Annotated in this window: 53 protein-coding genes and 1 tRNA gene (1 of these 54 only partly in view); 19 read left to right on the top strand and 35 right to left on the bottom strand. The window is 62.3% G+C overall.

Going from position 1 to position 56,427, the window contains the following annotated elements; genetic code table 11:
* Positions 1–437: 437 nt before the first annotated feature.
* Positions 438–2,375: a M23 family metallopeptidase gene (locus tag JYP46_RS12775; protein ID WP_206546228.1), complete on the top strand. Its 1,938-nt coding sequence runs from the start codon at positions 438–440 to the stop codon at positions 2,373–2,375.
* A gap of 132 nt (positions 2,376–2,507) precedes the next feature.
* Here the strand turns inward: JYP46_RS12775 and JYP46_RS12780 are convergent, their stop codons facing one another.
* The 8 genes from JYP46_RS12780 to JYP46_RS12815 all read right to left on the bottom strand — a co-directional run bounded on the left by JYP46_RS12780 (position 2,508) and on the right by JYP46_RS12815 (position 13,974).
* Positions 2,508–3,968 carry a L,D-transpeptidase family protein gene (locus tag JYP46_RS12780; protein WP_244974868.1) on the bottom strand — a complete coding sequence of 487 codons (1,461 nt, stop codon included), beginning with the start codon at positions 3,966–3,968 and terminating at the stop codon, positions 2,508–2,510.
* Between the two features lie 171 nt (positions 3,969–4,139).
* Positions 4,140–4,505, bottom strand: coding sequence for an MmcQ/YjbR family DNA-binding protein (locus tag JYP46_RS12785; protein WP_206548309.1), 366 nt, complete (start codon positions 4,503–4,505; stop codon positions 4,140–4,142).
* A 24-nt stretch (positions 4,506–4,529) separates the two neighbouring features.
* Positions 4,530–7,151: an ATP-dependent chaperone ClpB gene (clpB, locus tag JYP46_RS12790; RefSeq protein ID WP_206546226.1), complete on the bottom strand. Its 2,622-nt coding sequence runs from the start codon at positions 7,149–7,151 to the stop codon at positions 4,530–4,532.
* A 217-nt stretch (positions 7,152–7,368) separates the two neighbouring features.
* On the bottom strand, positions 7,369–8,031 hold the full coding sequence (locus JYP46_RS12795) for a DUF4167 domain-containing protein (protein WP_222474107.1): 663 nt from the start codon (positions 8,029–8,031) through the stop codon (positions 7,369–7,371).
* Positions 8,032–8,375: 344 nt separating this feature from the next.
* A complete protein-coding gene (gene prmC, locus JYP46_RS12800) occupies positions 8,376–9,260 on the bottom strand; it encodes a peptide chain release factor N(5)-glutamine methyltransferase (protein WP_206548311.1) in 885 nt (294 codons plus the stop codon).
* Complete coding sequence (gene prfA, locus JYP46_RS12805) at positions 9,253–10,332, bottom strand: peptide chain release factor 1 (RefSeq protein ID WP_113153104.1); 1,080 nt, start codon at positions 10,330–10,332, stop codon at positions 9,253–9,255. Before prfA ends, prmC begins: the two co-directional genes overlap by 8 nt.
* A gap of 21 nt (positions 10,333–10,353) precedes the next feature.
* Positions 10,354–12,624, bottom strand: a complete 2,271-nt coding sequence (ptsP, locus tag JYP46_RS12810; protein WP_113153105.1) for a phosphoenolpyruvate--protein phosphotransferase — start codon at positions 12,622–12,624, stop codon at positions 10,354–10,356.
* A gap of 75 nt (positions 12,625–12,699) precedes the next feature.
* On the bottom strand, positions 12,700–13,974 hold the full coding sequence (locus tag JYP46_RS12815; RefSeq protein ID WP_113153106.1) for an aspartate kinase: 1,275 nt from the start codon (positions 13,972–13,974) through the stop codon (positions 12,700–12,702).
* A gap of 259 nt (positions 13,975–14,233) precedes the next feature.
* On the opposite strand from JYP46_RS12815, the gene ubiG reads away from it, so the two are divergent.
* The gene (gene ubiG, locus JYP46_RS12820; RefSeq protein WP_113153107.1) at positions 14,234–14,983 is read left to right on the top strand and encodes a bifunctional 2-polyprenyl-6-hydroxyphenol methylase/3-demethylubiquinol 3-O-methyltransferase UbiG; all 750 of its coding nucleotides are present in this window, start codon (positions 14,234–14,236) and stop codon (positions 14,981–14,983) included.
* A 108-nt stretch (positions 14,984–15,091) separates the two neighbouring features.
* On the opposite strand, the gene JYP46_RS12825 is transcribed toward ubiG, so the two are convergent.
* The 4 genes from JYP46_RS12825 to JYP46_RS12840 are packed head-to-tail and all read right to left on the bottom strand — an operon-like array spanning position 15,092 to position 17,409.
* On the bottom strand, positions 15,092–15,517 hold the full coding sequence (locus JYP46_RS12825; RefSeq protein WP_113153108.1) for a DUF1178 family protein: 426 nt from the start codon (positions 15,515–15,517) through the stop codon (positions 15,092–15,094).
* Positions 15,514–16,377 carry a carbon-nitrogen hydrolase family protein gene (locus JYP46_RS12830; protein ID WP_206548312.1) on the bottom strand — a complete coding sequence of 288 codons (864 nt, stop codon included), beginning with the start codon at positions 16,375–16,377 and terminating at the stop codon, positions 15,514–15,516. The genes JYP46_RS12825 and JYP46_RS12830 overlap by 4 nt, the downstream gene beginning before the upstream one ends.
* A complete protein-coding gene (grxC, locus tag JYP46_RS12835) occupies positions 16,374–16,640 on the bottom strand; it encodes a glutaredoxin 3 (RefSeq protein WP_113156026.1) in 267 nt (88 codons plus the stop codon). The genes JYP46_RS12830 and grxC overlap by 4 nt, the downstream gene beginning before the upstream one ends.
* Positions 16,641–16,665: 25 nt before the next feature.
* Positions 16,666–17,409 (bottom strand): ComF family protein, encoded by a 744-nt coding sequence (locus tag JYP46_RS12840; protein WP_244974869.1) that lies wholly within the window; start codon positions 17,407–17,409, stop codon positions 16,666–16,668.
* Between the two features lie 115 nt (positions 17,410–17,524).
* On the opposite strand from JYP46_RS12840, the gene JYP46_RS12845 reads away from it, so the two are divergent.
* Complete coding sequence (locus JYP46_RS12845; RefSeq protein ID WP_206548313.1) at positions 17,525–18,394, top strand: methyltransferase domain-containing protein; 870 nt, start codon at positions 17,525–17,527, stop codon at positions 18,392–18,394.
* 37 nt (positions 18,395–18,431) lie between these two features.
* Here JYP46_RS12845 and JYP46_RS12850 read toward each other — a convergent pair whose 3' ends face one another.
* From JYP46_RS12850 to JYP46_RS12875, 6 genes are all read right to left on the bottom strand, one after another.
* Positions 18,432–18,599 carry a Flp family type IVb pilin gene (locus tag JYP46_RS12850; RefSeq protein WP_206548314.1) on the bottom strand — a complete coding sequence of 56 codons (168 nt, stop codon included), beginning with the start codon at positions 18,597–18,599 and terminating at the stop codon, positions 18,432–18,434.
* A gap of 75 nt (positions 18,600–18,674) precedes the next feature.
* Complete coding sequence (locus JYP46_RS12855; RefSeq protein WP_113153113.1) at positions 18,675–18,995, bottom strand: hypothetical protein; 321 nt, start codon at positions 18,993–18,995, stop codon at positions 18,675–18,677.
* A gap of 127 nt (positions 18,996–19,122) precedes the next feature.
* Entirely contained in the window at positions 19,123–19,545 is a 423-nt protein-coding gene (locus tag JYP46_RS12860) for a (deoxy)nucleoside triphosphate pyrophosphohydrolase (protein ID WP_113153114.1), read from the bottom strand.
* The gene (locus JYP46_RS12865) at positions 19,542–20,333 is read right to left on the bottom strand and encodes a GNAT family N-acetyltransferase (RefSeq protein ID WP_224924962.1); all 792 of its coding nucleotides are present in this window, start codon (positions 20,331–20,333) and stop codon (positions 19,542–19,544) included. The genes JYP46_RS12860 and JYP46_RS12865 overlap by 4 nt, the downstream gene beginning before the upstream one ends.
* 15 nt (positions 20,334–20,348) lie before the next feature.
* Complete coding sequence (gene argJ / locus JYP46_RS12870) at positions 20,349–21,590, bottom strand: bifunctional glutamate N-acetyltransferase/amino-acid acetyltransferase ArgJ (RefSeq protein WP_206548315.1); 1,242 nt, start codon at positions 21,588–21,590, stop codon at positions 20,349–20,351.
* A 194-nt stretch (positions 21,591–21,784) separates the two neighbouring features.
* On the bottom strand, positions 21,785–22,702 hold the full coding sequence (locus JYP46_RS12875; RefSeq protein WP_113153117.1) for a peptidylprolyl isomerase: 918 nt from the start codon (positions 22,700–22,702) through the stop codon (positions 21,785–21,787).
* 243 nt (positions 22,703–22,945) lie between these two features.
* Between JYP46_RS12875 and secA the strand changes: the two genes are divergently transcribed.
* The 4 genes from secA to JYP46_RS12895 all read left to right on the top strand — a co-directional run bounded on the left by secA (position 22,946) and on the right by JYP46_RS12895 (position 30,899).
* On the top strand, positions 22,946–25,675 hold the full coding sequence (gene secA / locus JYP46_RS12880) for a preprotein translocase subunit SecA (RefSeq protein WP_206546219.1): 2,730 nt from the start codon (positions 22,946–22,948) through the stop codon (positions 25,673–25,675).
* Positions 25,676–25,839: 164 nt separating this feature from the next.
* Positions 25,840–27,252 (top strand): lipopolysaccharide biosynthesis protein, encoded by a 1,413-nt coding sequence (locus JYP46_RS12885; RefSeq protein ID WP_113153119.1) that lies wholly within the window; start codon positions 25,840–25,842, stop codon positions 27,250–27,252.
* Positions 27,253–27,320: 68 nt separating this feature from the next.
* On the top strand, positions 27,321–28,523 hold the full coding sequence (locus JYP46_RS12890) for a GNAT family N-acetyltransferase (protein WP_371685973.1): 1,203 nt from the start codon (positions 27,321–27,323) through the stop codon (positions 28,521–28,523).
* A 90-nt stretch (positions 28,524–28,613) separates the two neighbouring features.
* Complete coding sequence (locus JYP46_RS12895) at positions 28,614–30,899, top strand: acyl-CoA dehydrogenase (protein WP_206548316.1); 2,286 nt, start codon at positions 28,614–28,616, stop codon at positions 30,897–30,899.
* A 54-nt stretch (positions 30,900–30,953) separates the two neighbouring features.
* On the opposite strand, the gene JYP46_RS12900 is transcribed toward JYP46_RS12895, so the two are convergent.
* The 7 genes from JYP46_RS12900 to JYP46_RS12930 form a co-directional block, all read right to left on the bottom strand.
* Positions 30,954–31,835: a 3-hydroxybutyryl-CoA dehydrogenase gene (locus tag JYP46_RS12900; protein ID WP_113153122.1), complete on the bottom strand. Its 882-nt coding sequence runs from the start codon at positions 31,833–31,835 to the stop codon at positions 30,954–30,956.
* Positions 31,836–32,049: 214 nt separating this feature from the next.
* The gene (locus JYP46_RS12905) at positions 32,050–32,979 is read right to left on the bottom strand and encodes an electron transfer flavoprotein subunit alpha/FixB family protein (RefSeq protein ID WP_206546217.1); all 930 of its coding nucleotides are present in this window, start codon (positions 32,977–32,979) and stop codon (positions 32,050–32,052) included.
* A gap of 16 nt (positions 32,980–32,995) precedes the next feature.
* Positions 32,996–33,745 (bottom strand): electron transfer flavoprotein subunit beta/FixA family protein, encoded by a 750-nt coding sequence (locus JYP46_RS12910; protein WP_206548317.1) that lies wholly within the window; start codon positions 33,743–33,745, stop codon positions 32,996–32,998.
* A gap of 189 nt (positions 33,746–33,934) precedes the next feature.
* The gene (locus tag JYP46_RS12915) at positions 33,935–34,702 is read right to left on the bottom strand and encodes a rhomboid family intramembrane serine protease (protein WP_206548318.1); all 768 of its coding nucleotides are present in this window, start codon (positions 34,700–34,702) and stop codon (positions 33,935–33,937) included.
* 41 nt (positions 34,703–34,743) lie between these two features.
* Positions 34,744–35,325 carry a cob(I)yrinic acid a,c-diamide adenosyltransferase gene (locus JYP46_RS12920; RefSeq protein ID WP_206548319.1) on the bottom strand — a complete coding sequence of 194 codons (582 nt, stop codon included), beginning with the start codon at positions 35,323–35,325 and terminating at the stop codon, positions 34,744–34,746.
* 8 nt (positions 35,326–35,333) lie between these two features.
* Positions 35,334–35,534, bottom strand: a complete 201-nt coding sequence (locus tag JYP46_RS12925; RefSeq protein ID WP_113153126.1) for a twin transmembrane helix small protein — start codon at positions 35,532–35,534, stop codon at positions 35,334–35,336.
* A 19-nt stretch (positions 35,535–35,553) separates the two neighbouring features.
* Complete coding sequence (locus tag JYP46_RS12930) at positions 35,554–36,387, bottom strand: SDR family oxidoreductase (RefSeq protein ID WP_206548320.1); 834 nt, start codon at positions 36,385–36,387, stop codon at positions 35,554–35,556.
* A gap of 101 nt (positions 36,388–36,488) precedes the next feature.
* On the opposite strand from JYP46_RS12930, the gene JYP46_RS12935 reads away from it, so the two are divergent.
* Positions 36,489–37,343, top strand: coding sequence for a YihY/virulence factor BrkB family protein (locus JYP46_RS12935; protein WP_162742204.1), 855 nt, complete (start codon positions 36,489–36,491; stop codon positions 37,341–37,343).
* Here the strand turns inward: JYP46_RS12935 and JYP46_RS12940 are convergent.
* A complete protein-coding gene (locus JYP46_RS12940) occupies positions 37,307–38,212 on the bottom strand; it encodes a DMT family transporter (protein WP_206548321.1) in 906 nt (301 codons plus the stop codon). The genes JYP46_RS12935 and JYP46_RS12940 overlap by 37 nt on opposite strands.
* 78 nt (positions 38,213–38,290) lie before the next feature.
* On the opposite strand from JYP46_RS12940, the gene JYP46_RS12945 reads away from it, so the two are divergent.
* Entirely contained in the window at positions 38,291–38,695 is a 405-nt protein-coding gene (locus JYP46_RS12945) for a hypothetical protein (protein ID WP_222474109.1), read from the top strand.
* A gap of 105 nt (positions 38,696–38,800) precedes the next feature.
* Here JYP46_RS12945 and gluQRS read toward each other — a convergent pair whose 3' ends face one another.
* On the bottom strand, positions 38,801–39,685 hold the full coding sequence (gene gluQRS / locus JYP46_RS12950) for a tRNA glutamyl-Q(34) synthetase GluQRS (protein ID WP_206548322.1): 885 nt from the start codon (positions 39,683–39,685) through the stop codon (positions 38,801–38,803).
* An 88-nt stretch (positions 39,686–39,773) separates the two neighbouring features.
* Here gluQRS and JYP46_RS12955 point away from each other — a divergent pair, with 88 nt between their 5' ends.
* Both JYP46_RS12955 and JYP46_RS12960 read left to right on the top strand, forming a co-directional pair.
* Positions 39,774–40,418 (top strand): DNA-3-methyladenine glycosylase family protein, encoded by a 645-nt coding sequence (locus JYP46_RS12955; protein ID WP_206548323.1) that lies wholly within the window; start codon positions 39,774–39,776, stop codon positions 40,416–40,418.
* A gap of 132 nt (positions 40,419–40,550) precedes the next feature.
* On the top strand, positions 40,551–41,108 hold the full coding sequence (locus JYP46_RS12960) for an HNH endonuclease (RefSeq protein WP_113153132.1): 558 nt from the start codon (positions 40,551–40,553) through the stop codon (positions 41,106–41,108).
* A gap of 20 nt (positions 41,109–41,128) precedes the next feature.
* Here the strand turns inward: JYP46_RS12960 and JYP46_RS12965 are convergent, their stop codons facing one another.
* Positions 41,129–41,635, bottom strand: a complete 507-nt coding sequence (locus JYP46_RS12965; protein WP_206548324.1) for a disulfide bond formation protein B — start codon at positions 41,633–41,635, stop codon at positions 41,129–41,131.
* Between the two features lie 9 nt (positions 41,636–41,644).
* The gene (locus tag JYP46_RS12970; RefSeq protein ID WP_206546210.1) at positions 41,645–42,226 is read right to left on the bottom strand and encodes a YqaA family protein; all 582 of its coding nucleotides are present in this window, start codon (positions 42,224–42,226) and stop codon (positions 41,645–41,647) included.
* A gap of 157 nt (positions 42,227–42,383) precedes the next feature.
* Between JYP46_RS12970 and JYP46_RS12975 the strand changes: the two genes are divergently transcribed.
* Positions 42,384–42,468 (top strand) — tRNA-Leu (locus JYP46_RS12975).
* A gap of 66 nt (positions 42,469–42,534) precedes the next feature.
* A complete protein-coding gene (locus tag JYP46_RS12980; RefSeq protein ID WP_206548325.1) occupies positions 42,535–44,172 on the top strand; it encodes an AMP-binding protein in 1,638 nt (545 codons plus the stop codon).
* 12 nt (positions 44,173–44,184) lie between these two features.
* On the opposite strand, the gene JYP46_RS12985 is transcribed toward JYP46_RS12980, so the two are convergent.
* Positions 44,185–46,578, bottom strand: coding sequence for a putative bifunctional diguanylate cyclase/phosphodiesterase (locus JYP46_RS12985; protein WP_222474110.1), 2,394 nt, complete (start codon positions 46,576–46,578; stop codon positions 44,185–44,187).
* A 44-nt stretch (positions 46,579–46,622) separates the two neighbouring features.
* Positions 46,623–47,150, bottom strand: coding sequence for a putative pterin-binding protein (locus JYP46_RS12990; protein WP_206546207.1), 528 nt, complete (start codon positions 47,148–47,150; stop codon positions 46,623–46,625).
* Between the two features lie 274 nt (positions 47,151–47,424).
* Here JYP46_RS12990 and JYP46_RS12995 point away from each other — a divergent pair, with 274 nt between their 5' ends.
* Positions 47,425–47,781: a 6-pyruvoyl trahydropterin synthase family protein gene (locus JYP46_RS12995; protein ID WP_113153137.1), complete on the top strand. Its 357-nt coding sequence runs from the start codon at positions 47,425–47,427 to the stop codon at positions 47,779–47,781.
* A gap of 54 nt (positions 47,782–47,835) precedes the next feature.
* Here JYP46_RS12995 and tlpA read toward each other — a convergent pair whose 3' ends face one another.
* Positions 47,836–48,516 (bottom strand): thiol:disulfide interchange protein TlpA, encoded by a 681-nt coding sequence (gene tlpA, locus JYP46_RS13000; protein ID WP_206546206.1) that lies wholly within the window; start codon positions 48,514–48,516, stop codon positions 47,836–47,838.
* Positions 48,517–48,548: 32 nt separating this feature from the next.
* Here tlpA and argH point away from each other — a divergent pair, with 32 nt between their 5' ends.
* The 5 genes from argH (at position 48,549) to JYP46_RS13025 (ending at position 54,714) form a co-directional block, all read left to right on the top strand.
* Complete coding sequence (gene argH / locus JYP46_RS13005) at positions 48,549–49,970, top strand: argininosuccinate lyase (protein WP_206548326.1); 1,422 nt, start codon at positions 48,549–48,551, stop codon at positions 49,968–49,970.
* A 36-nt stretch (positions 49,971–50,006) separates the two neighbouring features.
* Entirely contained in the window at positions 50,007–50,210 is a 204-nt protein-coding gene (gene lptM / locus JYP46_RS13010) for an LPS translocon maturation chaperone LptM (RefSeq protein ID WP_113153139.1), read from the top strand.
* Positions 50,211–50,287: 77 nt separating this feature from the next.
* Positions 50,288–51,559, top strand: a complete 1,272-nt coding sequence (gene lysA, locus JYP46_RS13015) for a diaminopimelate decarboxylase (RefSeq protein WP_206548327.1) — start codon at positions 50,288–50,290, stop codon at positions 51,557–51,559.
* Between the two features lie 124 nt (positions 51,560–51,683).
* Positions 51,684–54,269, top strand: a complete 2,586-nt coding sequence (locus tag JYP46_RS13020; RefSeq protein WP_206548328.1) for a TIGR02302 family protein — start codon at positions 51,684–51,686, stop codon at positions 54,267–54,269.
* A 91-nt stretch (positions 54,270–54,360) separates the two neighbouring features.
* Positions 54,361–54,714 carry a cupin domain-containing protein gene (locus tag JYP46_RS13025; RefSeq protein WP_206548329.1) on the top strand — a complete coding sequence of 118 codons (354 nt, stop codon included), beginning with the start codon at positions 54,361–54,363 and terminating at the stop codon, positions 54,712–54,714.
* A 63-nt stretch (positions 54,715–54,777) separates the two neighbouring features.
* Here the strand turns inward: JYP46_RS13025 and JYP46_RS13030 are convergent, their stop codons facing one another.
* From JYP46_RS13030 to JYP46_RS13040, 3 genes are all read right to left on the bottom strand, one after another.
* The gene (locus tag JYP46_RS13030) at positions 54,778–55,143 is read right to left on the bottom strand and encodes a response regulator (RefSeq protein WP_113153143.1); all 366 of its coding nucleotides are present in this window, start codon (positions 55,141–55,143) and stop codon (positions 54,778–54,780) included.
* Positions 55,144–55,215: 72 nt separating this feature from the next.
* The gene (gene hpt, locus JYP46_RS13035; RefSeq protein WP_206546201.1) at positions 55,216–55,758 is read right to left on the bottom strand and encodes a hypoxanthine phosphoribosyltransferase; all 543 of its coding nucleotides are present in this window, start codon (positions 55,756–55,758) and stop codon (positions 55,216–55,218) included.
* Between the two features lie 69 nt (positions 55,759–55,827).
* On the bottom strand, positions 55,828–56,427 hold the 3' portion of the coding sequence (locus tag JYP46_RS13040; RefSeq protein ID WP_206546200.1) for a hypothetical protein. 48 nt of this gene lie beyond the right edge of the window; 600 of the gene's 648 nt are visible here — the last part of the coding sequence; the start codon falls outside the window, past its right edge — the gene reads right to left on this strand; its stop codon occupies positions 55,828–55,830.

Here is a 56,427-nt window from a genome sequence, read left to right on the forward strand (position 1 = left end):
TTCAAGTTTTTCGTTTTTCTTCGTATTCCAACCTAAAAACCGAAAGAAATCACACTCAACCCACTGATTTCAAACGATAATAAAAAATGACAAACAGGATCAAAAACTTGCCAAACCGCCATTTTGCGCCCGTTTGCGCTCTTCTGTTGCCATTGGGCGCTCGGTCACATTAGAGTCGAATTTAATGAATACACGCGGGATGTGTGATCTTGGATATCGACGTCGATGCGGGCGCGTTTCACGCCCTACATATGACGCCCTATATATAAGGTCAGGTGTTCATGTCCGAGAGGGTTTGGGGGAACGACCTCTGTCACCATTGTTCTCCGGCGTAATGTTGAACCGGGTTTCCTGCCTGTCCGCCCATACCGGGCGCGACCATTTCGGTTGCCGTGACGGGTCCAGCCCAAATGCATAAGACCAAGGCGCCATCGTCAATGAACAACAACAAGCAGATCGAACAGGCCATCGGCGAGGACGATCCTCTTATTGCGGATGGACGCAGCGGACCGCCGGACCGGCGTGAGATCTCCGCGCGCTGGCTGATCGGCACCTTTCTTACAGGTGTGACCTCTACCGTTCTGATGGGTGTTGCGCTTTCGGCCGCCCTCGACGGCCGCCAGCAGCTGGCCACTCCGCCGGAAATCGCCCTTCTGGGAGAAATCGCAGACCCGGTTGGCGAAGCCGCGAAGACCGGCCGCCTTGTCACCCCCCATACGATCAGCCGCGGCGAGGATCGCCGCATGATGGAAGTCTCCACCGTCATGCGCAGCGGCGACACGGATCTGATCCGCACCCTGCCCTTTGTTCATGCGAAAATGGCGCTGACCGCCAGCCATACGACAGACAAGGATTATCCGCCCTTCGACCCGCTCGCGGTCTTTGCAGAAGACGGCGCGACCAGCACCGCCCGCACCGGCCTTATATATGGTGCGAAGGTGGAGAGCGAAGTGAGCCTCAAGAGCGGCGACTTTCCGCTCTGGTCTTCCGACTTCTCCTCGGCCCGCAGCCTGAGCACGGAAGAAGTGGAAGTGGCCGTGCGCAACACGGGCGCGATCCTGACCGATGGCGACGTTCAGGTGGCCTCTCTTCATTATGTGGATCCGCAGCGCTTCGGCGACACGCTTTCCACCCAGGCGCTGGCCGCCTTCAGCGCGCGCATCATCCCCGAGAATGTCTCGGTCGCTGCGCGCAGCGGTCGCGAAACGACACCCGAATTTGCCGAAGACCTCATTCCCTTCCGCACAGAGCGGGCCGTGGCCGAGGTCTTCACCCAGTCCGGCTACAAGGGTGAAGATGTCGACGGCATGGTCGAGGCGATCACCAAGCTGCTCAATGCGACGGAACTGAAGGCCGGAACGCTGCTGCGCGTGGGCATTGAAACGCACGGCGTGAAAAGCCGCGTGGTTCGCACCAGCATCTATGAAGGCAAGAAGCACATCGTGACGATCGCGCTCGATGACCGCGACCAATATGTGCCGGCGCAGGAACCGGAGATGAATCCGGTCCTTCTGGCGGCGTTCGATCATCCGACCGCGCCGCGCCGCATGCCACGCTCCGATCTGCCGCGGGTTTATGACGGCATCTACCGTGCCTCCTATGCCTACGGGCTGACCCCGGACATGACGAAGCGGCTGGTGAAGCTGCTTTCGGCCGATGTCGATTTTCAGTCGCGGCTTTCGCCGGCCGACCAGCTTGAAGTCTTCTTCTCCGCACCCGATGCGGACAAGAATGCGACGGACCAGTCGGAGCTTCTTTATGTAAAGGCGAGTTTCGGCGGCGCGACCCGCACTTTCTACCGGTTCCAGTTCGATGACGGCACGGTCGACTATTTCGACGAGGAAGGCCGCAGCTCGAAACGCTTCATGATCCGCAATCCGGTGCCCAACGGGCGGTTCACCTCGGGCTTCGGCATGCGCCGTCACCCGGTTCTCGGCTACAGCAAGATGCACACCGGCGTCGACTGGGCCGCCCCGCGCGGCACGCCGATCATCGCGGCCGGCGACGGCGTGGTCGAAAAGGCCGGCTGGGCCGGCGGTTACGGCCGCCAGACGATCATCCGCCACAACAATGGCTTCAAAACCTCCTACAATCACCAGAGCGGCATCGCGAAAGGTGTGACGACGGGCGCGCGTATTCGTCAGGGTCAGGTGATCGGCTATGTCGGCGCGACCGGTCTCGTAACCGGCAACCATCTGCACTACGAAATGATCGTCAATGGCACGAAAGTGGATCCGATGCGCGTTCGCCTGCCCGACAACCGGGCGCTGAAGGGCAAGGACCTGCTGGCATTCGAGCGCGAGCGCAGCCGCATTGACGAACTGCTTCAGGAAAACGACGAGACACCGCTTTCCGTTGCTGCATCGGGCAGCTGAGTCATTTGCTGTCAGGCAGGATTGCCTGACAGCCAGCTTCACAGGAATCAAAAAGTTGCGAGCGGTCTGCCATTTCCCTGAAACGGCAGACCGGCAATATCCATCGGGCAGTGCCGGATGGCTGCGGAAAGCTTAATCCACGAACTCCACCGAAACGCCGCGCTTCACGCGCTTGGCCAGTTCCTCTGCATCCCAGTTGGTCAACCGGATGCAGCCATGGGAGGCCGTCTTGCCAATCTTCGAGGGATTGGGCGTTCCATGAATGCCGTAGGTCGGCTTTGACAGCGCGATCCAGACCGTTCCGACGGGGCCATTGGGGCCAGGCGGGATGGTCAGAACCTTGTCATTGTTGCCCTGTTTGAAATTGACCTTCGGATTGTAGGTGTATTCGGGGTTGAGCGCGATGCGCGTGACCGTATGCGTGCCGCTCGGCGACGGCGTGCTCGCCGAACCGATGGTGGCCGGATAGGCGGCGACCAGCTTTCCGTCGGCGCTGTAACCGCGCACCTGGCGCGCCCCCTTGTCGGCAACGATCCGCACGACTTCGGTTTTCTTCGGCTTGCCGGTGTTGATCACCTTGATGACCGTACCGGGCCGGTTGAAATTCGCATCCGGATTGAGCGCAACGAGATATTTCTCGTCCATATGGAAGCGCTCGGCCAGCGCCTCGACAACCGAGGTGTAGGACAGTGCGCCGAGCGCAGCCTTCTGGCTGTAATCGGCCGGAACCGACGCGATATAGGGACCGGCCACATCCTTGGCGGTGATGGTGTATTCCTTGAAAGCCGGACCACCGGTGCGCTCCAGCTCCGCCTTCACCCATTCATTGTCATAGGTTCTGAGCGTCTGGCCGGTGATATCGCGATAGGCGCGGATCGCCTTGTTCACATTGTCGCCGGTCCGGCCATCGATGACGCCCGGAGACGCGCCCGCGCGGTCGAGCAGAACCTGAAAGCGCGTGACATCCTCGCTCACGCCGCGCGGCAGAACGACAGCCGCATCTCCCGGCAGGGTCGGCGTGCCGGACGCGTTGCCCGTTCCCGGTTCAAAGCGCGGCTCTTCGCCGGGGATGCCGGCCATGCTGTCACGTGAATTCGGGGGCTGCAGAGGTGCGCGGTCGATGGAACCGCGCCCGTAATTCGGCGCTTCCGGATAGATGTTGCGATCGTTGTAGCGCGGCGCTTCACCATAGGAGCGGTCGTAATAGGGATCGGGCTGGCGTTCGACGGGAGCGCGGTTCGCCCTGCCCCGGTCGCGACGGTAACGGTCGACATCGCGCGGGTCGGAGAAGTCATAAACATCCCCGTCGAACTCGCGCGGCCGCGCCGGACGGCGCGCAGGGCGCTGGTTGCCGCGCGCGGCAGGCCTGATCTCCACCACCTCGCCGGTATAGGCGTCGACGATGATCTCGCGACCATATTGATCGATATAGACGTCAAAGTCGTAATTCTGGGCGAGTTGTACCGGCGCCTGGGTCGATGTCTCGGCCGTCATGCCCCGGCCAGCAGTCTGATCATTGCCCCGCTGCAACACGAAACCGTTTCGCCGGTCTTCGCTCTCCGGCATGGCGGCCATGGCTGCCGTCGGCCCCATGGCCAGACATAATGCGGTCAGCAATTGCAGTTTCACGTCTTTAGCCCCTCGTCTGGTCCCACACGGATAGGCTGATCACCCGCCAGCGATTCGCCCATTTGACGAACTATTTACCATAGGAGATGAACCGGACGTGAAAATGGCCAGTCTTTGAACTTTTCGCGTCGCTAATCAGGTGGCGGAGAGGCCCAGTTCGCGCTGCAGCCTGCGTGTCAGACCCGATGCGACGATCCGGTGGCTTTCGGCCAGATAGTCCTGAAGGGCGGCGTCATCCATGCTTTCCGCGCTCTGGCGCTGGATCCACTTCATGCCGCGCGAAGCGAGATAGGGGGCGGGCCGCAGGCCCGGCTGCTCCTTCAATATGTCGAAGGCGATCTCGGAGCATTTGAAGGAGACGGCAACATCTCCGCCGTCAGCCGCGCTGCCGATGGCGAAAACCTTGCCGCCCACCTTCCAGACATGCGCGCCACCCCATTGAACAACGTGGGTGGCGTGTGGAAGGGCGGAACAAACAGCGTTGTAGTGATCGAGCTGCATCCGCCCTCCCCTCGTGTTTTGGAATCAGGCCGCTTTTTCGGCCTGATCTGCATTCGTTGCCCGGCTCGGCCGGAAGTTCAGCCTGTCAGAGCCGGCCGTGATCTTGACCGTGGAGTTGTCAAAGATCTCACCCTGAAGGATCTTCTCCGCCAGCGGGTCCTGCAACTCCTTCTGCATCACCCGTTTCAGCGGGCGCGCGCCGTAAGCCGGGTCATAACCTTTCTCGGCCAGCCACTCGACCGCATCCTTATCGAGGTCGAGCGTGATCTTGCGATCGGCAAGCAGACGCTCAAGCCGCTGAAGCTGGATTTCGACGATCTTGCCCATGTCCTGCCGGCGCAGCCGGTGGAACAGGATAACCTCGTCGATCCGGTTCAGGAACTCGGGCCGGAACGATGCTTTCACGACATCCATCACCTCGGTGCGAACCTTGTCGACATCCTCGTTCTCGCCAAGGTTGACGAGATACTCGGCGCCCAGGTTCGACGTCATGATGATCAGCGTGTTGCGGAAATCCACCGTGCGGCCCTGACCGTCCGTCAGGCGTCCGTCATCGAGAACCTGAAGGAGCACGTTGAACACGTCCGGATGCGCCTTCTCGACCTCGTCGAACAGGATCACCTGATAGGGCCGGCGGCGAACCGCCTCGGTCAGAACACCACCTTCCTCATAGCCGACATAGCCGGGAGGCGCGCCGATGAGCCGGGCCACGGAGTGCTTCTCCATGAATTCCGACATGTCGATGCGCACCATCGCCTGCTCGTCATCGAACAGGAAGCTGGCGAGCGCCTTGGTCAGCTCCGTCTTGCCGACGCCCGTCGGGCCGAGGAACATGAAGGAACCAATCGGCCGGTTGGGGTCCTGAAGACCGGCGCGCGCACGGCGCACGGCCTTGGAGACGGACTGAACCGCCTCGCCCTGGCCGACGACCCGTTTGGCGATCTCGTCTTCCATGCGCAGCAGCTTCTCACGCTCGCCTTCCAGCATCTTGTCGACCGGAATGCCGGTCCAGCGCGAGACGATATGGGCCACGTGATCCGGCTTGACGGTCTCTTCGACCATGCCGGAAGCGCTTTCCTCTTCGCTCTGGGCCTCTGCTTCGGCCAGCTTTTTCTCAAGCTCGGGGATCTGGCCATAGGCCAGTTCGCCGGCACGCTGGAACTCACCCTTGCGCTGGGCAATGGCCAGTTCGTTGCGGGCTTCATCAAGCTGCTTCTTCAGGTCGGCGGCCAGACCGAGCTTGTCCTTCTCGGCAGCCCACCGGCTGGTGAGGCGCGCCGATTCTTCCTCGAGATCGGTCAGCTCCTTCTCGAGCTTGACCAGACGGTCTCTGGAAGCCTCGTCCTTCTCGGCCTTCAGCGCCTCGCGCTCGATCTTGAGCTGCATGACGCGGCGGTCGATCTCGTCCAGCTCCTCGGGCTTGGAGTCCACCTGCATGCGCAGGCGCGAGGATGCCTCGTCCACCAGATCGATGGCCTTGTCAGGCAGGAAGCGGTCGGTGATGTACCGGTTGGAGAGCGTCGCAGCGGCCACCAGCGCCGAGTCGGAGACCCGCACCTTGTGATGCTGCTCATACTTCTCCTTCAGACCGCGCAGGATCGAAACCGTGTCCTCGACGGTCGGCTCGCTGACGAAAACCGGCTGGAAACGACGCGCCAGAGCGGCGTCCTTCTCCACATGCTTGCGGTACTCATCAAGCGTCGTCGCGCCAACGCAGTGCAGTTCGCCACGGGCCAGAGCCGGCTTCAGAAGGTTGGACGCGTCCATCGCGCCATCCGCCTTGCCCGCGCCCACCAGCGTGTGCATCTCATCGATGAACAGGATGATGTTGCCGTCGGCAGCCGTCACTTCGGACAGCACCGCCTTCAGACGCTCCTCGAACTCGCCGCGATATTTCGCGCCGGCGATCAGGGAGCCCATGTCGAGCGCCATGAGCTGCTTGTCTTTAAGCGATTCAGGCACGTCGCCATTGACGATGCGCAGGGCAAGGCCCTCGGCGATGGCCGTCTTGCCGACGCCGGGCTCGCCGATCAGAACCGGGTTGTTCTTGGTGCGGCGCGACAGGACCTGGATCGTGCGGCGAATCTCGTCGTCACGACCGATCACGGGGTCGAGCTTGCCGGCACGCGCATCGGCCGTCAGGTCCCGCGCATATTTCTTGAGCGCATCGTAACCCTGCTCGGCGCTGGCCGAGTCAGCCGTGCGGCCCTTGCGGATATCGTTGATGGCCTGATTGAGCGCGGTCGGTGTAACGCCGGCCTTGGACAGGATGTCGGCGGTCTTGGCCGACTTCTCGACCGCAAGCGCGGTGAGCAGTCGCTCCACGGTGACGAAGCTGTCGCCAGCCTTCTTGGCCAGCTCCTCGGCGGTCGAGAAAACCTTGGCCAGCGGCTGCGCCATGTAAAGCTGGCCATTGCCGCCTTCCACCTGCGGCATTGCCTTGAGCGCGGCCTCGACACCGAGGCGCACATCCTTGGCGCGCCCGCCGGCGCGCTCGATCAGGGAAGCAGCCAGGCCTTCCTCATCGTCAACGAGCACCTTGAGCAGGTGCTCGGGCGTGAACTGCTGATGATTGCTGCTGAGCGCCTGGGTCTGGGCGGACTGAATGAAACCGCGGACGCGCTCGGAATATTTGTCAAAGTTCATAAGTGTCTCCATTTCCCTGCCAGCCTGCTTTGCAGCGCTGACAACGACCAATGCGACGGGCTCCCATAAACCGTGATGAAATCAGATTATCACGGTCTCGTGTGGCAAGCCCAACAGTTTGGGATATGGGAACATATCCCTATAGGAACAAGATGGGGACATACGAAAAACGGCGGGGAAACCCCGCCGTTCAAAATGCTCTGGAATGTCAGGCCGTTCAGCCCTGCGCGGCAACCTCTTCGGCCGCTGCAACGGGGGCTGCGGCTTCACTGCCTTCGCCACCCTCGGCGTCATCGGTCTTGCGGGCGCGCGTCCGGCGCGGACGCTTGACCGGCTTTTCGCCTTCCTCACCCTCGGGTGCCGCTGCCTCGTCCTGCGTCTTTGCTGCGGCAGGCTTGCGGGTGCGGCGGACAGGCTTCGGCTTTTCTTCCTCTGCGCCCGGCTCGGCAGCTTCGGCCGCATGGCCGTTTGCACCTTCGCCGCCGTTCAGCGCGAGTTCTGCGGGAACACCCTTGATTTCCGGCTGCGGGCCGGAACCATCGTCCACGCGCTTCTGGCGCTGCGGCTTCTGGTTGCCATTGCTCGCTTCGGCAACATCCTGCTCGTCATCACCATCAGCATCGTCGCGGTTGTCACGCGCCTGCTGCTGTTGCTGCTGCGCCTGGGCGGCAGCGATGATGCGGTTGTAATGCTCGGCATGCTGCAGATAGTTTTCGGCCATCACACGATCACCGGAGCTCTGCGCGTCGCGCGCCAGCGTGGTGTATTTGTCCGCCACCTGTTGCGCGGTTCCGCGGATCTTCACGTCCGGACCGTTGCTCTCATAGCTGCGCGCCAGCGGATTGGGCCCCTTGCGGTTGTTGTTTCCGCGGCCGCGCATGCGCCTGTTCTGCTGTTGTGGCCTCATTCGACTCTCTTGGTTTTCGAGACTGCTTGTTCGAGACAGGTTGTGTGAAACAATACTCTTTTCAGATCGCGGACGATGGCGGGAAGCCAGCAGTCTCACATCTCCCCTTGGCCTATGTCACACCGCTTGTCGCGGGCGCCAATGCCATACTGTTCCGCTTCTTGTCAGTTGCCGGACAAACCCCATAATGAAGCAGAGGCGCTAAAACGCCCTTAATGACAGCGGTCCTGGGAACCGAATCGATAACGGTGCTGTCTGCTTCGTCCTATCCGGTGTCCGGAACCTAGCGGCATTCTTTTGCGATGCCAAGTTTTTTTTCAAGTTTGTTCACGTGCTGTTTCGGCGACAAAAACAAGCACCCGGTCATGCCCGGCAAGATCGCGGCCCGCCTTGTGAAGGCGGAATCCCTGATCGACGAACAGCCCGGTAACGCTTTCCTTCTGGTCATATCCGATCTCGACGGCGACCATGCCGCCTGTCGCCAGATGGGCGCCGCTTTGCGCCGCCAGCAAACGATAGGCATCAAGACCATCGTCCCCGGCAACCAGCGCCCTGCGCGGATCGTGATCACGAACCTCGACTGCAAGCGCACGCCAGATCTCTTCTCGAATATAGGGCGGGTTGGAGACAATGAAATCGAACCGTCCGTCGATTTCCTCAAACCAGTCAGACTGACAGGTCTCAAACCGGCCGCCGTAACCATTCATATCGGCATTGATGCGCGCCGTTGCAAGCGCATCGGCCGAAACATCGACACCGACCGCATGGGCCGCAGGCAAAACGCTCAACAGCGCAATCGCTATTGCCCCGGTGCCGGTTCCAAGATCGATGATCCGCCACGGGCGATCTTCACCGCCAAGTCGACGCGCTTCCGCCACGACCATGTCGACCAGCGTTTCGGTGTCCGGCCGTGGCTCCAGCGTTTCCGGTGAAAGCCTGAGGTCCAGCCCGTAAAATTCACGATGGCCGATGATGCGGTGTACGGGCCGGCCTGCAATGCGCTGCGAGATAGCCTCTTCCACGGCCATGCGTTCGGTATCGGAAACAGGCCGTTCAGGTCTCGACATGGCGTCGAGCCGCGTCGTCTTCGTGACATGTTCAACGAGAAGCCGCGCGTCGAGCGCCCCTTCTGCAATGCCCGCCTGTTTCAGACGGTCCTGCGCCCGGGAAAGCAGGGCGCCGAGGGTCTTCGCCTCAGCCATCCGCCCCGGTTTCCGAAAGCAGTTTTGCCTGATGATCGGAGATCAGCGCGTCGATAATCTCGTCCAGATCGCCTTCGATAACGCGGTCCAGCTTGTAGAGCGTGAGGTTGATCCGGTGATCGGTCACACGCCCCTGCGGGAAATTATAGGTGCGGATGCGTTCCGAACGGTCGCCGGAACCGACCTGCAGACGACGCGCCTCGGAGCGTTCGTCCGCGGCCTTCATGCGCTGCATGTCGAACAGGCGCGCCCGCAGGATCTGCATGGCGCGCGCACGGTTCTGGTGCTGGGACTTTTCGGCCTGCAAGACCACGATGCCCGTTGGAATATGCGTGATTCGCACCGCCGAGTCGGTGGTGTTGACGTGCTGACCACCCGCACCCGAAGCGCGCATCGTGTCGATGCGAATGTCCTCGTTGCGGATCTCGACATCGACGTCCTCGGCCTCGGGCAGAACGGCAACCGTGGCGGCGGAAGTATGAATGCGCCCCTGCGCCTCCGTAGCCGGCACGCGCTGAACGCGATGCACACCCGATTCGAATTTCAGCCGCGAGAACACGCCGCGCCCGGAAACGGTGGCGATGATTTCCTTGTAGCCGCCGGCCTCGCCCTCGCTTGTCGACGCGACCTCGACACGCCAGCCCCGTTCGGATGCATAGCGCTCATACATGCGAAACAGGTCGCCGGCGAACAGGGCCGCCTCGTCGCCGCCGGTGCCGGCGCGAATTTCGAGGATCGCATTCTTCTCGTCCGCTTCGTCCTTGGGCAGAAGCAGGATCTGCATTTCCTCGCCCAGCGTCTCGATGCGGCTTTCCACCTCTTCGAGGTCGGCCTCGGCCAGCTCGCGCATTTCCGTGTCGGTCGCCGGGTCGTCCAGCATGGACTTCAGGTCTTCCAGCTCACCTTCGACCTGACGCAGCTCGCGGATCTTGGCCGCCACTTCCTGCAATTCGGAGTATTCGGAAGCAAGCTTCACATAGACGTCCGGCTCCGGGCCAGCCGCCATCTGCGCTTCGATAAGCTCGAAACGTTTGAGAACCTGATCCATACGGTCGCGCGGCAAGTCGGTCATCGACGGGAAAGCCTGTCAGTTCTAGAGGGCAATATTGTGCTTCTGGGCGAAGTCGCGAAGCAGCGCGCGAATATCGGTGGATGCGCTATGGTTGGCAAGTGCCTCATCCATAACAACCGAAAGATCCGACAGCGGAAGCTCGCAGAGCATGGCCTTGACCGGGCCGATGGCCGCCGGCGCCATGGAAATGGAGCGGAAGCCGATGCCGAGCAGCGCCATGGCGGAAATCGGCCGCCCCGCCAGCTCTCCGCACAGCGTGACCGGCGTTCCATACTGATCGCCGGCGCGCACGATCTGGCGCAGAATGCGCAGGAACGGCACGCTCAGCGGGTCGAAACGGTCGGCAATGCGGGTGTTGCCCCGGTCGGTCGCGGTGACGAACTGGAACAGATCGTTTGAACCGACGGAGACGAAATCCACGGCCTGCATCAGCTCTTCAAGCTGCCAGAGAAGTGCCGGCACTTCAATCATCGCGCCAAGCTTGAGACGCGTGGGCAGGAGATAGCCAAAGCGCGACAGATGCCGCACCTCGCGGTCGATGATCTCGCGCGCCTGCCGCACTTCGCTCACTTCGGTGACCATCGGGAGCATCATGCGCAGTTCGCGGCCGCCGGCGGCCTTCAAAAGCGCGCGGATCTGCGTGCGCAGCAGGCCCGGGCGGTCGAGCGTCAGGCGAATCGCCCGCCAGCCAAGCGCCGGGTTTTCCTCGTGCTGCGCGCCCTTGAAGTAGGGCAACACCTTGTCGCCGCCGATATCGATGGTGCGGAACGTAACCGGCTTGCCATCGGCAGCGTCGAGCACTTCGCTATAAAGCCGCTCCTGCGCCTCGACGCGCGGGAAGGCGGCTGCGACCATGAACTGAAGCTCGGTGCGGAACAGGCCGATGCCCGCCGCACCCGACTGCGCCAGCTGCGGCAGATCGACGGCCAGACCTGCATTCATCATGAGATCGACGGGAACACCGTCCCTGGTCTCGGTCGGGCGGTCGCGCAGTTCCTGATAGAGTTTCTGCCGGCGGGCGCGGAAGCGCACCTTCTCGGCATAGGCTTCCTCGACATCGGCCTGCGGGCGCAGATGGACCTGGCCGTCCTCGCCATCGACGATGATTGCGTCGCCATTCTCCGACATGGAGACGGCGCCCTTCACCTGCCCCACCGTCGGCAGGCCGATGGCCCGCGCCACGATGACGATATGGCTTGTCGGCGCTCCCTCTTCCAGAACCAGACCGCGCAGTTTCTGGCGCGGATAGTCCAGAAGCTCGGCAGCGCCCATGGAACGGGCGACGATGATCGCATCCTTGGGCAGAATTTCCGCCAGCGCATCCGGCCCGCGGCCCATCAGCTGGCGCAGAAGCCGGTTGGCGAGATCGTCGAAATCGCTCATCCGCTCGCGCAGATAGGGGTCCGTCATGTGCATCATGCGCGCGCGCATGTCGCTCTGCACCTTCTCGACCGCCGCTTCGGCCGTCAGGCCGTTGTTGATCGCCTCCTGCAGGCGGCGCACCCAACCCCGGTCATTGGCGAACATGCGATAGGCTTCCAGCACCGCGCGATGTTCACCCTCAAACGCCACATCGCGGCGCGAGAGCATGTCGTCGATGGAAAGGCGCAGCGAATCGAGCGCCGTTTCAAGACGCACCAACTCCTCGTCGCTATCCTCGTTGAACAGCGCCGTCACCACGATGCGCGGCTCATGAAGGATCACATGGCCAAGCCCGACGCCCTCGTTGAAGGGCAGGCCCGTCATGCTGACGGGGCGGCTCAGATCAAGCTCGATGCCCGGACGGGTCAGCCGCGCCAGATCGCCGGTGGCGATCATCTCGGCGATGACCATGGCCACCGTTTCCAGCGCCTCGACCTCATCCTCGCGGTAATGACGCATGGTGCGGTTCTGAACGACCAGAACGCCGAGCGTGCGACCGGCCCGCAGCACCGGCACACCGAGGAAGGAATGATAAATCTCTTCGCCCGTCTCCGGCAGATAGGCAAAAGCGGGGTGTTTTTGGGCGTCGGAGAGATTGAGCGGGCGGGCGCTGGCGGCAATCGTGCCGACGAGGCCCTGCCCCAGACGAAGCTGCGCCAGATGCACCGCATCCGGGTTCAGACCTTCGGTGGCGTAAAGCTCCAGCATGGAATCGGCGCGCAGCACATAGAGCGAGCAAACCTCGGCCACCATGTTCTGGGCGATTTCACGAACGATCTTGTCGAGACGCTTCTGCGGGTCAAGCGCATCGGCCATCAGCTCGCGCAAACGCCTTAACAGCACTCTTGGACCGCCGGCAGTATCTCGCATCGAACCCCTCTCCATTGGCCTATGCTAGCCGCATGAGAGAGCAGAGCAAAAGCCAGATTTCGGGTTATTGTTTGTCTACTGCTTATCGAGACCGTAGACAGAATGCAAAGTGCGAACCGCCAATTCGGCATAGGGGCCGTCGATCAGGATCGAAATCTTGATCTCTGAAGTGGTGATCGCGCGGATGTTGATCCCCTTCTCGGCCAGGGCCTTGAAGGCGATTGCGGCAACGCCGGCATGGCTTCGCATGCCAATGCCAATGACCGAAACCTTGACCAGTCCGGCTTCAGACTGGATGGCGTCGAAGCCGATCGTGTCACGCACATTCTCCAGCACCGTGACGGCCTTTTGCAGGTCGCCGGACGGCACGGTGAAGGTCATGTCCGTGCGCGAACCATCTTCGGAGATGTTCTGCACGATCATGTCGACATTGATGTTGGCCTCGGCCAGCGGACCGAAAATGCCTGCGGACACGCCCGGACGGTCGGAGACGCGACGAAGCGATATCTGCGCCTCGTCCTTGGCGTAGGCGATGCCGGTGACGACTTGCTGTTCCACGATTTCATCCTCATCGCAAATGAGCGTACCGGGCGGGTTTTCGAAATTCCCCATGCCCGGCGCATCCGGATCTTCGAAAGACGATCTTACGAAGGTTCTGACCTTGTGCACCATCGCCAGTTCGACGGAGCGCACCTGCAGCACCTTGGCGCCAAGCGACGCCATTTCGAGCATTTCCTCGAACGAGATCTTCGGCAGGCGGCGCGCCTTGGGCTCAATGCGCGGGTCGGTCGTGTAGACGCCGTCGACATCGGTGTAGATGTCGCAGCGGTCGGCCTTCACCGCAGCGGCCACGGCGACCGCGCTGGTGTCGGAACCGCCGCGCCCCAGCGTGGCGATGCGATTGTCAGGGCCTATGCCCTGGAAGCCGGCGACAACGGCCACCTGGCCCATGCCCATGCGGCGCACCATCTCGCTGCCGTCGATATCGACGATGCGGGCGGCGGCGTGAGCGTTGTCGGTGCGGATCGGTATCTGCCAGCCCTGCCAGGAGCGCGCATCGACGCCCATGGACTGCAGCGCGATGGCCAGAAGCCCGCTGGTGATCTGCTCACCGGAGGCGACGATGGCGTCGTATTCGCGCGCGTCATAGAAGGGCGATTCAGCACCCGTGGCCTTCGGCATGGACTGCGCCCAGCCGACCAGCTCATTGGTCTTGCCGGCCATGGCCGAAACCACGACGGCGACCTCATGCCCCGCATCGGCCTCACGTTTGACGTGACGCGCCACATTATGGATGCGTTCGATATCGGCGACGGAGGTTCCGCCGAACTTCATCACGATGCGCGCCATGGGAACGGAGTGCCTTTGCTCGGAAATTCCTGCTGCCCGGACGGGCAGCGCCAACATTACGCAGCAACGGCAACCCGCCCTGCGCCGCGGTCTCCATACCCAAAAGATCGCTTATCTGCAAGCAATGTGACGGTGAATGGAACCCGGTCGTTGCGCCGGGCAGGTTTTGCCCCTGAGACAATTCCCGCCTTGACAATCAGGCCCGTCAGCCCGACTTCATGGGCCAAGGTTCCAAGCAACACCCAGTGAGGGGTTTTCCATGTCCGAAGCGCGGCAAACGACCATCGACACGCGTGAAATCGAGCATTTTTCCGCACTGGCGGCGGAATGGTGGAATCCCGCCGGAAAAATGGGCGTTCTGCACAAGTTCAACCCGGTGCGCCTTGCCTATATCCGCGACCATGTGGCCGCGCATTTCGGCCGCGAGCCCCATGAAGCCAAACCTTTTGCCGGCCTGCGCATGCTCGACATCGGCTGCGGCGGCGGCCTTCTGTGCGAACCCATGTCGCGGCTTGGCGCGCAGGTGGTTGGCGCGGACGCTTCGGAAACCAACATCGAAGTGGCCAAGATCCACGCGGCGCAGGGCAAGCTCGACATCGACTATCGCGCCACCACGGCAGAGGCGCTTGCCGACGCCGGCGAGACATTCGACATCATCCTCAACATGGAAGTGATCGAGCATGTCGCCGATGTGGACCTGTTCCTGTCCAAATGCGGCGCAATGCTGAAACCCGGCGGCCTGATGTTCGTGGCAACGATCAACCGCACGCTCAAGGCGTGGGGCCTGGCGATCATCGGCGCGGAATATGTGCTTGGATGGCTGCCGCGCGGCACGCACCAGTATGAAAAGCTCGTGCGCCCGAGCGAACTGGAAGAGGGCCTCGCCTCGGCGGGCATCCGGATCATCGATCGCAGCGGCGTCGTCTACAATCCGCTCGGCGACCGCTGGCAGCGCTCACGCGACATGGATGTCAACTACATGGTGGCGGCCACGAAGCCGGCTGCCTGAGCCTTCAGGGAAAAACGCCGGCGCGCGCCCGGCTCTTGCGATCAGAATGCAGTCAGGCGCTCGCGCCTGACCGCCCGATTTTCTGGCCGGTCTCAGTTCTGGCCGGTCTCAGTTCTGCTCGTCGGGAAACACCGGCAGGGGCAGGAACTCGACGCCTTCATCGACCAGCGCCTTGGCCTCGTCGGTCGTCGCCTCGCCATAGATGCCGCGCGCTTCGGTCTCGCCGAAATGGATTTTTCGCGCTTCCTCGGCGAATTTGTCGCCGACATAGTCCGCATTCTCGCGCACCTTTTTGGAAAGCTCCTTGAGCTGCGCCAGCGCCTGTTTCTGCTTCTCCCCCATGGCCAGCGCGATCTGGTCGCGCTTCTTGCCGGTCGAGACCGCCGGCGCCATCAGGGCCTTTTCAACCTTGGTCGAGCCGCATTGCGGGCAGGAAACGAGATCGCGCTTCTTCTGCTCGTCAAAGTCCGCATTGTTGCGGAACCACGCCTCGAAAGCGTGGTCGTGCTCGCAGATCAGGTTGAAACTGATCATGAAGCTTTCCTCTCCGCCGCCCCGCCGCCGGAAACGCGTGCAACAGAGAAATCGCGCGCGTTCTTGAGGTTCGGAATCTTGCCGCGAGCGGCAGCGACCGCATCAAGGTCGAGTTCGGCCATGGCGATGCCCGGCTCGTTTCCATCGACCTCGGCCAGCACACGGCCCCACGGATCGACTATCAGCGAATGACCATAGGTCTCACGCCCGTCCTCGTGCAGGCCGCCCTGACCGGCGGCGATCATGAATGCGCCATTCTCGATGGCGCGGGCGCGCAGAAGGACATGCCAGTGCGCCTCGCCCGTCTGCCGGGTGAAGGCGGCCGGTGCTGTCAGCACCTGTGCCTCGGCAAGCGCCTGCGCACGGAAAAGCTGCGGGAAGCGCATGTCGTAGCAGATGGCGAAACCGAGACGGCCAAACGGCAGATCGGCAACGACGGCCCGCTCGCCGGCGGCATAGGTGGCCGATTCGCGCCAGCTTTCGCCATTGTCGAGATCGACGTCGAACATGTGCAGCTTGTCATAGGTGGTCACAAGCGCGCCACCGGGCGCGAACAGAAAGGCGCGGTTCGCCACCCGTCCGTCATCGAGCGCGACGGCCGTGGAGCCCAGATGAACAAAGATCGAAAGCTCATCGGCCAGCGCACGGGCGCGGTCGATGACCAGCGCGCCGCGCTCTCCGGTGATGCGCTCCAGCAGGTCGTCGCGGCTGCGCACCATCACACCGGTCATTTCCGGGCTCTGAACATACTGCGCGCCCTTGCCCGCAGCCTCACGCACCAGCGCTTCAAAAGCGTCGGCATTGGCTTCCGGCTCGGTGCCGGAACGCATCTGCAGGGCAGCGGCGATCAGTTTGCTCATGCCGGGATCTCCTTCAACATCGCATCCAGTTTGCCTTCGCGCTCGAGAGCGTGAAGCTCATCGCAACCGCCCACATGGACGTCGCCAATGAAAATCTGCGGAAAGGTCGAGCGGCCATTGGCCCGCTGGATCATCTCCTGGCGCAGCTCGTTGGAAAAGCTTGCATCGTGTTCCGTGTAGGAAACGCCCTTGCCGTCGAGCAGGCGCTTGGCGGCGCTGCAGAAGCCGCACATCATCCGTGTGTAGATCGTTACGTCAGACATTTTCGGTCCCATGCTTTGTCGGGGTTTATATAGGCTCTTGGAGGTCTGCCCGAAAGTCCCCCGGCAAAACGCGCGCAAATGTCAGAACATCCACCTCGCGCGCGCCGGCACGCTTGAGAACCCGTGAGGCGGCGGCAACCGTCGCGCCCGTGGTGTAGACATCGTCCACCAGAACGACGCGCCGCGCCCTGATCGCCGGGCGGTGGGCGTCCGGCACGACAAATGCGCCGCGCACATTGGCCTCGCGCTCGCTCGCCCGCAGCCCCACCTGCTGGCGCGTGCGCCGCGTCCGCACCAGCGCCTCCGGCATGTAATCAACGCAAGCCAGACGCGCCACAGCCCGCGCAAGCTCCGCCGATTGGTTGAAGCGCCTTGAAAAGAAACGGCTGCGATGCAGCGGAACCGGCACCACCAGATCCGCCTCGGGCAGAATTTCTCCGCCGGCCCGAAGCATCCAGCGCGCCATCCACGGCGCGAGATCGGTGCGGTCGCGGAATTTCAGCCCCTGAACCAGCCGCCGGGCGACGCCGCCATAGGCGACCGCCGAGCGCGCCCGCGCAAAGGGCGGCGGCGATGCAATCGCCTCCGCAGAGAGCATGCTGTCGCCAAGGTCCAGAGAGAAAGGCGTGCCCATGACCGGACACCATGGCCGCTCCAGAAAGCGCAGCCGCCCCCAGCAGGAAGCGCAGAGCGTTCCGGGTTCCGTGACAAGGCTGGAACAGCCGAGACACACCGGCGGGAAGAGGATGCGCTGCATCCACCCGCTCATCACCCCGGTCAATCGCGATACGCCCTCCACGAAACGCCCCTCCCCCAAAAGGCATTGCCTCTTTGCCAGCATAGCCTTTTTGTGCGATGGCGCATCCAGAAACAAAGGATGACGCATGGAACAGCTCTTCGACGCCGACCTGGCCCTTCTGCACAAGAAGCGCGCCCTGAAGCAGGGCGATCCGGGAGCCCGCTTCCTGATGCAGCGGGCCGCTGCCGATCTGGAAGAGCGGCTGGCCACCGTCGAGCGGCGCTTTGAAAACGCCGCAGCGCTCTTCTGCCTCACCTCCGACGCGGCCATGGCCATGCGCGAAAGCGGCAAGGTCGACCAGGTGACCCGCATCGAGGCCGACGCCGTCCTTCTTGGCGATGACGGCATCGTCGCGGCAACGGAAACCCTGCCTTCCGAACCCGGCAGCCACGATCTCATCGTTTCGCTTCTCAGCCTGCATGAGGCAAATGACGTTCCGGGCATGCTCGCCCAGATCCGCCGTGCGCTGAAGCCCGACGGCCTGTTTCTCGGCGCGATGGCCGGCGCCGGCACGCTTCAGGAACTCAGGGAATCCCTGCTTGCCGCAGAGACCGAGCTTTCAGAGGGCGCTGCCCCGCGCGTGAGCCCCTTTGCCGATGTGCGCGATGTGGGCGGACTGCTCCAGCGTGCGGGCTTTGCGCTGCCGGTCACCGATCTCGAGAACCTGACCGTGCGTTACGACACCATGTTCGACCTGATGCGGGATCTGCGTTTCATGGGCGCGACCAGCGCGCTTGTCGCGCGCTCGCGCAAACCGGCCACGCGCGCGCTCTTCATGCGCGCAGCACAGATCTATGCCGAGCGCTTCTCCGATCCGGACGGGCGTATCAGGGCAAGTTTCAACATTATCTGGATGTCTGGCTGGGCCCCGCACGAATCCCAGCAAAAGCCGCTCGCACCGGGCAGCGCGAAGATGTCACTGAAAGAGGCTTTGGAGAAAAACAGGGGCGAATAGGCCCGGAGAAGGCCGGGAGAGATTGACTGCGGCTGCCCTACTGGTTGGCCGTGGTCACTTTGCTCGCGACGTTCCCATAGCTGGCTTTGAGCTGCTGTCCCGTCTGCGCCGCACCGACCACGATCGCCAGAGCGATCAGGCCTGCAATTAACGCATATTCGATTGCGGTCGCGCCGCACCGATCCTTGAGAAAATGCCTGCCCATTTGCCCGGCTCCCCCTGTCTGGAAGGCAATTCTGGGCGAAAAGCCTTAAGAAAAGCTGAGAGCCGATTAACGAGATCAGCAGTCGCCGCTGCGTCGTCCATCCTGATGGATGATGCATGTGGCGTTGCGCGAGGGCTGCAAAACACTGCGCCGGATCGTGTAACTGCGGTCCTGCCGCTTCGTGGAAGACGTGGTGATGGGGTCGATCCCGAACGGCGCGCCAACCTGCGCGATCTTGGAGCGGGTGCTTTTTTCAACAACCGGCGTCAGAAACAGCGCGAGCGCGACAGCTGCGGTTCCAAAAAGCAGGGCGATCCTGAGCGCCCCGATGCCCACATTGCCGGCCCGCGTGGACCAGCCCGCGCGTTCCGTATCCCCAAATTCGCCAGAAACCATACCAACCTCTCGCCAGATGGTTAAACCCTGCCGCGAAAACGGCCCGTCCCCGCAATCAACTTGTCACTGTTGCGTAAACGAAGGATTAACTCTGTTCGAGCGGCCCGGCTTTGTGCCGACAGGCGCTTTACAGCAGGTCGATGAGGTGCGGGATAAGCGGCGCATCGGCCGGCGGCATGGGGTAATCGCGCATGTCGCGCGGGCGCACCCATTTGAGTTCCTGCCCTTCCTGCGGTCGCGGCGTGCCCCAGAAGCGGCGGCAGACATAGAGCGGCATCAGCAGGTGAAAATCATCATAGGTGTGGCTGGCGAAAGTGAGCGGCGCAAGGCACGCCGTCTTCGTCTCGACGGCGATTTCCTCGACAAGCTCACGCACAATGGTGTTTTCCGGCGTCTCGCCGTTCTCCACCTTGCCCCCGGGAAACTCCCAGAGCCCCGCCAGCGCCTTGCCTTCGGGGCGTTTGGCGAGCAGCACCCGCCCATCCGCATCAACCAGCGCACAGGCTGCGACCAGCAGGATCGGCTTGGCCGGCTGGGAAAGATCGTTCATTCGGCGTGCTCCGTGCCGACCGCTTCCTGCGGCTGGCGGTAATGATAGGAATAGATTTCGCGGAAGCCCATCGCCTTGTAGAGGCCTACGGCGACCTCGTTGTCGGCCTCCACCTGCAGCCAGGCCCGCTCCGCCCCGTGTGACTGGGCCCATTTGAGCGCAGACAGGAGAACACGGCGGCCATAGCCCTTGCCGCGCCATGAAGGGCGCGTCGCGATTTCAAAGAGCCCCGCCAGATCGCTGTCATGCACGCAGATGGCGGTCGCCACCGGCTCTTCGCCCTCTTCGAGGACGAACAGGCCGGTTTCCGGGCGAATCGCGCCAATGACACGCGAAAGACCCGCACGGTGCAGTTCCTCATAGCCATGCACCTTGAGCGTGGCATTGACGAAGCGTCGCCGGTCCTTGAGCGGTATCTGGTCCATCGCCTCGGTCAGATCCGCCTCGCGCAAATCGAGCGCCATGACAAGCGAACGGCCAAGCGTCGACCAGCCCTGCTCGTCGAGATAGGTGGAGATTTCTGGCGCGGCGAGCGGCGACAGCCGGAAAGTGAGCGGCCGCCCATAGGCCTTGAACTGCTCGGCAGCGCGCGCGATGCGCTCTTCAAGGTTTCGATGATCGCCCGGATCAAGCGGATTGATGGAATTCAGGCGCTTTGCAGGGTGACCGGCGGTCAACCGCAGCACCCAGGTGCCGTCATAGGCCACCGTTTCGGCAGGCCAAGCGCGCAACCCCGCCGCCTCAAAGCGGCGGATGATGGCGAAATCCTGTTTTACGTCCTGCCTCACTTGGCCTGGCACACCCTAGCTCCGGTAATCGCCATTGATGGCGACATATTCCTTGGTCAGGTCGCAGGTCCAAACCGTGGCCTTGCCGCGCCCGAGTCCGAGATCCACGCGCAGCGTGATCTCATCCTCCTTCATATAGGCGGAGGTTTCTTCTTCGGAATAGGCCGGATCGCGTTCCCCCTCATGGGCAACGCGAATATCGCCGAACCAGATCGACAGGAGATCGCGCTCGGCCGGCTCGCCCGCCTTGCCGACAGCCATGACGACGCGGCCCCAGTTTGCGTCTTCGCCGGCAACCGCCGTCTTCACCAGCGGCGAATTGGCGATGGACATCGCAATCTTCTTTGCCGAACGGGAAGACTTTGCGCCCGTCACCGTGATTTCGAGCTGTTTGCGCGCGCCTTCGCCATCGCGGACGATCTGCAGCGCGAGGTTCTTGAGGATGCGGTTGAGCGCCCGGCGGAAGCCTGCGAGCCGGGGATCCTTCAGATCGTTGATCGGCGTGACACCGCGCTTTGCGGCAGCGCCCGTTGCAAACATCATCAGCGTGTCGCTGGTGGAGGTGTCGCTGTCGACCGTCACCGCGTTGAAGGTCTTGCCGGTTCCGCGCGACAGAAGATCCTGCAGAACGGGCGCGGCAATCGGCGCATCCGTCGCCACGAAGGAAAGCATGGTGGCCATGTCGGGCGCGATCATGCCTGCGCCCTTGGCAATGCCGTTGATGACCACATCATGTTCGCCAAGGCGCACGGTCGCCGTCGCCACCTTGGGATAGGTGTCGGTGGTCATGATGGCCCTGGCGGCCTCAAGCCAGCCGCCCGGCGCTGCCTTTGCGGCCATGCCTTCCAGAAAACCGGTAATGCGTTCCGCCGGCAGCGGCTCGCCGATCACACCGGTGGACGCCATGAAAACCGTGCTCTTGTCCGCCTTGACCGCAGCCGCGGCAGCTTCGCCCACGGCAGAAGTGGTCGCGCGTCCCTTCTTGCCGGTGAACGCGTTGGCGTTTCCGGAATTCACGACGAGAATGCGCGCCTCGCCGCCGGCCAGATTTTCGCGGCAGAGTTCCACCGGAGCCGATGGGCACTTGGATTGGGTGAAAACGCCGGCAGCCGTGGTGCCCTCATCGAACACCATGGTCAGGAGATCGGTTCGCCCCTTGTATTTCACACCGGCTTCAGCGGTTGCGATGCGCACACCGTCAATGGCGGGCATATCGGGATAGGTCTTGGGAGCAAGAGGAGAGACTGCAACAGACATGGGGCAAACTTACTCGGGTTGGAAGCTTTGGATTCCTGCCGGTCTGCCCGAGTTTTTTTTCCGACGCAAGCTGAAACAGCTCGGATACCCGGCGGCGCGTCAGCCGACCCACAGTGCACACAGCACCGTCTGACAAAACAAAAACGGCGGACGCCAGGCGCCCGCCGTTTCCAATTGAACCTGCGCTTCAGCGCTTATTCGCTTTTGGTCTCTTCGCCTTCACCGGCTGCTTCAGCCCCGGAAGCGGCTTCTTCCTGCTGCTTCTCGGCTGCGTCGATGAATTCCTTGAGAGCCGGGTCCTTGACGTCGACTTCAGCGGTGTCACGCAGCGCCGAAACCTGTTCGACATAGCGCTCACGCACCAGAAGGGAGCGTACGCGATCCTTCACGGCGTCGAATGCCGGCGGCTGCTTGGCGCGCTTGTCTTCAACCTTGATCACATGGAAACCGAACTGGGTTTCGACGGGCTCCTTGGAGAATTCGCCCGGATTGATGGCAAATGCAGCCTTTTCGAATTCGGGCACCATCTGGCCGGAAGCGAAATAGCCGAGGTCGCCGCCATTGGCTGCCGCACCGTCAGTGGATTTCTCCTTGGCGATCTCTTCAAAATTGCCGCCCTCTTCGAGCTGCTTGATGATCGCTTCGGCTTCTTCTTTGGTCTTCACCAGAATGTGACGGGCGCGCACCTCGTTGACGGCAGGCGCATCAGCGATCTGCTTGTCGTAGCTGGCGCGGACATCTTCCTCGGTCACGGCGTCGTTGACGATCTTCTCGATGAAGGCCGCATGAAGCGCCTGATTGCGCAGGAATGCCAGGCGCTTTTCAAAGGCTTCACCCTCGGCAAGGCCCTTTTCTTCGGCCTCGGAGGCCAGCAGGCGGATCTCGATCAGCGCCGAAAGAAGTGCTGCGCGGCGCTGCGGATCGGGCAGATTACCGAACTGCGCGCCATACTCCGCGCTGGCGATAGCCAAATCGCCCTCCGTGATCTCCATGCCATTCACAGTGGCGACGACATCGGCATCGGCAGCATGAGCAGGCATGAAGCCTACAGCGGCCAGCGTCAGACCGGCCCCAACCTGAATGGCCAGGAAACGGCGAAACGATTTCAGCATGAAACTCTCCGTTGGTGATTCCGTTTTAGCCCAAACCGCTTATCAATATGGCGGAATTTTGCGCAAGAGCGCATGTTTAACGCGGCGTTGACATCACTCTTGGCCCCTCTTATCTGTCCTGATGTCCTGCGTCCAGAACGCATTTCAGGACACGAATTGTTATATAATTGCTCTCGCTCGGCGCGAGCAGGGTCTTTACCCCGCTCTTGAATGCCGTCTGTCAGAAAGTGAAAGGACCACTGGATGGTCAGTCTCGGCGGTCTCGCCCGCAAAGTTTTCGGCTCCTCGAACGATCGTCGCGTAAAGGGTTTCCGCCCGCGCGTCGCCGCGATCAACGCGCTTGAAGACGAAATGAAGGCGCTGTCCGACGAGGCATTGCGCGGAAAAACAGAAGAGTTCCGCAAGGAGCTCGCGAACGGAAAGTCGCTCGACGACATTCTCGTTCCCGCCTTCGCCGTGGCGCGCGAGGCATCCCGCCGCGCGCTGGGCATGCGCCCCTTTGACGTGCAGCTGATCGGCGGCATGGTTCTTCACGAAGGCTCCATCGCCGAGATGAAGACGGGTGAAGGCAAGACGCTGGTTGCGACGCTTCCCGTTTACCTCAACGCCTTGTCCGGCAAGGGCGTGCACGTGGTCACGGTCAATGACTACCTGGCCAAGCGCGACTCCGAGTGGATGGCCCGCCTCTACGGCTTCCTCGGTCTTTCAACCGGCGTCATCGTGCATGGCATGTCGGATGACGAGCGCCGCGCAGCCTATGCCTGCGACGTGACCTACGCCACGAACAACGAGCTCGGCTTCGACTATCTGCGCGACAACATGAAGTATGAACGCGACCAGATGGTCCAGCGCGGACACTTCTACGCCATCGTCGATGAGGTGGACTCCATCCTGATCGATGAGGCGCGCACGCCGCTCATCATTTCCGGCCCGCTGGACGACCGCTCCGAGCTTTACAACAAGATCGACACCTTCATTCCGCATCTCGTGGAAGACGATTACGAAATCGACGAGAAGCAGCGCACCGCGACCTTCACGGAAGAAGGCACGGAGAAGATGGAGAACATGCTCCGCGAAGCGGATCTGTTCAAAGGCGATTCGCTTTACGACATCGAGAATGTCGCCATCGTGCACCACCTGAACAATGCGCTGAAGGCGCACAAACTGTTCCAGCGCGACAAGGATTATATCGTCCGCAATGGCGAAATCGTCATCATTGACGAGTTCACCGGCCGCATGATGCCGGGCCGCCGCTTCTCGGAAGGCCTGCACCAGTCGCTTGAGGCCAAGGAGCACGTGGCGATCCAGCCGGAGAACCAGACGCTCGCCTCGATCACCTTCCAGAATTACTTCCGCATGTACGACAAGCTGGGCGGCATGACCGGTACGGCTTCGACGGAAGCGGAAGAATTCGGCAACATTTACGGGCTCGAAGTCATCGAGATCCCGACCAACCTGCCGATCCAGCGCCTGGATGAGGACGACGAGGTCTACCGGACCGTCGAAGAGAAGTTCAAGGCGATTGTCCGCGAGATCAAGGAAGCCGCCGCCAAGGGGCAGCCGATCCTGGTCGGCACGACGTCCATCGAGAAATCGGAGTTCCTGGCCGAGCGTCTTCGTCAGGAAGGCTTGCAGGGCTTTGAGGTCCTGAACGCGCGCCATCACGAGCGCGAGGCCTTCATCGTGGCGCAGGCCGGCAAGCCGGGCGCTGTCACCATCGCCACCAACATGGCCGGTCGCGGCACCGACATTCAGCTCGGCGGCAACCCGGAAATGCGGATTGCCGAAGAGCTTGGCGACATGGAAGCCGGCCCCGAGCGCGATGCGAAGGAACAGGCCATCCGCGAGGACGTGAAGCGCCTCAAGGAGCAGGCGCTGGCCGCCGGCGGCCTTTTCGTTCTGGCCACCGAGCGTCATGAAAGCCGCCGCATCGACAACCAGCTCCGTGGCCGTTCCGGCCGTCAGGGCGATCCGGGCCGCTCCAAGTTCTATCTGTCGCTCCAGGACGACCTGATGCGCATCTTCGGTTCCGACCGAATGGACAGCATGCTGCAAAAGCTCGGCCTCAAGGAAGACGAGGCCATCGTCCATCCCTGGATCAACAAGGCGCTTGAAAAGGCGCAGAAAAAGGTCGAGGCGCGCAACTTCGACATCCGCAAGAACCTGCTCAAATTCGACGACGTGATGAACGACCAGCGCAAGGTGGTCTTCGAGCAGCGCATCGAGCTGATGGACGGTGAGAACCTCTCCGAGACCGTCGCCGAGATGCGTCAGGACACGGTCGACGATCTGGTCGCGCGCCACATCCCCGAAAAGGCCTATGCCGAGCAGTGGCAGACCAGGGAACTGCGCGAAGCGGTGCAGAATTCGCTGAACCTGGACCTTCCCATCGAGGAATGGGCGCAGGAAGAAGGCATCGCCGAAGACGATATCCGCGAGCGCATCAGCGAGGCCGCCGAGGCTGCCGCCAAGGACCGCGCCGAGCGTTTCGGCCCCGACATCATGAACTATGTCGAGAAGTCGATCCTGCTGCAGACGCTCGATCATCTGTGGCGCGAGCATCTGGTCAATCTCGACCATCTGCGCTCCGTCGTCGGCTTCCGCGGCTACGCCCAGCGCGATCCGCTGAACGAGTACAAGACCGAGGCATTCGAGCTCTTCCAGTCGATGCTCAGCAATCTGCGCCAGGTGGTGACGTCGCAGCTCATGCGCGTCGAGCTGGTGCGCGAGGCCGCCGATGCACCGCCGCCGGAAGCACCGGAAATGCAGGCGCATCACATCGACGGTTCGACGGGCGAAGACGAGTTCGCGGACGGCGAGACGATGACGCTCGCCCGCGCCGAAGGCGGCGTGGTCGCCGCAGAGGACCGCGACCCGAACGACCCCGCAACCTGGGGCAAGGTCGGCCGCAACGAAGCCTGCCCCTGCGGCTCGGGCAAGAAATACAAGCACTGCCACGGCGCTTTCGCCTAAGCAGTCCGGCGCGCGGCGTCTCTCAACAGATAACGAAAAGGCCGGGTTTTCATCCGGCCTTTTTCTTTGCCGGAACAAAGAAGCGACCGCCCGGCCCGCCCTTTCTTTTTCTTAAGCAGTTTGCGCTAAACCGCAGGTCGAGTGACTTGAGAGGAGTGGGGCGGGTGCGCTTTTCAGCGACGGGGACCGGTGAACGCTTGCTGCCGGAGCAGCTGGCCGCGCGCGCGCGTCCCTGGCTTGCGAAGCTCGACACCCTCATTTCTGCACGCGATGCGCGTGGCGAGGCCGGTCGCAACGCACTGCTTGCCTTCGCGATCCGCATCGTCAACGCGGTCATCGCGTTTTTCAGCCAGGTCTTTCTGGCCCGCTGGATGGGCAGTTTCGAATACGGCATCTATGTGCTGGTCTGGGTGACGATGATCATCCTCGGCAACATTTCGTGCCTCGGCTTTCACACGGCGATCATCCGCTTCATTCCCGAATACCGCACCAAGGGTGCTTTTGCGGAGCTGCGCGGCGTCAACATTGCCGGCCGGTTCTTCGTGCTGGGCACCTCGACACTGTTCATGCTCGCGGGTCTTGCGGGCCTGCGGTTTCTGGAACCCTATATCGAATCCTATTACGTGGTTCCGTTCTATCTGGGGCTCATCTGCCTGCCCATGCTGGCGCTGAGCGACCTTCTGCAGGGCGTCTCGCGGGCAAATGCATGGGTGGTCTGGGCCCTGCTTCCCGCCTATTTCATCCGCCCCATACTGATCCTGCTCTTCATGGCGGGAGCGGTTCTTTCCGGCTACGCGCCCGACGCAAAGACGGCCATCATCACGGCCATTCTGGCCACCTATGCCACCACGCTCCTGCAATTCGTCAGCATCACGACGCGGGTGAAGCGCAGCACGCCGCCCGGCAAACCCCGCTTCCTGATGAAGCACTGGGTCGGCATTTCGCTGCCGATCTTTCTGGTCGAGAGCTTCTATTTCCTGCTCACCAATGCCGATGTGCTGATGGTCGGTCGCTACATGACGCCCACGGATGTGGCCATCTACTTCGCCACCGTGAAAACGCTGGCGCTGGTGCATTTCGTCTATTTCGCGGTGAAGGCCAGCGTTGCGCAGCGCTATTCGGCCTACATGCATGGCGGCGACAGGGAAGGCCTTGCAGCCTTCGCGGCGGAGACGGTCACCTGGACCTTCTGGCCATCGCTCGCCATGGGCGTTGTCGTGCTCATCATCGGCAGGCCCATGCTCATGCTGTTCGGCAGCGGCTTCACGGCCGGCTATCCGCTTCTCTTCCTTCTGGTTTCCTGCGTGGTCGCCCGCGCGGCCGTGGGGCCTGCGGAGAGCCTTCTCACCATGAGCGGCTACCAGAAAGTGTGCGCCGGCATCTACGCCATCACGCTCGGCATCAATATCGGGCTCAACATGGTTCTGATCCCGATCTACGGCCTGTGGGGCGCAGCCATCGCCACCGGGCTCGCCATTCTGTTCGAAGCAGCATCCCTCTCATTCACCGCCTGGCGGAAGCTTGGAATCCGCATGCTGGTGTTCCTCCCGCGCGCCAGAAAGGAGGCTTCCTCTTGAGCATCCCCCCTCTCCTCGAAGAATCGAGCAGCGGCGCATCGGGCGCGGCAAGCGATCACCTGACCGATATCGCGCAGAAAACCGACACCAGACATCTGGCGCTGCTTGCAGCCGAGCAGAGCGAACGCAAGCTCGCCATCTATCCGGCGTCCGCCGGCTTCGAGCTGGTGGACGAGCTCGACTATCTGGCCGCGCGTTCCATCGAGACCAACATCTTCTTCAATCCGCGTTTTCTGGCGCCGGCCATGCCGCGCCTTGAAGACCGCGAAGTGCGGCTTGCGGTCATCCGCGACGGCACGGAGGAGCGGAGCCGCCTGCGGCTTCTCGTTCCCTTCACCATCGAGCGCCCGCTTCTGCCTTTCAGCGTTCCGGTTCTGCGCACCTGGTCGAACCCGTTTGGCCCTCTGGGCACGCCACTGGTCGACTATGACGATCCGGCCGGCGTGATCGAGGATTTCTTCGCCATGCTGGCGCGGCCCCATCTCGACCACCCGAAAGTGTTCGTTCTGCCGGATGTGGGACTGGACGGCGCATTTGCGGCGATCCTGCGCACGGTGGTGGATGCGCGGAACCTGCCCTTCCAGATCACCAACCGCATCGAGCGCCCGACGCTGGAAAGCGCGCTTGATGGCGACACCTATCTGCGCGATTCGCTGCGCGCCCATCACTATCGCGAGTTCCGCCGCCTCAAGCGCCGGCTGGGCGAAATGGGCAAGCTGGACTACAGGATCGCCCGCCACCCCGACGAAGTGCGCCACGGCATCGAAGCGTTTCTGACACTCGAGGCTTCGGGCTGGAAGGGCCGCGAACGCTCGGCCATGGCTATCGACCGCTACCGCGCCGCCTTCGCCCGCGAAGCCGTGCACCGGCTGTGCGAGCGCGACATGTGCCGCATTCACATGCTGACGCTCGATGACGCGGTGATCGCCTGCCTCATCGTGTTCATCGAAAACGGCACCGCCTATACGTGGAAGACGGCCTATGACGAGGGCTTCGCCGCCTATTCGCCCGGCACGCTTCTCATGATCGAGGTCACCAAGACGCATCTGGACGATCCCAACATCATCATGACGGATTCCTGCGCGGTGCCGGATCATCCCGTGATGAGCCGCCTGTGGAGCGAGCGGAGGCCGCTCGGCACCATGGTTGTGGGGCTCACGCCCGATTCGGACCGGCATGTCCGCAAGGCGGCGGCGCAGCTCAGCCTGACACGGCGTGTGCGAAACCGGCTCCGGATTGCCCGAAACCGCCTGCGCAGCGCGCTCGGGTAAAGCTTCCACGTTCGGGAACAAACCCGGGCCGTCCGTCGTTCGCCTATAACGTGCAAGCCTGATATATTGGCGCAACATCGGAGGCTGGCCATGCGTTTGAAGACTTTCCGCCGCGACCATGTTTCGAAGCCCATCTTCAACTGGGCGCGAAAGATCATGCCGCCGATTTCGGAAACGGAACGCGAGGCGATCGACGCAGGCACGGTCTGGTGGGATGGCGAGCTGTTCACAGGCGATCCCGATTGGGAGCAGCTTGTGGCAATGCCGCCGGCGCGTCTTTCGGACGAGGAACAGGCCTTCATGGACGGGCCGGTGCGCGAACTCTGCGCCATGGTCGACGACTGGACGCTGAACTGGCGTGACCGCGATCTGTCGCCCGCCGTCTGGGACTTCATGCGCAGGAACAAATTCTTCGGCATGATCATCCCGAAGGAATTCGGCGGGCTCGGCTTTTCCAACACCGCGCATTCGGAAGTGGTGCGCACGCTCTCTTCCGCCAGCATCGTGGCGGGCGTCACGGTGATGGTGCCCAATTCGCTCGGCCCCGGCGAACTGCTCATGCATTTCGGCACAGAGGCGCAGCGCAAATACTGGCTGCCGCGGCTGGCCGACGGCCGCGAAGTGCCCTGTTTCGGCCTCACCTCGCCCCATGCGGGCTCCGACGCCGCCGCCATGACCGACACGGGCGTGGTGGAATACGGCACGTGGAAGGGCAAGAAGGTGCTCGGCCTGCGTCTCAACTTCCACAAGCGCTACATCACGCTTGGCCCCATCGCCACGGTGATGGGCCTCGCCTTCAAGATGCACGACCCGGAAAACCATCTTGGCCGGGGCGAGGATCTGGGCATCACCGTCGCGCTTTTGCCCACCGACACGAAGGGCGTGCGCCACGGCGACCGGCACATTCCGCAATACACTTTCTTCCAGAACGGACCGCTCTACGGCGAGGACGTGTTCGTGCCGCTCGATCACATTCTCGGTGGCGAGGAACAGATCGGCCAGGGCTGGACCATGCTGATGACGGCGCTCGCCGCCGGTCGCAGCATTTCGCTTCCCTCTCAGTCGGCCGCATCCGCCGCCATGTGTGCGCGCGCCACCGGGGCCTATGCGCGGGTGCGCACGCAGTTCAACGTGCCCATCGGCATGTTCGAGGGCATTCAGGAGCCGCTCGCCGAACTGTGCGGCAACGCCTATCTGATCGATGCCGCGCGGCGCGTCACGCTGGCGGCGCTGGATGAAGGGCACAAGCCCTCGGTCGTCTCGGCAATCATGAAATACCACGCCACCGAGCGCATGCGCCGCTCCGTGGAGCACGCCATGGACATTCATGGCGGCAAGGCCGTCATCGACGGGCCGAACAACTATATGGGCGCGATGTATCGCGCCGTTCCCGTCGGCATCACGGTCGAAGGCGCGAACATCCTCACCCGCAATCTGATGATCTACGGACAGGGTGCAATCCGCTCCCACCCCTATATGCTGGAAGAGCTTCTGGCGCTTTCGAGCGACAACAGGGAAGAAGGGCTCGATCATTTCGACGACACGTTCTGGAAGCATGTCGGCCACGCCCTCAAGACTGCGGGACGCGCATTCGTTCGCGGCTGGAGCGGCGGCTTCCTCGGGCCCGCGCCCGAAAGTGCGGCGATGCCGCATCACTGGAAGAAGCTGTCGCGCTATTCAGCGGCCTTCGCCCTGCTCTCGGATTTCGCCCTGCTGACGCTTGGCGGCTCCCTCAAGCGCAGGGAGATGATCTCCGCGCGGCTGGGCGACATTCTGGCCGAACTCTACCTCCTCGGTGCAGTGCTCAAACGCTATGAGAGCGAGGGGCGGTTTGCCGAAGACAAGCCCGTCGTCGACTATCTGATGCTTGAGGGCGAAGCACGCCTCGGCGTTGCCTTCCGTGGCGTTCTGGACAATCTGCCGTCACGGCCCGCCGCCTGGCTGGTGCGCCTGATCGCCTTCCCCCTTGGCGTGCCCAAACCGGCGCCGTCCGACAGGCTTTCCTCGCAGCTTGCCGAAATCCTCATGAAACCGTCAGAGCAGCGGGACCGGCTGACGCCGGATCTCTATCTGGGTCAGGGGCATGACCATCATCCGCTGAAGGATCTGGAACGCGCCTTCCGGCTCGTTATCGACGCAGCGCCCATCGAGAAGAAGATGCGCGCCAGCAAGGTCAGCGATCCGCAGGAAGCACACGACATGGACCTCATCACCGATGGCGAGTTCACGCAGCTTCGCGAAGCGCAGGAGGCGGTCGCGCGGGTGATCGCGGTGGATGCCTTTCCGATGGAAGACATCTCCGCCACCGCCGGCCAGCACAAAAAGAAGAAGCCTGCCGCGCGGCGAAAGACACCGCGGCGACAGGCTGCCGAATAGCGCCGGTCGGGACCGGCAAAAGCAGTCAGGTTCATACACCTGACCGCGATTATTCTAGCGCGTCGGCACCGGCGTTTCGCCGCGATAATCGTAGAAGCCGCGACCGGTCTTGCGGCCAAGCCAGCCTGCCTCGACATATTTCACGAGAAGCGGGCACGGGCGGTACTTGGAGTCTGCTAAGCCCTCATAGAGCACCTGCATGATCGACAGGCAGGTGTCGAGGCCGATGAAGTCGGCAAGCTGCAGCGGGCCCATCGGATGGTTCGCGCCAAGCTTCATGGCGGTGTCGATGGCCTCGACCGTGCCGACGCCCTCATAAAGCGTGTAGATCGCCTCGTTGATCATCGGCAGCAGGATGCGGTTGACGATGAAGGCCGGGAAGTCTTCGGCAACCGTGATGGTCTTATCAAGACTGTCGACGAAACCGCGCGCCTTCTCGAACGTGTCATCTTCCGTGGCGATGCCGCGCACCAGCTCGACCAGCTTCATCACCGGAACCGGGTTCATGAAGTGAATGCCGATGAAGCGCTCGGGGCGATCCGTCTGTGCGGCAAGGCGCGTGATCGAGATGGAAGAGGTGTTGGTGGCGACGATGGCCTCGGGGTTCAGGACCGGGCAGAGCTGGGCGAAGATCTTGCGCTTGACCGTCTCATCCTCGGTGGCCGCCTCGATGACCAGATCCATGTCGGCCAGTGCCTCCATGGTGGTCGCGGGCGCGATGCGGGCCAGCGCATCCTGGCGCACCTTGTCTTCCAGCTTGCCCGAAGAGACCTGGCGCGCCATGTTGCCGGAGATGGTTGCGATGCCGGCCTCGATCCGCTCCGAGGAAAGGTCGTAGAGCTTCACGTCGAAACCTGCCAGTGCAGCCACATGGGCGATGCCGCTGCCCATCTGACCCGCACCGATCACACCCACTTTTTCAATCTTTCCAGTCATGTCGAAAACCCCGTGAAGTGCGGTCCGCACCCTTCGTCGCTGTTGTTGCAGTGCAAACTAGATGGGCCGCGCAATGGCGTCTACCCCCGCTTACAAAATCCTTGGCCAGCTCTGCGGCGAACGGTGGCGCTGGCGGAGCCGTGAACGCCGCATAAAAAAAGCCCCGCTCGAAAGCGGGGCTGTTGCCTGAGATTCCGGTGTTCTGATTATTGGCTTAAAGCGCCTTTTCGAGCTCCGGCAGCACGTCGAAAAGGTCTGCAACCAGGCCGTAATCGGCGACCTGGAAGATCGGGGCTTCCTCGTCCTTGTTGATCGCGACGATCACCTTGGAATCCTTCATGCCCGCCAGGTGCTGAATCGCGCCGGAAATGCCGCAGGCAATGTAGAGTTCGGGTGCAACGACCTTGCCGGTCTGACCCACCTGCCAGTCGTTCGGGGCATAACCCGCATCGACGGCGGCGCGCGAAGCGCCAACGGCAGCGCCCAGCTTGTCGGCCACCGGCAGGATGACCTCGTTGAACTTCTCTTCCGAACCGAGCGCGCGGCCACCGGAGATGATGACCCGTGCCGACGTCAGTTCGGGACGGTCGCTCTCGGCGATGCGGTTTTCAACGAAGCTCGACAGATCGGAAGCGGCAGGCGCGTCGATGGTCTCGACTGCGGCCGAACCACCCTCGGCGGCAGCCTGGAAAGTGGCCGTGCGAACGGTGATGACGCGCTTGTCGTCGGTCGATTCGACCGTCTGGATCGCGTTGCCGGCGTAGATCGGGCGCTTGAAGGTCTTGGCGTCGACCACTTCGACGATGTCGGACACCTGCATCACGTCGAGCAGCGCTGCAACGCGCGGCATGACGTTCTTGCCGGTGGTGGTGGCGGGCGCGACGAAGGTGTCGTAATCGCCAGCCAGCGAGACAACCAGATCGGCCAGCGGCTCGGCGAGACGCTCGGCAAGTGCGTCGCTCTCGGCGAGCAGAACCTTGCGCACGCCGGCAAGCTTCGCTGCGGCATCGGCAGCAGCCTTTGCGCCCTTGCCGGCAACCAGCACATCAACGTCGGAGCCGATCTGGCTCGCGGCGGACAGCGCCTTGGCGGTCTGGTCGGAAAGGGTTTCGTTGTCGTGTTCGGCAACCAGAAGAATAGCCATCTTTTTTCCCTTCCCCTTAAAGCACGCCGGCTTCGTTCTTGAGCTTGTCGACCAGTTCGGCGACGGAGCCCACCTTGATGCCTGCCTTGCGGCCAGCCGGTTCCTCGGTTTTCAGCACGTTGAGACGCGCCTTGACCTCGACCCCGTAGTCACCCGGCGTCTTGGCGTCGAGCGGCTTCTTCTTGGCCTTCATGATGTTGGGCAGAGACGCGTAGCGCGGCTCGTTCAGGCGCAGATCCGTGGTCACGATGGCCGGCAGTTTGAGCTCGACCACCTGCAGACCACCGTCCACCTCACGGGTGACCTTGGCCTTGCCGTCGGAAAGCTCGACATCCGATGCGAACGTGCCCTGGCTCCAGCCGAGCAGCGCTGCAAGCATCTGGCCGGTCTGGTTGGAATCATCATCGATGGCCTGTTTGCCGAGGATCACGATCTCCGGCTTCTCTTCATCGGCCACGCCCTTGAGGATCTTGGCGACGTCGAGCGGCTCGACCGCATCGTCGGTCTTCACCAGAATTGCGCGGTCAGCGCCCATGGCGAGCGCGGTGCGCAGCGTTTCCTGGGCCTTGTCCGGGCCAATCGAAACGGCGACGATTTCTTCGACCTTGCCGGCTTCCTTCATGCGGATCGCTTCTTCGACCGCGATTTCACAGAACGGGTTCATCGCCATCTTGACGTTCGTCAGCTCGACACCCGAGCCATCCGCCTTCACGCGGGGCTTCACATTGGCGTCGATGACCCGCTTTACCGGAACAAGGACTTTCATGCGCATTCACCTTCCATGGTGGACTTCGGTTCTGATGCTGAATAACAGCAGACGGATTAGCCGGTTAGCCGAATGCCGACATGTGCGGGGAAATTCAGAACACGCCTCCTCCCCCCTTCATGCGGCTCGCCGCCGGAGTTGGCGGGACCGTAGAGAGGCCTAACGTTCACGTCAATATGTCGAAACGCCCTATTGTCGTCCCCAGCGGGGCTGGCTGCTTTCGAGCGGCCGCGCCATGTCGGGTTTCTCCAGCTCCACCGCCCGCGGTTTTTCGATGCTGCGGTCGAACAGCGGCACATCCCGGCGCTTGAGGATAAACACCAGCACGGCGCCCGCCAGAATGCCGCCGGCATGGGCCGCCCAGGAGATCTGGTTTTCCGTGTCGATCACCAGCATCAGGAACTGAAAGCCGATCCACAGCGCCAGAAGAACGAAGGCCGGAATGCGCAGCGGAATGCGGGCAAAGGCCAGCACCCACACTTTCACCCGGGGATGCAGGATCAGATAGGCGGCGACAATGCCGGCAATCGAGCCAGAAGCGCCGATCAGCGGCGCATTGGAAGCCGGCGCAATGAAGCCATGCATATAGGCGCCGGCCACGCCGCAGAGCACATAGAAGACCAGAAAGCGGAAATGGCCGAGCGCATCTTCCACATTGTCGCCAAACACCCACAAAAACAGCATGTTGCCGCCCAGATGCATCAGGTCGCCATGCAGGAAAGTGTAGGTGATGTAGGTCAGCGGTTCCGGCACGAGATCAAGCTCGGGCGGTAGCACGGCGAGATCGTAGGCGACGGAGGGAATGTAACCCAGGCCAATCGCGGCGGCGAAAGCGAAATCAGTGCCGCCGACCGTCGTTATCAGATAGGCGATCACGTTGACCGCAATGATGGTCAGCGTGACATATTGCCGGTTGATATGCCGCAGGCTGTTTGCGTCGTGCAGCGGTATGAACATCGGAGCCCTCTTCGCGGGCCCCGATCCCGGCCCGACTTTCGTCAGCGATTTTGCCCAGGCACCCATAGCACGTCGAGCGCGCCATTGTCATTGACGGCCCGGGAGGCGACGAAGAGGAAATCCGACACGCGGTTGATGTAGCGCATGGCCTCGTCACTGACGATTTCGCCCTCAATGGTTCCGAGTTCCACCATGAGGCGCTCGGCCCGGCGCGAGACCGTGCGGGCAAGATGAAGCGCCGCCGCCGCCGGTTTGCCACCGGGCAGAACGAAGGAGCGCAGCGGCGCAAGCTCCGCATTCAGCGCATCTATATCCGCCTCCAGCCGGTCCACCTGGCTCTGGACGATGCGCAGGGGCTCATATTCCAGCACCTCGCCCGTGTCTGGCGTGGCAAGATCTGCCCCCAGGTCGAAAAGATCGTTCTGGATGCGCATGAGCATCGCGTCGATTGCCGGCGCGGTCTCGGCCAGATGAATGCGGGCCATGCCGATGCAGGCATTGGCCTCGTCCACCGTGCCGTAGGAGGCGACCCGCAAATCGCTCTTCAGGCGGCGCTCGCGCGAGCCGAGCCCCGTCGTCCCGTCATCGCCCGTGCGGGTGTAGATCTTGTTCAGCTTGACCATGAAACGCCTCAGCCGCCCTTCGAGCGCGCGTAATAGAGCGCGAGAACGACGAAGACGATGGCGATTGCCTGAAGGATGACGCGCGCCTGCATCAGTTTGTTGGACGTGTTGGCGGACCCGCCGCGCATCATGTTCATGAGGCCGCGAATGAGGACGATCACGACCGCCATCATCACGAGGATGGAGAGGATATTGAAGAGTGTTTCCATGGCGGTTTTCTTCTCGGGTTCAACCCTGATTCGACAGGAAGCTGTAGAGCATGCGCGCAGGCAGGAGACGTTTCAATGCGACACCGATGCGCGCCGGTGTGGTTACCACATAGTGCGGCTTCGGGCGTGGGGAAAGAAGCGCGTGGGCGAGCTGAACATAGACCGCATCCGGCTCAAGCTTGAAGCGTGATTTCACACCGCCCTGCCGCAACCGCGCCAGCTGCGCGTCATAGGCCTCGCGGTGGACGGAGTTTTCATGGTCGATGAAACGCTCGAACCATGGCAGGCCATTGCTGGCCATCTTCGAGGCAATCGGCCCCGGCTCGATCAGCGAAACATGGATGCCCGAACCGTCCAGTTCCGCCCGCTGGCAGAGCATCAGCCCTTCCAGCGCATATTTTGACGCGGCATAGGCCCCGCGAAACCTGATTGGCACGAGACCGAGGATCGACGAGCAGTGGACGATGCGGCCATGCCCCTGCCGGCGCATGACGGGCACGATGCGCCGGGTGAGATCGTGCCAGCCGAAGACATTCACCTCGAACTGATGGCGCAGCGCCTCCACCGGCAGATCCTCGACCGCACCGGCCTGCGCATAAGCGCCATTGTTGAAAAGCGCATCAAGCGTGCCGCCGGTGCGTTGCAGCACCTCTTCGACAAGGGCGGCAATTGATTCGGGCTCGGCGTAATCCAGATATAGCGGCTCGATCCCCTGCGCCTCCAGCGCCGCGCGATCCTCCGGGCGGCGCACCGTTGCGAAGACCCGCCAGCCGTCTTTTTGCAGGGCACTGGCGCACCAGGCCCCGATGCCCGATGATGCTCCGGTGATCAGAATTGTCCGGCCCTGGCCCATGAAATTCCCGTCTGCACTTGTTTATAAGTGCCTCGGTTTCACATATTGACCGGTGCGAAACAATAAAAAGCAGTCTTGGAATCGAACTGAAAGGAACAGCCGTGCGCGGACTGAACGCCACAAGACGCATCCTCGGCGATGCGCTCGGCCACTTCAACACCGATGACGGCTGGGCAATGGCCAGTCACGTGGCGATCTCTGCGCTGATGGCGCTGTTTCCGTTCCTGATCTTCGCCACGGCGCTCGCCAGCTTTCTGGGAGCCGACGCCTTTTCGCAGCAGGCGGTGGACCTGATCTTCGACACATGGCCCAAAGAGGTTGCAGAGCCGATCGCGCAGGAAGTGCACAATGTGCTTGGCGTGCGCCGCAGCGACGTCCTGACCTTCGGTGTCGTGCTTGCGGGCGTTTTCGCGTCCAATGGCGTGGAGGCACTGCGCCTCTCGCTCAACCGCGCCTACCGGGTCAGCGAACAGCGTTCGATCTTTCGGCTGCGCGCGCAGAGCCTGATCTTCGTGCTGGTGGCGACCATCGGCTTTCTGGCGATCAGCCTGCTTCTCGTCATCGCGCCCGTGGCGCTGAACATCGCCGAAAGCAATTTCGAGTGGATCGCGCCCTATGTCGGCACCATCACGTTCTGGCGCTACGTCATCGCGCTGACGGTTCTCATCCTGGCGCTGATCACCGTGCATCTGTGGTTGCCGGCGGGGCGTCGCAGCCTTCTGGATGTGTTGCCGGGCATTGCCTTCACCCTGCTCGGCTCCTTCGTCGGCTCGAGCGTCTTCGCGGCCTATCTCGGCCGTTTCAGCAGCTATGCCAGCACCTATGCCGGCCTCGCCTCGATCATGATCGCGGTGGTGTTTCTCTACATCATCTCGGCGATGTTCATTCTCGGCGGTGAGCTGAACGCCTCGATCAAGCGTTATCGCGAAGCACGCATCGTGGCCGGAGCCGACTGACGCGGGCTGCGGCGCGTCGCCAGTGCCACCCCGAATGTGGTGATGGCCATGCCGACAAGCTGGATCGGGCTCAGCGTTTCGTCAAACAGCACCCACGCCATCAGGGCGGTCACGCCCGGCACGAGATAGAAGAGCGAAGCCACGCGGGCCACCTCTCCTTCGCGGATGAGGATCATCAGAAGGAAGATCGCGCCCAGCGACAGGACGAAGACCAGCCAGACCATGGCGAACACCAGTTCGCCGTTCAGCACGAAATCCCCGGTCTCGAACAGCGTGGCGATCAGGAAAGCCACCGCCCAGCCGCCGACATATTGCCAAAGCGTCACCGTGACCAGATCGGCCGTCGCCACGAAACGCTTCTGCCACACCGTGCCAACGCTCATGGCGATCACCGCGACGATGGCCGCGCCAAGCGTTGCAACCGTGACGCCGTCCGTGGCCGAGCCGAATTTCGGCGACAGCACGGTGGCGACGCCAACAAGCCCGACCACAAGGCCAAGCCAGTGCTTGCGCGTCACCGTCTCGCCAAGGAAAAGCCCGGCGATCACGGCAGTCAGCATGGGCTGGAGCCCGACGATCAGGCCGGCAAAGCCCGCCGGAAGCCCCTGACGGACAGCCCAGAACACGCCTCCCAGATAAACACCATGCATCAGCACGCCGGCGATTGCCGCGTGCATGGCGTTCAACGGGCCAATCGCCTTCGCTTTCACCAGAGGGATGATCAGAAGCAGGACGCCGAAGGTGATGGCAAAGCGCACCCACAGAAAGGTGAAGGGCTCGGCCCAGGGCATGGCGTAACGCGCGCCGATGAAGCCCGTCGCCCAGAGGAGGACGAAAAGGGCCGGGATGGCCCGCGTAAGGTCTTGCATCGGTCTCTTGTCCCTGCGTCTGGAGCATCGGAAGGCCGGATTGCCCTTTGTTCGTCCCCATGGACGCACGGCAATCCATTGGCTGGCGGTCTGAGCGCGGCTTTATCAGCCACGCACCCCGCAAGGAAAGCGAAACATTTCCATCATACGATCAAGAAAGATGATCTGTTGCGCCACCGGGGGGATGCGCGAATGCTGATGAAACTGGACACGAGCTGGCTGTTGTTCGCGCTCGTTGCCGTGACAATGATCTCCTATATCCTCTCGCTCGGCCTCAGCGCCGCGCTGGGCGATGATGGATTCGGCACACTCGGCAACGCCACGATCATCACGCTCGCCTTCTTCGGCACCATTTATGTTTTCAACGAACGTGGCACGCGCTTCGGGAGCCTGCTCGACGCGGCGTTGGCGGGCCTCGGCGGCGCGTTTGGCGCGCTGCTCCTCCTCGTCATCATCAAGGCCATCATCAAAAGGATCGGCTAGAACCTCGGCCCGAAAAATGGAATCCGGTTTTCGGGTTGTTCCGATGCTCCAGGAATAGCTTGGAGCACCCTTTGTGCATCGGTGCAAACCAGCGGCCATCCAGGGTCAGGATACCGGAAAGCCGATCATGCGCCTGATGTCCTCCGGCGTTGCGCCGCTTGCCCTGAGGGCGTCGAGGCTCGTGTCACCCCGGCTCTTGGAAAGCTTGCGACCATCATCATCGAGGATCAGATCGTGATGGTGATATTGCGGGACCGGCAGGCCCAGAAGCTCCTGAAGCAGGCGATGAACCGCCGTCGCGTAAAACAGGTCACGCCCACGCACCACATGGCTGACGCCCTGAAGCGCATCATCGACGACGACTGACAGGTGATAGCTTGCGGGGATTTCCTTACGCGCAATCACCACGTCACCCCAGGCTTCCGGATCGGCGGCAACGCTTCCCGTCTCGCCCTTCGGTCCCTGCCCTGTCTCGTCCCAGAAAAGCGGTTTGCCCACATGCGCAATCGCCGCACGCATGTCGAGACGCCACGCGAAGGCCGCCCCCTCTGCAATGCGCGCTTCGCGCTCTTCCGGCGTGAGGTACCTGTCGTCGCCCGGATAAACCGGCGCACCATCCGGATCACGCGGCCATGACGCGCCATCAGCCTCGTAACAGGCAATGCTCGCCCGCACCTCGCCCCGGCTCATGAAGGCGGGATAGACAAGCTCCGCCTCGACAAGCTGTTCCAGAGCCGCACGATAATCTTCGAAATGCTCGGACTGACGGCGCACCGGCTGCTCCCAGTTAAGCCCCAGCCAGGCCAGATCATGCAGCACGCCACGCTCCAGCTCGGGCGTGCAGCGCGTCACGTCGATGTCTTCCATGCGCAGGAGAAACCGGCCATCGGCCTCGCGCGCCATCTGATGGTTCAAAAGCGCGGAATAGGCGTGGCCAAGATGAAGCTGGCCGTTCGGGCTCGGCGCGAACCGGAAAACCGGGCGTGTCATGGGTAAATCGTGAATCGGGTTGCGGTCGGCATTCATCGATTGCTACGGCTTTCTTTCGTGCTCGGCAAGAAGAGGACACAGCGCCGCCATGCACCGCATAGACACGGATGCGCACATTCTGGAGGCGCTGGACGCGCTTGTCGGGATCGATCCCCGCCTTGAAGCCGTGCGCGCGCGGGCGGGCGAGGTTCCGCTCCGGCGCACCGCACCCGGATTTGCGAGCCTCGTTTCCATCATCGTATCCCAGCAGGTTTCCCGCGCCAGCGCCGACGCCATTGAAGGGCGGCTTGTCAGGCTGGTGAATCCGCTGACACCGGACGCAGTGCTTTCGGGCGGCGAAGAACCGCTGATCGCTGCTGGCCTCTCACGCGCCAAGCAGCGCACCGTTCTGGCGCTCTCCTGCGCGATCCGGGATGACGGGCTCGACCTTGAGGCGCTGTGTGCGCTTGACGCCGATCAGGCCATCGCCCGGCTCACCGCGCTGCCCGGCATCGGCCCATGGACCGCGCAGGTCTATCTGCTTGTCGCCGCCGGTCACCCGGATGTGTTTCCGGCCGGCGATGTCGCGCTTCAGGCTGCCGTTGCCGATGCCCTGGCCCTGTCCGAGCGCCCCAATCCCCGCGATCTGGCCTTGCTGGCCGAATCATGGACGCCGCTTCGCGCCGTCGCCGCACGCCTGTTCTGGGCCTATTATCGGGAGAGAAAAGGGCACGAAGCCGCTCCTTTGCCCTGATCGACGCAAAAAACAGCGAAAAACCAGCTGTTTGAAATGTCATAAAGCAAAATATGCGCTTCACAATCCTGTCACGGCGGGCTTACAGTATTTGCATCGATCGACTTGGTCAGTTGAAGGAGCTTCAAAGACGTGACGATCGCGGCCTCGCCAGACAGCATGCCTGCTCTGGTGCTGAATGCGGACTACAGACCGCTCAGTTATTATCCTTTGTCACTGTGGTCGTGGCAGGATGCCATCAAGGCAGTCTTCCTCGACCGGGTGAACATCGTTGCCGAGTACGACCAGCAGGTTTCCTCGCCATCCTTCGCGATGAAGCTGCCGAGCGTGATCTGCCTCAAAACCTATGTAAAGCCGTCGCGCTATCCAGCCTTCACACGTTTTAACGTGTTCCTGCGCGACCGCTTCCGGTGCCAGTATTGCGGCACCCATGAAGACCTCACCTTCGATCATGTCGTTCCCCGCCGCCTTGGCGGTGTCACATCCTGGGAAAACGTGGTCGCGGCCTGCTCGCCCTGCAATCTGAAAAAAGGCGGCGTCATGCCTTCACGGGCAAAGATGTGGCCGCAGCAAAAACCCTACCGCCCCACCGTTCAGGATCTGCACAACAACGGGCGGCTCTTCCCACCCAACTATCTGCACGAAAGCTGGATGGATTACCTTTACTGGGATGTTGAACTGCAGCCCTAGCCTGTTCGCTAGCGGCTTTCCTACCGCTTGAAGGCGGCGCGAAGGGCGATGATCGCCCAGAGTGCGCTTGCCAGAACGTTCCACCCAGCAAATGACAGGCCGAGGAAACGACCGGCCGCCTCACTGCAGGAGGGCGGGATCACGGCGTTGAGCTGATCGAGCAGATTGCCACCGAAATCCTGGTTCGCCGCACCGGCTCCGCAATCGGCAGGGCCTTCCCACCAGCCCCATTCCACACCGGAATGATACGCACCGAGCCCCATGCCGTAGAGCATGAGCGCGCCACCGGCCAGAAGCAGGCCGCGCGTGACAATGGCGGGCGCTTTCAACCATGACGCCAGCAGCGCCAGAAGCATCAACGGCGCGCCGATGTAATAGGGCGTGCGCTGCTCAAGGCACAGCATGCAGGGAATGTAGCCGCCAATATGCTCGAAGCCGAGGGCGATGCCGACGGTCGCCGCCATGCCAACGGCCAGCAGCGCAGCGCTCAATTTCTGGGTGGCGCCGGTGGGAGCGGTAAGGGACATGGAAGGCCTCTAGAAAACGTAGCGGATGGCGACAAAACCACCGACCAGCAAAACCATGAAAAGGGTAAAAAGAAGGCCAAGGTTCTTTTCGATGAAGACGCGGATCGGCGGGCCGAACTTGTAGAGCAGCCACGACACCAGAAAGAAGCGCAGGCCGCGGCCGATGATCGACACCACCACGAAGGTGACGAGGTTGAGCCCCGTCGCGCCCGAAAAGATGGTGAGCACTTTGTAGGGGAACGGCGTTACCGCCGCGAAGAGCACACCCCAGCCGCCCCAGGTGTTGTACCAGCCGGCCACCTGATCGAAGGCATCTTCCTTGCCATAGAAGGCGAGAATCGGCTGCCCGACCGCTTCGTAGAGAAACGCGCCGATGAAATAGCCCAGAAGCGCGCCGAGAACGGAGCTGACGGTGCAGATGAGCGCGTAGCGCAGCCATTTGGCGCGCTCCGATAACACCATCGGAATCAGCAGCACATCCGGCGGGATGGGAAACACGGAGCTTTCGATGAAAGACACGGAGGCCAGCGCTTTTTCGGCATGCCGTGTGGCTGCCAGCGACATGGTCCAGTCGTAGAGTTTGCGAAGCATGGATGGCCCTCGATGAGGCGCTTTGTCTAGCCGCTGCGGCGACCATGTGCAACGCTGGCGACAAAAGACGCGAAACGCGGGGCGTTTTGTCTCGCAAAGTGTTGACGGAGCCCCGCTTCCCCGTATAGTCCGCTGCCTGTCCGGCCGTTCGCGGCGGGCCCCTGTGGCGGAATTGGTAGACGCGCTCGACTCAAAATCGAGTTCCGCAAGGAGTGCTGGTTCGAGTCCGGCCAGGGGCACCATTTCCCCAAGGGACACTGGTTCCCGAGAGCATCAAGGCGACGGACAGGGGAGGACATGTCACGACGATGCTTGAACGGCGCGAAAGCTACAAAGCGCTTTATGACGGGTTCCGCTGGAACATCCCGCAGACGTTCAATATCGGTACAGCCATCTCCAATGACTGGGCGAAACGCGCGCCCGAACGCATCGCCCTTTTCGAATACAGGCCCGGCGAGACACCCGCCACGCTGACCTACGGCATGTTTGCCGCGCACTCCGATGCGCTGGCCGCAGGCCTTGCACGAGCCGGCATCAGGCGTGGCGACCGGGTTGCTCTGCTCCTGCCGCAATCCTTCGAGACCGCGATTGCGCATGCTGCGATCTACAAGCTTGGCGCAATCGCCGTGCCGCTCGCCCTCCTCTTCGGGGCCGAAGCGCTCGAATACCGGCTGTTCACGTCGGGCGCTGCAGCGGTGATCACCAATGATACCGGACTCTCCAAGATTGCGCGCATCCGGGACAGGCTCCCCGCACTGAGGCTTTCGGTCTGTGTGGACGGGGCAAGCGGCGACACGCAGGATTTTCACCGCATCATCGCCGAGAATGCCGGCCCCTTCGAAGCGGCCACTACGGGGCCGGACGATCCGGCCATGATGATTTTCACATCCGGCACCACCGGACCGCCCAAGGGCGCGCTGCACGGGCACCGGGTCTTGCTGGGGCATCTGCCGGGCGTTCAGTTCCACCATGAATTCCTGCCGCAGGACGGCGATCTCCTGTGGACCCCGGCCGACTGGGCGTGGGCGGGCGGACTGCTCAACGTGCTCCTGCCCGGCCTTTATCTCGGCACTCCCGTCGTCGCGGGCCGGTTTGAGAAATTCGACCCCGAAACGGCGCTTGGCCTTATGGAGAAGATGAAGGTGCGCAACGCCTTCATCCCGCCCACGGCGCTGCGCATGCTGAAAGCCGTTCCCGATATCCGGAAGCGTTTCGACCTTTCCCTGCGCACCATCGGCTCCGGCGGCGAAGCGCTCGGACGCGAAACATTCGAGTGGGCGCGCAATGCGCTCGGTCTGGAGATCAACGAGTTCTACGGACAGACCGAATGCAACCTCGTCCTTTCGTCCTGCCATGCGCTCAATGTGGGGCGGCCCGGCGCGATCGGCCTGCCGGTTCCCGGACACCGGGTTGCCGTCATCGACAGGGAGGGTCGCCGCCTGCCCGCCCATGAGGCTGGCGACATCGCCATTCTGAGGCCCGACCCGGTGATGTTTCTGGGTTACTGGGAGAACGAAGCCGCGACCGCCGAAAAATTCGTCGGCGACTGGATGACGACCGGCGATCAGGGCGTTTGCGATGAAGACGGGTACATCCATTTCGTCGGACGCGACGATGACGTCATCACCTCGGCCGGCTATCGCATCGGGCCAACGGAGATCGAGGATTGCCTGACGGGCCATCCCGACGTGGCGCTCGCCGCCGCCGTGGGCAAGCCCGATCCCGTGCGCACCGAAATCGTGAAGGCCTATATCGTCCTGCGCGAGGGAGCCGACCCCAGCGATGCGCTTGCCGAGGACATTCGATTATGGGTGCGTGAACGCCTTTCAGCCCACGAATATCCGCGCGAAATCGCTTTCGTGGAATCCATGCCCCTCACGACGACCGGCAAGGTCATACGGCGCATTTTCCGCGAGCGCGCGCGAAACGAACGTGCAGAAGATTAAAGGCTTTCGGGATCAGGCCGCATAGCGGCGAAGCTTGTGCGCAGCCAGGAAGTCGGGAATGTCGGAGGCAGGGATCGGCTTGCTGAACAGATTGCCCTGCGCTTCATCGCAACCCATGGCGCGAATGATGCGCAACTGCTCTTCCATCTCGACACCTTCCACCACCGTGGTCATGCCCAGCGTGAAGGCCAGGTTCACGATGGTCTGAACAATCGCCGCCTGATCCGCGCTCTTGGTGATTTCCTTGATGAAAAGGCGGTCGATCTTCACCTTGTCGAAGGCGAATTTCTGCAGATAGCTGAGCGACGAATAGCCGGTGCCGAAATCGTCGAGCGAGATGCGGGTGCCCAGCTTGCGCAGGCGACGCAGATCCGTGTGCAGCTTGCGGCTGTCTTCCAGAAGCAGCGTTTCGGTGATCTCGAGTTCGAGGCGGTTTGCCGGCGTGTCGGTCTCGGAGAGAACACGCGCGACCGTCTCCACGATGTCATCCCGCTTGAACTGCATCGGCGAAAGGTTCGCAGCGATGCTGATATTGTCCGGCAGCGACTTCATCTCAAGGCAGACACGGCGCAGCACCCATTCGCCAATGGGCACGATCGCGCCCGTTTCCTCGGCAATGCGGATAAACTCGTCCGGCGAGATCGGTCCGTGCACCGGGTGCGTCCAGCGCAGCAGCGCCTCGAAGGTGGTGACCCGGTTGGTTCCAAGCCCGATGATCGGCTGGAAGACGAGATGGAACTGCTCGTCCAGATTGGCCGCGCGCAACTCCGCCTCCAGCGAGCGACGGCGCTGCAGGCGCTTGTTCATGCCGGCCTCATAGAAGCGGAACACGCCGCGCCCATCGCCCTTGGCCTGATAGAGCGCTACGTCGGCCTGCATGAGAAGGTCACCGCCCTGTTCGTCGGCTTCGGCAATGGCGATGCCGACGCTTGCGCCGGTGAGCACCTGATGCCCCTCGATGATATAGGGTTCGTCCAGCGCCTCGATCAGCCGCTTGGCCAGGCTGCTCGCCTGCTCCGGCTTTTCGACATTGCCCTGAACAACCACAAATTCGTCGCCGCCAAGACGCGCCACCGCATCCGTCTCGCGCACCGTGTTGCGAATGCGCCCGGCAACAGCGCGCAGAAGGGCGTCGCCAACCGGGTGGCCGAGCGTGTCGTTGATGCTTTTGAAATTGTCGAGGTCGACGCACATCACCGCCGTGGCGAGGCCCCGGTCGCTGCTGGAGGCAAGAATGTCCTCCAGCTGCTCACGCATCAAAATGCGATTGGGAAGATCGGTCAGCGTGTCGTGGCGGGCCATATAGGCAACCTGCGCCTGCGCCTTGTGCCGCTCGGTTATGTCTTCATAAGTTGCAACCCAGCCACCGCCGCGCATCGGCTGGTGGGAAATCAGAATGGTGCGTCCATCGCGCAGTTCCTGTATCAGCGTATCGGACCGATCCTCTTCGATCAGCTTGCATTGCATCTGAGAGAGCTGTTCGGCCTCATATTCCGCGCAGGCGCCCGTCTCGACCATATGCTGGATCAGCATGTCGAGCGACGTGCCCAGCCGGAGCTGCTCCTGGCTCAGGCCGTAGATGTTCTCCATCTTCTGATTGCTGACGATGAGCTTGCCCTCTGCATCGAACATGCAAAGGCCGTGGGACATGTTGTTCAGCGCCGTGTTGAAGAGCAGGTTCTGGGTAATCAGCTCTTCATTGGCGCGACGTGCGGCGGCAGCGCTTTCGCTGAGCTCCGCGCTCGTTCGCAACAGATCCTCATTGGTCGCTTTCAGCCGCTGCTGCACACTGATCTGCAGCCGGTGCTGCCATCGCAGCATGGCGATGAAGATGAAGCCCGACACGACGAGCGAAAGCGCAAGGGATGAGAATATCCAGTGCAGCGTGAGAAGCTGCCTCTGATCCTCCGCCTGCGCCGTCGCTCCATATTCATTCGCCTTGGAAGCGAGCGCGACCATCTTGCGTTCAAGCGGCGCTGTCAGGTCGAGCGCCTGCTGGGCCACTTCCGGATCGTCGATTTCGCCGATAAATCCGCCGATTTCGTCCAGCGCGCTTGCCAGTTCGTCGACCGTTTCCCGGTTTTCCGGCAATGCAGTGACGAAATTCATGAATTCGCCCTGCTCGAACAGGCTCAGCCTGCTGAGCAGGATCTGGTAGCGCAGCTCCACATCCTGCTTGGTAACCTGCGGCGGATCGATGAGAGCCGCCGTCAGGGTCCGCCTGAAGCGCAGGAGCTCGTTCATGCCCTGGCTGGCGCTATAGGCGATGTTGTAGCGGAAGATCTGCGTCAGTGCTTCCTGACGCTGGAACACCAGAACAGAAATATAAAGCGCCGCAACGGCCAATGCGATCATGCCGATGGAAAGAACCACCTGCACTACACGAGAGGCCGTGCGACGCTTCATATGTATTGTTTCCGGTTCCGCCATGAACAGAGCTTGTCAGACGCCTAGCGAACGGTAAAGCGTCGAATCTGCCAAACAGAACGAGAGTAGTATTTCTGCGTGTTCAGTTCAGGTGAGGAATCGTAAGGATAGACGATGAAAAGCGGCCCCTTGTCGCTGACCGGCATGTACTCTCCGTCGCGCTTGTAGGCGAGGATCGTGCCATGTTCGGCAAAATCGGCAATCGGCACCGGCGCCTGATAGTCGTTCAGCGCCGTGACAACCACTTCCTTGCCATCTGCCTGAACGAGCTTCATCAGCTCGGTCATCAGCGCCCCTTCGAACTCGACCTCATTGTCGAACCAGGGTGTGCTCGTCTTGATCTTTGCGGATTTCAGCTTCTCGAGCATGGCGATATCGAAATCGGCGACGCCTTCCCCATTGGTCGCACCGATATTGCCGTCAATCGTCAGGATGACATTGCCCTCGGGCTTTGGCAGTTCGGCATTCTGCGCAGCGGCCGGAGCCACAAACGAGAAAAGCAGCACCGCCAGTGCCGCAAACCAGCCTCCGCGGTTATTTTTATTGGTCATTCTTGAGCCTCTTTGCTGGCGTAAATTAAAACGCAGCCAAGGATAATGCCGGCTAATCAAACAACAGGTTAACGGCACACCTCTTTTGGCACACTCGTCCCGGTAGATTGACAGGCATCAAAGCGGGTGCCAAACCTTTAAGCCAAAAGGATTATACAACAGATCGTCCGATCGACCTACGGCAGGCGTCGCTCAGCCTTGAGGAAAGGTAAAGCTTCCTCCGGAAGAAACGATCGTGAGTCCGAAAATCCATTTAAAGTCAGGGGATTAGGAAGTGGAAACGTACAAGGAATTTACATTCGAGGCCGCGCACAAGCTGGAGCCTTATTCCGGTCTGCACGGGCATTCCTTCAAGGTCTCCGTCCATCTCGTCGGCGAACCTGACCCGGTTTATGGCTGGGCGGCTAATCTCTATGAAGTCGAACAACAGATAGCCGTCGTCCACAAGACCCTGGACCACACCTATCTGAACGAGATCGACGGCCTGTCGGTCCCTTCGCTCGAAAATCTTGCCAAATGGATTTTCGACAAGCTTTCGGAGACAACGCTCACGGTTGATCGTGTTGAGGTCAAACGTGGACCTGACGGGCAGGCCGAAGGCTGCGTCTACAGCCCGCGCGCGGCTGCCTGAAAAGGCTTTCCGCTGCCGGAGCGATTTCGGGGAGTATGAAGCTCCCCGACAGGGTTATTTCTGGTTCGCAACCACCGCGTCGATCAGACGCCCGGCATCCGGGCTCGCCCATTCGGCGGGTCCGTTCATATGCGCCATGAGGCAGCCTTCCCCATCGAGAAGCAGCGTCACCGGCAGGCCAAGCGCCAGCCCCTGACTTTTCAGATCGTTGAAAATCTTCATCGAACTGTCGCGGTAATAGCCCAGGGCCTCAATGCCCGTTTCTTCCAGGAACGCGGTCGGCTTTTCATCGTCGCCGCGATCCACATTGACCGCAACAACCTCGAAATCGTCGCCGCCTTTGGCAGATTGCAGCGCATCAAGCGCCGGCATTTCCTCACGGCAGGGCGTGCACCAGGTGGCCCAGAGATTGATCAGGATCGCGCGGCCCGAAAAATCACCGACCGACATCGCCTCGCCGTCGGGACCGGCAAAGGCCAGTGTTTTCAAAGAGCGCGGCGGATCGGCAGCCAGCATGGCCGCCACGTGACCGGTTGCCGCAGCGCCAATGGCGCGCGCCTGCTCCTGCTTTGCCTCACAGACCGCATTGTCTGCATCGACGGCAATCTGGGTCGCCGGCTTGTTGCCATCCAGCCCACCCTTCACGTATACCGCAATCGCACCCGCTATAGCGCCCGCGGCAACAGCCAGGACGACCAAGCGAAGTGCCGGGAATTTTTGTTTCTGCTTCGACATTCTTCTTTCCACACTAGCGCCCGGTTATCATGATGAGCGAAGACCAAGCCAGCAACCGCATGTGGGGCGGACGTTTTGCCTCAGGACCCGATGCCGTCATGGAAGCGATCAACGCATCCATCGGTTTCGACAAGAAGCTTTACGCCCAGGACATTCGCGGCAGCCTGGCCCACGCCGCCATGCTGGCAAAGACTGGCATAATTTCGGCTGACGACGAGAAAAAAATCGTTGAGGGCCTGAACACGATCCTGTCAGAGATCGAGGCTGGCTCCTTCACCTTTTCCACCAGGCTCGAAGACATTCACATGAATGTCGAGGCGCGTCTGGCCGAGCTTATCGGACCGGCCGCAGGACGCCTGCACACGGCGCGTTCGCGCAATGATCAGGTGGCGCTCGATTTCCGCCTCTGGGTCAAGGAAGAGCTGCAGCGCGTCGATGCCGCGCTTGGCGGCCTCATCGAAGCCTTTCTCACCCGCGCCGAGGAACACGCTGCGAGCGTCATGCCGGGCTTCACGCATCTGCAGTCGGCACAGCCGGTCACGTTCGGCCACCATCTGATGGCCTATGTCGAAATGTTCGGCCGCGACCGTTCGCGCGTGCGCGACGCCATCGAGCGGCTGGACGAAAGCCCGATCGGCGTGGCCGCCCTTGCCGGCACGGGTTTCCCCGTCGACCGTCACATGACGGCAGAGGCGCTCGGTTTTCGCGAGCCCACCCGCAACTCCATCGACACCGTGTCGGACCGCGATTTCGCGCTGGAGTTCCTGTCGCTTTCGGCCATCTGCGCCATTCACCTTTCGCGTCTGGCCGAGGAAATCGTCATCTGGTCGACGCCGCAGTTCGGCTTCGTGCGCCTGTCCGATTCCTTCTCCACCGGCTCCTCGATCATGCCGCAGAAGAAGAACCCGGACGCCGCTGAACTGATCCGCGCCAAGACCGGCCGCATCAATGGCGACCTGATCGCGCTGCTGACGGTGATGAAAGGCCTGCCGCTCGCCTATTCAAAGGACATGCAGGAAGACAAGGAAGCCGTCTTCGACGCTGCCGAGACGCTCGACCTGATGCTTGCCGCGATGACCGGCATGGTCGGCGACATGGAGGTCAACACGACCGCCATGAAGGAGGCCGCCGGAGCCGGTTTCTCCACCGCAACCGACCTGGCCGACTGGCTGGTGCGTGAAGCGGGCCTGCCGTTCCGCGAGGCCCATCACGTGACGGGCCGCGCCGTGGCGCTTGCCGAGGAAAAGAAGTGCGGGCTTGAAGAGCTTGCGCTGGAAGACCTTCAGGCGATCAACCCGGCCATTCACGATGGCGTTTTCTCGGTGCTGTCGGTCAGCAATTCCGTGAAAAGCCGCACCTCCTATGGCGGCACCGCGCCCTCCGAAGTGACCCGCCAGATCAGCGCATGGAAGAAACGCCTGAAACGGGATGCAACGCCCGCCAAAAAGCGCTAAAACGCAGCCCACGCACTTTCGAGGAATGGAACGCTCATGACGGCCCGCCGCACGCTCACCCTTGTCATGCTCGGCCTCGCGCTCGGCCTTGCCGCCTGCGGGCGCAAGGCGCCACTTGATTCGCCCTATGAGGCGGCAGTGGATGCGCGCAAGGAAGCTGAACGCAACGACCAGCCCGTCCCGCCGGCGCCGGAAAAACCGGTCGAAGATCGTCCGTTCATCCTCGACGGTCTGCTCTAGAGCATCGGACCGAAAAGGCTTGCGCCGCATGACGGCGCGAGCCAGACAACCAAACGCTCAGCCGAAAGCCTGCTGCCGTGAATCATTTCGAATATCGTGACGGCGTGCTGCACGCCGAAGACGTGCCGGTGCCCGCCATTGCGGAAGCCGTCGGCACCCCGTTCTACTGCTATTCCACGGCAACGCTGACGCGCCATTACCGTGTCTTCTCGGAAGCTTTCGAGGGGCTGGACGCGCTCGTCTGCTACGCCATGAAGGCAAACTCCAACCAGGCAGTTCTGACCACGCTTGCCCGCCTCGGCGCCGGCATGGATGTGGTCTCGGAAGGCGAGCTGCGCCGTGCGCTGGCCGCCGGCGTGCCTGCGAACAAGATCCTGTTTTCCGGTGTCGGCAAGACCGCACGCGAAATGGACTTCGCGCTCCAGGCCGGCATTCTCTGCTTCAACGTCGAATCGATGCCCGAGCTTGAACAGCTCTCCGCCCGCGCCACCGCGCTGGGGCTGACGGCCAATGTGTCGCTGCGCATCAATCCCGATGTCGACGCGAAAACACACAAGAAGATCTCCACCGGCAAGGCGGAGAACAAGTTCGGCATCAGCTGGAAGGACGCCCGCGCCGCCTATGCGCGCGCCGCCGAGCTTCCGGGCCTGAAAGTGTCCGGCATCGACATGCATATCGGCAGCCAGATCACCGAGCTGCAGCCCTTTGACGATGCTTTCGCATTGCTGACGGAGCTGACCGAAACCCTGCGCGCCGACGGCCACGCCATCGAGCATGTGGATCTCGGCGGCGGGCTTGGCGTTCCCTACGCGGAGGATGGCGACCAGCCGCCCCTGCCCGACGCCTATGCCGAAGTCGTGCGCAAGCACATGAAGAAGCTCGGTCTGAAGGTCATGCTCGAACCCGGCCGCCTGATCGCCGCCAATGCCGGCATCCTCGTGTCGGAAGTGGTTTATGTGAAGGAAGGCGAAGCGAAGAACTTCGTCATCGTGGACGCAGCGATGAACGACCTCATCCGCCCCACGCTTTACGAGGCGTTCCACGCCATTCGCCCGGTCGCCGAACCGGACGAGAATGCCGGCACGCTCGTCGCCGATGTTGTCGGTCCGGTCTGCGAGACGGGCGACTATCTGGCGCTCGACCGCGAGCTGCCTGCGCTCAAGGCCGGTGACCTGATCGCCGTCGGCTCTGCCGGCGCCTATGGCGCGGTGCAGGCCTGCACCTACAATTCGCGCCCGCTTGTGCCTGAAGTTCTGGTGAATGGCGACCGGTTCCACGTGATTCGGCCCCGGCTGAGCCTTGAAGAGCTGATCGCGCTCGACTCGATGCCGGACTGGCTCGCCGAGTAAAACCACCTGCAGCGCGCGGATCACAATTTCGCGCGCCGCCTCGCCTTCGCCGCGTTTACTGCTATCCTTCATGATGACAGGGCGTGCGATTCACGCGCGCTGCGGCAATGTGCAGAGAGCGCCTATGGCTGAAACACCGACAGGGCAAACGCACAGGAGCCGGTTCGCGCGCCTCGCGCGCACCCGGTTTGCCATCCGTTCCGTCATGGTGGTGGAACGTCTCTGGCCGCTTGTCCTGCCGCTCGTCGTCATTGTCAGCCTGTTCCTGAGCATTTCCTGGCTTGGCCTCTTCAGGCTCATGCCCGACATGGTGCGGACCGCCGTTCTCGGTCTGCTCGGACTTGCAAGCCTCGCGGCACTCTGGCGTCTGCGCGGCTTCCGCCGCCCGCAACCGGCTGAAATCGACCGGCGCATCGAGCGGGTCAATCAGCTTGAGCATGAGCCCGTCGCAACGCAATCGGACCGGCTCGCCGGTAGCCAGAACGAATTTGCCGACGCCTTATGGCGCGAACACCAGAAGCGCATGGCCGGAAGGCTGAACAATCTGCGCGGCGACCTGCCGGAAACCGGCGTGCCGGAAAAAGATCCCTGGGGCCTGCGCGCAGCCGCTGCATTGCTTCTGGTCATTGCGGCAGCCTTCTCCACCGGCCCCTATGGCGGCAGCATTCTGGACGGTTTTCGGGCCAATGGCGGGGCGGAAGTGGTTCCCCCGCGGATCGACGCCTGGGTGACGCCGCCCAACTACACCCGCCGCGCACCGCTCTATCTGACCGCAGAGGCCAATCGCGAAACCGACCACTTCACCGTGCCGCAGGGCAGCATGCTCGCGCTGCGGGTCACCGGCGGATCGGGCACGGAAACGCTTTCCTTCCTTGGCGTCGATGACGCGGAAACCCTGATCGAGCCGGAAGGCGCGTCGCAGAGCGAAACGCTTTCCTCCGCCGCCACCGCCCGCCGTTTCGCCAGCACGCTTGCCGGCGATGGCAAGCTCATCCTGAAGCGCGACGGTCAGGAGATCGAAAGCTGGCTCTTTTCGGTGACGCCGGACAATCCCCCGGCAATCCGCTTTGCCGAAGACCCCAGACGCGCCGTCAATGGCGCGCTGGAACTCGTCTACGAAATCGAGGACGATTACGGGGCTGCCGAAGCCCAGGCGCTGTTCAGGCAGGCCTGGCAGGCGACCGATGCACGCCCGCTCTACGAAGCGCCCGACCTGGCGCTCACCCTGCCGCGCCGCGATGGCAAGAGCATCGCCGCGAAGACCTCACGCGACCTCACCGAGCACCCGTGGGCCGGCAGTTCGGTGACGATTACGCTGCGCGCGGTCGACGATGCAGGGCAGGAAGCGCTGAGCGAAGCGAAAATCGTGACCCTGCCGGAGCGCATCTTCACCAATCCGCTGGCCAAGGCGCTGGTGGAGCAGCGACGCATTCTGGCGCTGGACGCCAATGGCAAGCAGCGCGTTCTCGACCTGATGGACGCGGTCATGACATGGCCGGAAAGAACGCTGAGCGATCTCGCCCATTTCCTCGGTGTTTCGGCGGCCCGCTCGCGGCTTGCAACGGCGCAGTCGGACGACCAGTTGCGCAGCGTGGTCGATTATCTCTGGGAGATCGCACTCATCATCGAGGATGGCGACCTCACCGCTGCCGAGAAGCGTCTGCGGCAGGCCCAGGAAGCCCTGAGGCAGGCGCTTGAAGACGGCGCGAGCGACGAGGAAATCGCCCAGCTGATGGACGAATTGCGCAGCGCCATGCAGGAGTTCATGCGCGAACTCGCCGAGCGCGCGCAGCAGAACCCCGATCTGGCCCAGCAGATGCCGGAGAACAGCCAGATGCTGAACCAGAGCGATCTGGAGCGCATGCTCGACCAGATCGAGGAACTGGCAAAATCCGGCGCGCGCGATCAGGCGCAGGAGCTGCTCTCCCAGCTTGAGAACATGATGAACAATCTGCAGGCCGGCCGCTCCCAGCAGGGGCAGCAGGGTGGCCAGCAATCAGAAATGCGCCAGCAGATGGACGAGCTCGGCAATCTGATGCGCAAGCAGCAGGAGCTGATGAACGAGACCTTCCGCATGGACCAGATGGAACGCGGGCAGCGCGGGCAGTCCGGTCAGGAAGGCCAGCAGGGCGAGCGCGGTCAACAGGGGCAGGGAGGGCAGAACCAGCCCGGTCAGGGCCAGCAGCCCGGACAGGGTCAGGGCATGACGCCGGAAGAATTCGCCGACGCCATGCGCGGCCTGCAACAGGGTCAGGGCATGCTGCGGCAGGATCTGGAAAGCCTGATGGAGGGCCTTGAGGGGCTGGGCATCAAGCCCGGCGAAGGTTTCGGCGAAGCCGGCGAGGCCATGGGCGAAGCCGAAGGCGCGCTTGGCGAGGGTGAAGGCGAGCAGGCCGTGGGCGAACAGGGCCGTGCGCTCGAAGCGTTGCGGCGCGGCGCGCAGGACATGATGAACCAGATGCAGCAGGCCATGCAGGGTGAGCAGGGCGGCGGCGAACAGGGCTATCGGCAGGGCAATAATGGCCGCGATCCGCTTGGGCGTCCGCAGGCGACCACGGGGCCGGATTTCGGCGATTCGGTCGACGTTCCCGACGAGATCGACACCCAGCGCGCGCGCCGCATTCTGGACGCCATCCGCAAGCGCCTCGGCGATGCGCTGAGCCCTGCCCTCGAAAAGGAATATCTCGAACGGCTACTCAACATGCAGTAGCCGACTGCCGGGGCCTTCGCCCACAGAACAACCCGGACCCGTCACGTTTCGGCATTTTGCGTATTTTCATTTCATGAAGCGGAGGGGTGCGATGAGTGATGCGATAAATCTGGCGGAAAAACTGTCTGCCTTTGACGAGAAATGGTCACCGCGAACCGTGGCCACCTTCAACGGCCATGACGTGATGGTCGTAAAGGTCGAGGGCGAGTTCAAATGGCATTCTCACCCCGCCACCGACGATTTCTTTCTCGTGCTAAAGGGCGAAATCGACATTCAGCTGCGCGACCGCACCGTCACGCTGAAAGCAGGTGAAATGTTCGTCGTGCCGAAAGATGTCGAGCATTGCCCGGTGGCCCGCAAGGAAGCGCATCTCCTCTTGATCGAGCCAACGGGCACACCGAACACCGGCGACGCAGCCACGGCTGCGAAACGCACGGTCATCTGATCGCCCGCCCCCGCCCCCATCCGGAGGCATGGCGGGCAATCTGAACCATTGCAGAAGCGCCGGTCAGGCCGCGAGAACCTCGCCAACCCGCTGGCGCAGTTCGCTCAGCGTGAAGGGCTTGTTCACGACGCCCTTGACGGTGCCTTCAAGCTCCACGGCGCGTTCGCGCTGATCCGCATAGCCGGTCATCAGGAGAAGACGCAGGCCCGGAAAGGCGTTTGCCACAGCCCGCGCCATCTCGATGCCGTCCATGGCCGGCATACGAATGTCCGACAGGACCAGATCGTAATCGCCGGCCGTTTCATTGATTCGCTCAAGCCCTTCCAGCCCGTCACCCGCGGTTTCCACGGTGTGACCGGCAGCGCTCAGCGCGCGGGCGGTAAAATTACGTACGGAGTCGTCGTCTTCGACAATAAGAAGCTTAGCCATGACCTGTTTTCACCCGATCCGATTACCCTTCGGTAAATACGCCAGCCCCCACTTTTCTAAAAATCACTCCGTTCAGGCATCGCCCTTGACGATGCCGACGAAAGGCAGCTCGCGAAACGCGTGCGCCACGTCCATTCCATAGCCCACGACAAAATAGTCGGGGCATTCAAAACCGACAAAATCGGCGTTGATTTCCGTCTGCCGCCGCGAATGCTTGTCGAGCAGCACCGCAACGGACACCGATTTTGCGCCGCGCGACATCATCAGTTCGCTCGTGTGCTTCAGTGTCTTGCCGGATTCCAGAATGTCATCCACCAGAAGGATGTCGCGCCCTTTCACATCGTTGTCGATGTCGCGCAACACCTTGATCTTGCCGCTTTCCGTGCCCGCCCCGTAGCTGGAGATCATGATGAACTCCACTTCCGGCGAGATGCCCACATCGTGCATCGCGCGGATCAGATCGGCTGCGAAAATAAACGATCCCTTGAGAACGGAGATCACCAGAAGGTCGTCATACTCGCGCGAAGCGATGTCCTTGGCGAGTTCCAGATTGCGCCTTGCGATGGTCGAGGCCGAGAACAAAACCTCGATTTCCTTGCCGCGTACAACAGGCATGGGGCGGCGAACTCCTGTAAGGGCGGTCCCGAAACGTTCTGGTCCGGAACCGGGTATTCAGCAGATGATCTACGACGAACGAAACGTCACAGAAACGGACTTTACACCTTCACTAGGCGCGACCAGCCGACTGGAGAAGGGAAAGCGCGCGCCCGGTCCGAGGTGTTGTTCGTTTGTCCCCAAAAAATAACGCGTTGTCGAGCCGTTTTCGGAGGTAACGTTGATGGAGATTGATGGAATGGCGACAATCTTGCTGCCGCCGTTAAAGGCTGCGCCATCAACGATGAGAAGCGCCTGCGATCCCTGCCGCTCGACGCGCGATGTCACCTCCACCAGACGCAGGGCCTGCGACGGCGTCTCCCGCTGACCGAAATCCATCGCCTGCACCAGGCTGTGCCCGCCAGACACCCAGAACGCGCCGGCGATGAAAAGCGCGCCCACCGCCCAGAACAGCGGGCCTGCCGGCCCGCGCTTCACGCGCCGGTGTGCTGCGCCCGGCTTCAGCATGTCGAGGCCCGAGACGGTTTCACCCGACGGCAGCGCCGCGCGCGGCTTGCGCGCTTCGGTGTTCTCGCCGGGCGCAAGCGTTTCGAAGCCCACATCGACCACATCGCGCCCGGCATCGCGCCCGGCATCGCTTTGACGCTGCGATCCGCGCGCCCGGTCGGG

It is taken from the genome of Nitratireductor aquimarinus (genome assembly GCF_017255295.1).
GTDB lineage: Bacteria > Pseudomonadota > Alphaproteobacteria > Rhizobiales > Rhizobiaceae > Nitratireductor > Nitratireductor aquimarinus.

What these genes read in the sequence shown, in the direction of transcription:
- argJ (WP_206548315.1), bottom strand. Translation starts at nt 21,590, where the DNA reads ATGTCTGTTGCAGTCTCTCCTCTTGCTCCCAAGACCTATCCCGATATG.
- JYP46_RS12985 (WP_222474110.1), bottom strand. Translation starts at nt 46,578, where the DNA reads ATGAAGCGTCGCACGGCCTCTCGTGTAGTGCAGGTGGTTCTTTCCATC.
- ptsP (WP_113153105.1), bottom strand. Translation starts at nt 12,624, where the DNA reads ATGCGAGATACTGCCGGCGGTCCAAGAGTGCTGTTAAGGCGTTTGCGC.
- JYP46_RS12905 (WP_206546217.1), bottom strand. Translation starts at nt 32,979, where the DNA reads ATGGCTATTCTTCTGGTTGCCGAACACGACAACGAAACCCTTTCCGAC.
- JYP46_RS12965 (WP_206548324.1), bottom strand. Translation starts at nt 41,635, where the DNA reads ATGTCCCTTACCGCTCCCACCGGCGCCACCCAGAAATTGAGCGCTGCG.
- grxC (WP_113156026.1), bottom strand. Translation starts at nt 16,640, where the DNA reads ATGTCTGACGTAACGATCTACACACGGATGATGTGCGGCTTCTGCAGC.
- lptM (WP_113153139.1), top strand. Translation starts at nt 50,007, where the DNA reads ATGACGGCCCGCCGCACGCTCACCCTTGTCATGCTCGGCCTCGCGCTC.
- hpt (WP_206546201.1), bottom strand. Translation starts at nt 55,758, where the DNA reads ATGCCTGTTGTACGCGGCAAGGAAATCGAGGTTTTGTTCTCGGCCTCG.
- JYP46_RS12915 (WP_206548318.1), bottom strand. Translation starts at nt 34,702, where the DNA reads ATGTTCATACCGCTGCACGACGCAAACAGCCTGCGGCATATCAACCGG.
- JYP46_RS12860 (WP_113153114.1), bottom strand. Translation starts at nt 19,545, where the DNA reads ATGAACGATCTTTCCCAGCCGGCCAAGCCGATCCTGCTGGTCGCAGCC.
- JYP46_RS13030 (WP_113153143.1), bottom strand. Translation starts at nt 55,143, where the DNA reads ATGGCTAAGCTTCTTATTGTCGAAGACGACGACTCCGTACGTAATTTT.
- JYP46_RS13025 (WP_206548329.1), top strand. Translation starts at nt 54,361, where the DNA reads ATGAGTGATGCGATAAATCTGGCGGAAAAACTGTCTGCCTTTGACGAG.
- JYP46_RS12940 (WP_206548321.1), bottom strand. Translation starts at nt 38,212, where the DNA reads ATGCAAGACCTTACGCGGGCCATCCCGGCCCTTTTCGTCCTCCTCTGG.
- JYP46_RS12830 (WP_206548312.1), bottom strand. Translation starts at nt 16,377, where the DNA reads ATGAGCAAACTGATCGCCGCTGCCCTGCAGATGCGTTCCGGCACCGAG.
- prfA (WP_113153104.1), bottom strand. Translation starts at nt 10,332, where the DNA reads ATGACCGACTTGCCGCGCGACCGTATGGATCAGGTTCTCAAACGTTTC.
- JYP46_RS12875 (WP_113153117.1), bottom strand. Translation starts at nt 22,702, where the DNA reads ATGCTGAAATCGTTTCGCCGTTTCCTGGCCATTCAGGTTGGGGCCGGT.
- JYP46_RS12930 (WP_206548320.1), bottom strand. Translation starts at nt 36,387, where the DNA reads ATGGGCCAGGGCCGGACAATTCTGATCACCGGAGCATCATCGGGCATC.
- JYP46_RS12825 (WP_113153108.1), bottom strand. Translation starts at nt 15,517, where the DNA reads ATGATCAGTTTCAACCTGATCTGCGAGCACGACCACGCTTTCGAGGCG.
- JYP46_RS12785 (WP_206548309.1), bottom strand. Translation starts at nt 4,505, where the DNA reads ATGCAGCTCGATCACTACAACGCTGTTTGTTCCGCCCTTCCACACGCC.
- ubiG (WP_113153107.1), top strand. Translation starts at nt 14,234, where the DNA reads ATGTCCGAAGCGCGGCAAACGACCATCGACACGCGTGAAATCGAGCAT.
- JYP46_RS12815 (WP_113153106.1), bottom strand. Translation starts at nt 13,974, where the DNA reads ATGGCGCGCATCGTGATGAAGTTCGGCGGAACCTCCGTCGCCGATATC.
- JYP46_RS12775 (WP_206546228.1), top strand. Translation starts at nt 438, where the DNA reads ATGAACAACAACAAGCAGATCGAACAGGCCATCGGCGAGGACGATCCT.
- JYP46_RS12895 (WP_206548316.1), top strand. Translation starts at nt 28,614, where the DNA reads ATGCGTTTGAAGACTTTCCGCCGCGACCATGTTTCGAAGCCCATCTTC.
- JYP46_RS12850 (WP_206548314.1), bottom strand. Translation starts at nt 18,599, where the DNA reads ATGGGCAGGCATTTTCTCAAGGATCGGTGCGGCGCGACCGCAATCGAA.
- JYP46_RS12920 (WP_206548319.1), bottom strand. Translation starts at nt 35,325, where the DNA reads ATGGTCAAGCTGAACAAGATCTACACCCGCACGGGCGATGACGGGACG.
- JYP46_RS12925 (WP_113153126.1), bottom strand. Translation starts at nt 35,534, where the DNA reads ATGGAAACACTCTTCAATATCCTCTCCATCCTCGTGATGATGGCGGTC.
- JYP46_RS12795 (WP_222474107.1), bottom strand. Translation starts at nt 8,031, where the DNA reads ATGCGCGGCCGCGGAAACAACAACCGCAAGGGGCCCAATCCGCTGGCG.
- JYP46_RS12900 (WP_113153122.1), bottom strand. Translation starts at nt 31,835, where the DNA reads ATGACTGGAAAGATTGAAAAAGTGGGTGTGATCGGTGCGGGTCAGATG.
- gluQRS (WP_206548322.1), bottom strand. Translation starts at nt 39,685, where the DNA reads ATGACACGCCCGGTTTTCCGGTTCGCGCCGAGCCCGAACGGCCAGCTT.
- JYP46_RS12845 (WP_206548313.1), top strand. Translation starts at nt 17,525, where the DNA reads ATGGAACAGCTCTTCGACGCCGACCTGGCCCTTCTGCACAAGAAGCGC.
- JYP46_RS12910 (WP_206548317.1), bottom strand. Translation starts at nt 33,745, where the DNA reads ATGAAAGTCCTTGTTCCGGTAAAGCGGGTCATCGACGCCAATGTGAAG.
- JYP46_RS12840 (WP_244974869.1), bottom strand. Translation starts at nt 17,409, where the DNA reads ATGAGCGGGTGGATGCAGCGCATCCTCTTCCCGCCGGTGTGTCTCGGC.
- secA (WP_206546219.1), top strand. Translation starts at nt 22,946, where the DNA reads ATGGTCAGTCTCGGCGGTCTCGCCCGCAAAGTTTTCGGCTCCTCGAAC.
- JYP46_RS12955 (WP_206548323.1), top strand. Translation starts at nt 39,774, where the DNA reads ATGCACCGCATAGACACGGATGCGCACATTCTGGAGGCGCTGGACGCG.
- clpB (WP_206546226.1), bottom strand. Translation starts at nt 7,151, where the DNA reads ATGAACTTTGACAAATATTCCGAGCGCGTCCGCGGTTTCATTCAGTCC.
- prmC (WP_206548311.1), bottom strand. Translation starts at nt 9,260, where the DNA reads ATGGCTGAGGCGAAGACCCTCGGCGCCCTGCTTTCCCGGGCGCAGGAC.
- argH (WP_206548326.1), top strand. Translation starts at nt 48,549, where the DNA reads ATGAGCGAAGACCAAGCCAGCAACCGCATGTGGGGCGGACGTTTTGCC.
- JYP46_RS12970 (WP_206546210.1), bottom strand. Translation starts at nt 42,226, where the DNA reads ATGCTTCGCAAACTCTACGACTGGACCATGTCGCTGGCAGCCACACGG.
- JYP46_RS12990 (WP_206546207.1), bottom strand. Translation starts at nt 47,150, where the DNA reads ATGACCAATAAAAATAACCGCGGAGGCTGGTTTGCGGCACTGGCGGTG.
- JYP46_RS12855 (WP_113153113.1), bottom strand. Translation starts at nt 18,995, where the DNA reads ATGGTTTCTGGCGAATTTGGGGATACGGAACGCGCGGGCTGGTCCACG.
- JYP46_RS13020 (WP_206548328.1), top strand. Translation starts at nt 51,684, where the DNA reads ATGGCTGAAACACCGACAGGGCAAACGCACAGGAGCCGGTTCGCGCGC.
- JYP46_RS12980 (WP_206548325.1), top strand. Translation starts at nt 42,535, where the DNA reads ATGCTTGAACGGCGCGAAAGCTACAAAGCGCTTTATGACGGGTTCCGC.
- tlpA (WP_206546206.1), bottom strand. Translation starts at nt 48,516, where the DNA reads ATGTCGAAGCAGAAACAAAAATTCCCGGCACTTCGCTTGGTCGTCCTG.
- JYP46_RS12780 (WP_244974868.1), bottom strand. Translation starts at nt 3,968, where the DNA reads ATGGGGCCGACGGCAGCCATGGCCGCCATGCCGGAGAGCGAAGACCGG.